This is a genomic window from Romboutsia sp. 1001216sp1 (assembly GCF_039841805.1).
Taxonomy (GTDB): Bacteria; Bacillota; Clostridia; order Peptostreptococcales; family Peptostreptococcaceae; genus Romboutsia_C; species Romboutsia_C hominis.
Window position 1 is genome coordinate 1 of record NZ_JBDPHA010000010.1, and the last position, 57,671, is coordinate 57,671.

At 28.3% G+C, this 57,671-nt stretch carries 53 protein-coding genes, 1 rRNA gene and 1 riboswitch (1 of these 55 running past the window's edge); of the genes, 12 read left to right on the plus strand and 42 right to left on the minus strand.

The genetic code is table 11. From position 1 onward, the window contains the following. Positions 1 to 328 (minus strand): 16S ribosomal RNA (locus ABHC41_RS10430); the annotation flags it as partial. A gap of 459 nt (positions 329 to 787) precedes the next feature. Between ABHC41_RS10430 and ABHC41_RS10435 the strand changes: the two genes are divergently transcribed. Next, a complete protein-coding gene (locus tag ABHC41_RS10435) occupies positions 788 to 1,435 on the plus strand; it encodes a hemolysin III family protein (RefSeq protein WP_092922126.1) in 648 nt (215 codons plus the stop codon). 47 nt (positions 1,436 to 1,482) lie between these two features. Here the strand turns inward: ABHC41_RS10435 and ABHC41_RS10440 are convergent, their stop codons facing one another. The 8 genes from ABHC41_RS10440 to ABHC41_RS10475 form a co-directional block, all read right to left on the minus strand. Next, a complete protein-coding gene (locus tag ABHC41_RS10440) occupies positions 1,483 to 2,901 on the minus strand; it encodes a HAMP domain-containing sensor histidine kinase (RefSeq protein ID WP_166506065.1) in 1,419 nt (472 codons plus the stop codon). A gap of 20 nt (positions 2,902 to 2,921) precedes the next feature. Continuing rightward, positions 2,922 to 3,641 (minus strand): response regulator transcription factor, encoded by a 720-nt coding sequence (locus ABHC41_RS10445; protein WP_092922120.1) that lies wholly within the window; start codon positions 3,639 to 3,641, stop codon positions 2,922 to 2,924. A 175-nt stretch (positions 3,642 to 3,816) separates the two neighbouring features. Beyond that, on the minus strand, positions 3,817 to 4,572 hold the full coding sequence (locus ABHC41_RS10450) for a hypothetical protein (RefSeq protein WP_271893785.1): 756 nt from the start codon (positions 4,570 to 4,572) through the stop codon (positions 3,817 to 3,819). A gap of 2 nt (positions 4,573 to 4,574) precedes the next feature. Then, positions 4,575 to 5,462 (minus strand): ABC transporter ATP-binding protein, encoded by an 888-nt coding sequence (locus ABHC41_RS10455; protein ID WP_092922114.1) that lies wholly within the window; start codon positions 5,460 to 5,462, stop codon positions 4,575 to 4,577. A gap of 23 nt (positions 5,463 to 5,485) precedes the next feature. Next, a complete protein-coding gene (locus ABHC41_RS10460) occupies positions 5,486 to 6,514 on the minus strand; it encodes a hypothetical protein (protein ID WP_271893788.1) in 1,029 nt (342 codons plus the stop codon). Between the two features lie 180 nt (positions 6,515 to 6,694). Then, a complete protein-coding gene (locus tag ABHC41_RS10465) occupies positions 6,695 to 7,879 on the minus strand; it encodes a hypothetical protein (RefSeq protein ID WP_271893790.1) in 1,185 nt (394 codons plus the stop codon). 229 nt (positions 7,880 to 8,108) lie between these two features. Continuing rightward, positions 8,109 to 10,478, minus strand: coding sequence for a heavy metal translocating P-type ATPase (locus tag ABHC41_RS10470; RefSeq protein ID WP_092922108.1), 2,370 nt, complete (start codon positions 10,476 to 10,478; stop codon positions 8,109 to 8,111). A 12-nt stretch (positions 10,479 to 10,490) separates the two neighbouring features. Further along, a complete protein-coding gene (locus tag ABHC41_RS10475) occupies positions 10,491 to 10,871 on the minus strand; it encodes a metalloregulator ArsR/SmtB family transcription factor (protein WP_207733588.1) in 381 nt (126 codons plus the stop codon). 194 nt (positions 10,872 to 11,065) lie between these two features. Here ABHC41_RS10475 and ABHC41_RS10480 point away from each other — a divergent pair, with 194 nt between their 5' ends. Further along, positions 11,066 to 11,536, plus strand: a complete 471-nt coding sequence (locus ABHC41_RS10480) for a hypothetical protein (protein WP_092922105.1) — start codon at positions 11,066 to 11,068, stop codon at positions 11,534 to 11,536. Between the two features lie 141 nt (positions 11,537 to 11,677). On the opposite strand, the gene ABHC41_RS10485 is transcribed toward ABHC41_RS10480, so the two are convergent. Continuing rightward, positions 11,678 to 12,760 (minus strand): hypothetical protein, encoded by a 1,083-nt coding sequence (locus tag ABHC41_RS10485; RefSeq protein WP_271893792.1) that lies wholly within the window; start codon positions 12,758 to 12,760, stop codon positions 11,678 to 11,680. Between the two features lie 254 nt (positions 12,761 to 13,014). On the opposite strand from ABHC41_RS10485, the gene ABHC41_RS10490 reads away from it, so the two are divergent. Both ABHC41_RS10490 and ABHC41_RS10495 read left to right on the plus strand, forming a co-directional pair. Beyond that, positions 13,015 to 13,743, plus strand: coding sequence for an HAD-IB family hydrolase (locus tag ABHC41_RS10490; protein ID WP_092922100.1), 729 nt, complete (start codon positions 13,015 to 13,017; stop codon positions 13,741 to 13,743). 103 nt (positions 13,744 to 13,846) lie between these two features. Further along, positions 13,847 to 14,638 carry a hypothetical protein gene (locus ABHC41_RS10495; RefSeq protein ID WP_092922097.1) on the plus strand — a complete coding sequence of 264 codons (792 nt, stop codon included), beginning with the start codon at positions 13,847 to 13,849 and terminating at the stop codon, positions 14,636 to 14,638. A 112-nt stretch (positions 14,639 to 14,750) separates the two neighbouring features. On the opposite strand, the gene ABHC41_RS10500 is transcribed toward ABHC41_RS10495, so the two are convergent. The 6 genes from ABHC41_RS10500 to ABHC41_RS10525 form a co-directional block, all read right to left on the minus strand. Then, positions 14,751 to 15,242, minus strand: a complete 492-nt coding sequence (locus tag ABHC41_RS10500; protein WP_092922094.1) for a hypothetical protein — start codon at positions 15,240 to 15,242, stop codon at positions 14,751 to 14,753. A gap of 10 nt (positions 15,243 to 15,252) precedes the next feature. Next, positions 15,253 to 15,696: a hypothetical protein gene (locus ABHC41_RS10505; protein ID WP_166506072.1), complete on the minus strand. Its 444-nt coding sequence runs from the start codon at positions 15,694 to 15,696 to the stop codon at positions 15,253 to 15,255. Beyond that, on the minus strand, positions 15,686 to 16,525 hold the full coding sequence (locus ABHC41_RS10510) for a DUF5685 family protein (protein WP_092922088.1): 840 nt from the start codon (positions 16,523 to 16,525) through the stop codon (positions 15,686 to 15,688). Before ABHC41_RS10510 ends, ABHC41_RS10505 begins: the two co-directional genes overlap by 11 nt. A 36-nt stretch (positions 16,526 to 16,561) precedes the next feature. Then, positions 16,562 to 17,059: a metallophosphoesterase family protein gene (locus ABHC41_RS10515; RefSeq protein ID WP_166506073.1), complete on the minus strand. Its 498-nt coding sequence runs from the start codon at positions 17,057 to 17,059 to the stop codon at positions 16,562 to 16,564. Between the two features lie 126 nt (positions 17,060 to 17,185). Continuing rightward, entirely contained in the window at positions 17,186 to 17,449 is a 264-nt protein-coding gene (locus tag ABHC41_RS10520) for a hypothetical protein (RefSeq protein ID WP_092922082.1), read from the minus strand. A gap of 72 nt (positions 17,450 to 17,521) precedes the next feature. Next, entirely contained in the window at positions 17,522 to 19,312 is a 1,791-nt protein-coding gene (locus ABHC41_RS10525; RefSeq protein ID WP_240275503.1) for an HD domain-containing phosphohydrolase, read from the minus strand. Positions 19,313 to 19,591: 279 nt separating this feature from the next. On the opposite strand from ABHC41_RS10525, the gene ABHC41_RS10530 reads away from it, so the two are divergent. After that, the gene (locus ABHC41_RS10530; protein WP_092922079.1) at positions 19,592 to 19,867 is read left to right on the plus strand and encodes a hypothetical protein; all 276 of its coding nucleotides are present in this window, start codon (positions 19,592 to 19,594) and stop codon (positions 19,865 to 19,867) included. A 103-nt stretch (positions 19,868 to 19,970) separates the two neighbouring features. On the opposite strand, the gene ABHC41_RS10535 is transcribed toward ABHC41_RS10530, so the two are convergent. From ABHC41_RS10535 to purE, 9 genes are all read right to left on the minus strand, one after another. Further along, positions 19,971 to 21,341 (minus strand): MATE family efflux transporter, encoded by a 1,371-nt coding sequence (locus ABHC41_RS10535; protein WP_166506074.1) that lies wholly within the window; start codon positions 21,339 to 21,341, stop codon positions 19,971 to 19,973. A gap of 375 nt (positions 21,342 to 21,716) precedes the next feature. After that, complete coding sequence (locus tag ABHC41_RS10540; RefSeq protein WP_195581669.1) at positions 21,717 to 25,532, minus strand: phosphoribosylformylglycinamidine synthase; 3,816 nt, start codon at positions 25,530 to 25,532, stop codon at positions 21,717 to 21,719. A 276-nt stretch (positions 25,533 to 25,808) separates the two neighbouring features. After that, the gene (gene purD, locus ABHC41_RS10545) at positions 25,809 to 27,080 is read right to left on the minus strand and encodes a phosphoribosylamine--glycine ligase (protein ID WP_271893800.1); all 1,272 of its coding nucleotides are present in this window, start codon (positions 27,078 to 27,080) and stop codon (positions 25,809 to 25,811) included. 10 nt (positions 27,081 to 27,090) lie between these two features. Next, positions 27,091 to 28,623 (minus strand): bifunctional phosphoribosylaminoimidazolecarboxamide formyltransferase/IMP cyclohydrolase, encoded by a 1,533-nt coding sequence (gene purH / locus ABHC41_RS10550; RefSeq protein WP_195581668.1) that lies wholly within the window; start codon positions 28,621 to 28,623, stop codon positions 27,091 to 27,093. After that, on the minus strand, positions 28,616 to 29,209 hold the full coding sequence (purN, locus tag ABHC41_RS10555; RefSeq protein ID WP_166506078.1) for a phosphoribosylglycinamide formyltransferase: 594 nt from the start codon (positions 29,207 to 29,209) through the stop codon (positions 28,616 to 28,618). The genes purH and purN overlap by 8 nt, the downstream gene beginning before the upstream one ends. Then, on the minus strand, positions 29,203 to 30,273 hold the full coding sequence (gene purM / locus ABHC41_RS10560; RefSeq protein ID WP_166506079.1) for a phosphoribosylformylglycinamidine cyclo-ligase: 1,071 nt from the start codon (positions 30,271 to 30,273) through the stop codon (positions 29,203 to 29,205). The genes purN and purM overlap by 7 nt, the downstream gene beginning before the upstream one ends. Further along, positions 30,267 to 31,634 (minus strand): amidophosphoribosyltransferase, encoded by a 1,368-nt coding sequence (purF, locus tag ABHC41_RS10565; protein ID WP_195238502.1) that lies wholly within the window; start codon positions 31,632 to 31,634, stop codon positions 30,267 to 30,269. Before purF ends, purM begins: the two co-directional genes overlap by 7 nt. A gap of 11 nt (positions 31,635 to 31,645) precedes the next feature. Continuing rightward, positions 31,646 to 32,341 (minus strand): phosphoribosylaminoimidazolesuccinocarboxamide synthase, encoded by a 696-nt coding sequence (gene purC, locus ABHC41_RS10570; RefSeq protein ID WP_176579624.1) that lies wholly within the window; start codon positions 32,339 to 32,341, stop codon positions 31,646 to 31,648. A gap of 2 nt (positions 32,342 to 32,343) precedes the next feature. Beyond that, the gene (gene purE / locus ABHC41_RS10575) at positions 32,344 to 32,823 is read right to left on the minus strand and encodes a 5-(carboxyamino)imidazole ribonucleotide mutase (protein WP_092922043.1); all 480 of its coding nucleotides are present in this window, start codon (positions 32,821 to 32,823) and stop codon (positions 32,344 to 32,346) included. 354 nt (positions 32,824 to 33,177) lie between these two features. On the opposite strand from purE, the gene ABHC41_RS10580 reads away from it, so the two are divergent. Beyond that, complete coding sequence (locus ABHC41_RS10580; protein WP_240275501.1) at positions 33,178 to 33,831, plus strand: biliverdin-producing heme oxygenase; 654 nt, start codon at positions 33,178 to 33,180, stop codon at positions 33,829 to 33,831. A gap of 42 nt (positions 33,832 to 33,873) precedes the next feature. Here the strand turns inward: ABHC41_RS10580 and ABHC41_RS10585 are convergent, their stop codons facing one another. Both ABHC41_RS10585 and ABHC41_RS10590 read right to left on the minus strand, forming a co-directional pair. Then, positions 33,874 to 34,218, minus strand: a complete 345-nt coding sequence (locus tag ABHC41_RS10585) for a hypothetical protein (RefSeq protein WP_092922040.1) — start codon at positions 34,216 to 34,218, stop codon at positions 33,874 to 33,876. Positions 34,219 to 34,417: 199 nt separating this feature from the next. After that, on the minus strand, positions 34,418 to 35,746 hold the full coding sequence (locus tag ABHC41_RS10590; protein ID WP_271893805.1) for an NCS2 family permease: 1,329 nt from the start codon (positions 35,744 to 35,746) through the stop codon (positions 34,418 to 34,420). Positions 35,747 to 36,082: 336 nt separating this feature from the next. On the opposite strand from ABHC41_RS10590, the gene ABHC41_RS10595 reads away from it, so the two are divergent. After that, positions 36,083 to 36,949 (plus strand): potassium channel family protein, encoded by an 867-nt coding sequence (locus ABHC41_RS10595; protein WP_195238497.1) that lies wholly within the window; start codon positions 36,083 to 36,085, stop codon positions 36,947 to 36,949. A gap of 26 nt (positions 36,950 to 36,975) precedes the next feature. Here the strand turns inward: ABHC41_RS10595 and ABHC41_RS10600 are convergent, their stop codons facing one another. From ABHC41_RS10600 to larB, 7 genes are all read right to left on the minus strand, one after another. After that, complete coding sequence (locus tag ABHC41_RS10600; protein WP_092922031.1) at positions 36,976 to 37,998, minus strand: BMP family ABC transporter substrate-binding protein; 1,023 nt, start codon at positions 37,996 to 37,998, stop codon at positions 36,976 to 36,978. Between the two features lie 80 nt (positions 37,999 to 38,078). Beyond that, a complete protein-coding gene (locus tag ABHC41_RS10605) occupies positions 38,079 to 39,416 on the minus strand; it encodes an NCS2 family permease (RefSeq protein ID WP_092922028.1) in 1,338 nt (445 codons plus the stop codon). A gap of 159 nt (positions 39,417 to 39,575) precedes the next feature. After that, the gene (gene guaA, locus ABHC41_RS10610) at positions 39,576 to 41,108 is read right to left on the minus strand and encodes a glutamine-hydrolyzing GMP synthase (RefSeq protein WP_092922026.1); all 1,533 of its coding nucleotides are present in this window, start codon (positions 41,106 to 41,108) and stop codon (positions 39,576 to 39,578) included. Between the two features lies 1 nt (position 41,109). Continuing rightward, positions 41,110 to 42,573, minus strand: coding sequence for an IMP dehydrogenase (gene guaB / locus ABHC41_RS10615; protein ID WP_092922022.1), 1,464 nt, complete (start codon positions 42,571 to 42,573; stop codon positions 41,110 to 41,112). Between the two features lie 214 nt (positions 42,574 to 42,787). Continuing rightward, positions 42,788 to 42,889: riboswitch (purine riboswitch) on the minus strand. 47 nt (positions 42,890 to 42,936) lie between these two features. Then, positions 42,937 to 43,356, minus strand: coding sequence for a nickel insertion protein (gene larC / locus ABHC41_RS10620; protein ID WP_195238495.1), 420 nt, complete (start codon positions 43,354 to 43,356; stop codon positions 42,937 to 42,939). A gap of 29 nt (positions 43,357 to 43,385) precedes the next feature. Then, positions 43,386 to 44,120 (minus strand): LarC family nickel insertion protein, encoded by a 735-nt coding sequence (locus ABHC41_RS10625; protein WP_195928862.1) that lies wholly within the window; start codon positions 44,118 to 44,120, stop codon positions 43,386 to 43,388. Positions 44,121 to 44,150: 30 nt separating this feature from the next. Next, positions 44,151 to 44,894, minus strand: coding sequence for a nickel pincer cofactor biosynthesis protein LarB (larB, locus tag ABHC41_RS10630; RefSeq protein ID WP_166506087.1), 744 nt, complete (start codon positions 44,892 to 44,894; stop codon positions 44,151 to 44,153). A 445-nt stretch (positions 44,895 to 45,339) separates the two neighbouring features. Here larB and ABHC41_RS10635 point away from each other — a divergent pair, with 445 nt between their 5' ends. After that, complete coding sequence (locus ABHC41_RS10635; RefSeq protein ID WP_195238491.1) at positions 45,340 to 45,876, plus strand: hypothetical protein; 537 nt, start codon at positions 45,340 to 45,342, stop codon at positions 45,874 to 45,876. 102 nt (positions 45,877 to 45,978) lie between these two features. On the opposite strand, the gene groL is transcribed toward ABHC41_RS10635, so the two are convergent. The 4 genes from groL to ABHC41_RS10655 all read right to left on the minus strand — a co-directional run bounded on the left by groL (position 45,979) and on the right by ABHC41_RS10655 (position 50,444). Further along, entirely contained in the window at positions 45,979 to 47,604 is a 1,626-nt protein-coding gene (groL, locus tag ABHC41_RS10640; RefSeq protein ID WP_195238489.1) for a chaperonin GroEL, read from the minus strand. Positions 47,605 to 47,622: 18 nt separating this feature from the next. After that, positions 47,623 to 47,907 carry a co-chaperone GroES gene (locus ABHC41_RS10645; RefSeq protein ID WP_092922004.1) on the minus strand — a complete coding sequence of 95 codons (285 nt, stop codon included), beginning with the start codon at positions 47,905 to 47,907 and terminating at the stop codon, positions 47,623 to 47,625. Between the two features lie 154 nt (positions 47,908 to 48,061). Beyond that, entirely contained in the window at positions 48,062 to 49,552 is a 1,491-nt protein-coding gene (gene cls / locus ABHC41_RS10650; protein ID WP_166506088.1) for a cardiolipin synthase, read from the minus strand. A gap of 16 nt (positions 49,553 to 49,568) precedes the next feature. After that, a complete protein-coding gene (locus ABHC41_RS10655; RefSeq protein ID WP_092921998.1) occupies positions 49,569 to 50,444 on the minus strand; it encodes a DNA glycosylase in 876 nt (291 codons plus the stop codon). Positions 50,445 to 50,619: 175 nt separating this feature from the next. Here ABHC41_RS10655 and ABHC41_RS10660 point away from each other — a divergent pair, with 175 nt between their 5' ends. The 3 genes from ABHC41_RS10660 to ABHC41_RS10670 all read left to right on the plus strand — a co-directional run bounded on the left by ABHC41_RS10660 (position 50,620) and on the right by ABHC41_RS10670 (position 53,362). After that, positions 50,620 to 51,288 carry a deoxynucleoside kinase gene (locus ABHC41_RS10660; protein WP_092921995.1) on the plus strand — a complete coding sequence of 223 codons (669 nt, stop codon included), beginning with the start codon at positions 50,620 to 50,622 and terminating at the stop codon, positions 51,286 to 51,288. Then, positions 51,276 to 51,929, plus strand: coding sequence for a deoxynucleoside kinase (locus ABHC41_RS10665; RefSeq protein WP_092921992.1), 654 nt, complete (start codon positions 51,276 to 51,278; stop codon positions 51,927 to 51,929). Before ABHC41_RS10660 ends, ABHC41_RS10665 begins: the two co-directional genes overlap by 13 nt. 173 nt (positions 51,930 to 52,102) lie before the next feature. Beyond that, on the plus strand, positions 52,103 to 53,362 hold the full coding sequence (locus ABHC41_RS10670; protein WP_271893812.1) for a sodium:proton antiporter: 1,260 nt from the start codon (positions 52,103 to 52,105) through the stop codon (positions 53,360 to 53,362). Between the two features lie 82 nt (positions 53,363 to 53,444). Here ABHC41_RS10670 and ABHC41_RS10675 read toward each other — a convergent pair whose 3' ends face one another. Continuing rightward, positions 53,445 to 54,497 carry a putative sulfate exporter family transporter gene (locus ABHC41_RS10675; protein ID WP_166506090.1) on the minus strand — a complete coding sequence of 351 codons (1,053 nt, stop codon included), beginning with the start codon at positions 54,495 to 54,497 and terminating at the stop codon, positions 53,445 to 53,447. A 180-nt stretch (positions 54,498 to 54,677) separates the two neighbouring features. Between ABHC41_RS10675 and ABHC41_RS10680 the strand changes: the two genes are divergently transcribed. Then, the gene (locus ABHC41_RS10680) at positions 54,678 to 55,571 is read left to right on the plus strand and encodes a LysR family transcriptional regulator (protein ID WP_166506091.1); all 894 of its coding nucleotides are present in this window, start codon (positions 54,678 to 54,680) and stop codon (positions 55,569 to 55,571) included. A gap of 379 nt (positions 55,572 to 55,950) precedes the next feature. Here the strand turns inward: ABHC41_RS10680 and pyrE are convergent, their stop codons facing one another. The 3 genes in view from pyrE to ABHC41_RS10695 are tightly spaced (at most 59 nt apart) and all read right to left on the minus strand, a layout consistent with a single transcriptional unit that may run on beyond the window. Beyond that, positions 55,951 to 56,535 carry an orotate phosphoribosyltransferase gene (pyrE, locus tag ABHC41_RS10685; protein ID WP_166506092.1) on the minus strand — a complete coding sequence of 195 codons (585 nt, stop codon included), beginning with the start codon at positions 56,533 to 56,535 and terminating at the stop codon, positions 55,951 to 55,953. Positions 56,536 to 56,594: 59 nt separating this feature from the next. Continuing rightward, complete coding sequence (locus tag ABHC41_RS10690; RefSeq protein ID WP_166506093.1) at positions 56,595 to 57,497, minus strand: dihydroorotate dehydrogenase; 903 nt, start codon at positions 57,495 to 57,497, stop codon at positions 56,595 to 56,597. Next, positions 57,490 to 57,671: the final stretch of a dihydroorotate dehydrogenase electron transfer subunit gene (locus tag ABHC41_RS10695; protein ID WP_166506094.1), read on the minus strand. 511 nt of this gene lie beyond the right edge of the window; 182 of the gene's 693 nt are visible here — the last part of the coding sequence; its start codon lies beyond the right edge, outside the window; it ends in the stop codon at positions 57,490 to 57,492. Before ABHC41_RS10695 ends, ABHC41_RS10690 begins: the two co-directional genes overlap by 8 nt.

Genomic DNA, 57,671 nt, shown 5'->3' on the forward strand with positions numbered 1-57,671 from the left:
GAGTTTGGACCGTGTCTCAGTTCCAATGTGGCCGATCACCCTCTCAGGTCGGCTACTGATCGTCGCCTTGGTAAGCCGTTACCTTACCAACTAGCTAATCAGACGCGGGTCCATCCTGTACCGCAAAAGCTTTGATATTTTTACCATGCGATAAAAACATGTTATCTCGTATTAGCATACCTTTCGGTATGTTATCCGTGTGTACAGGGCAGGTTACCCACGCGTTACTCACCCGTCCGCCGCTCTTTACCGAAGTAAATCGCTCGACTTGCATGTGTTAGGCACGCCGCCAGCGTTCATCCTGAGCCAGGATCAAACTCTCAAATAAAAGTTGTTACCTGCTCAGACTATCATTATCTGAATATCTGGCTTGGTTTGTTTTCGATTCTTTTAAGAATCAGTTATATAAATTAACCTACTGTTTAATTTTCAAAGTTCATTTTCGTTTTTGCCCTTTTCTTAAGGACAAGTAATACTATATCACCTTACATTTATATCGTCAACACTTTTTTAAAACTTTTTTAAAAAAATTATTATTATTTATATTTTAAACATAAATTAATATATCCAAAACTCTTGTATTTAAGAGAATTTCCAGTTAATTTGGTTTTATTTTTTATTGAAAAATTTTTTTAAAGTATATATACATTTACAAATTAGAGTATAATAGTAATATAGTATTAAAACCAGATACTAATTTTGTTATAATTTGTTGGTTTATTTACTTATTTATGTAAAAACGTTTAAAATGAATTATATATTCAACTTTAATTTATGGAGGTAAATTATGAATAATTATCTTAGAGAGCCAATTAATGGTTTCACACACCTTGCTGGTGCAATCTTATCCTTTATTGGTCTACTAGCATTGGTAATAAAAACAACATTAAATACCCCATCTACTTTAGAGCTAACAGCTGTAATAATATTTGGATTAAGTATGATTCTTCTATATGCAGCTTCTGCAACTTATCATTTAGTTATTTCTAGTGATAAGGTAATAGGATTTTTAAGAAGATTAGACCACGCTATGATATTTGTTTTAATAGCAGGTTCATATACACCATTTTGCTTGATAGCTTTAGATGGTCCTACTGGATGGATTTTATTTGGAGTTATAATGGCTACTGCTATTGCTGGCATATCTTTTAAATTAATTTGGTTTAACTGCCCTAGATGGATTTCAACAGCTATATATGTTGCTATGGGATGGATTTCTATATTTCTTATTAGTCCATTATATAAAGCTTTATCATTCCATGGACTTTCTTTACTTGTATTAGGTGGAGTTTTTTATACTATAGGAGCTTTAATATATGCAACTAAACCAAAATTTTTAGAATTTAAATACTTAGGTTTTCACGAAATCTTCCACATATTTATAATGCTTGGAAGTTTAACTCATTTTTTCTGTGTATTTAATTTTGTCATATAATAAAAAAGGAGAACTATCAGTTTTGATTAGTCTCCTTTTTTATTTATCTAAAGTATTATTTCTATTTTTGTACCACTACCTATATTGCTTTCTACTTTTATATCTCCATTATGAGCCTTTACAATATCTCTACTTATGGCCATACCTAAGCCTGATCCTTTATGAGCATAACCTGTATTAGTTCCTCTATAATATCTCTCAAATATATACTTAAGATCTTCTTCAGATATTCCCCTTCCATTATCTTCAATAATTATATGTGTCTTTTCATCCAAAATTATATTTACTTTTATACTTACATCTTCATTATTGTGAATAATAGAGTTGTATAAGAGGTTATTTATTGCTCTCTTCATTAGTAATTCATCTATTTTCAATACTATATTATCTTCTTTCGAATTAAAATCTATATATACATTATTATATTTAGGGTTGTTAAGTATATCTATAATACATCCTCTAACCAGTGATACTATATTCTTTTCTTCCCTGGATATATTTGAATATCCATCTTTTAGCTTCATAGTTAAATTTAAATCATCAACTAATTCTTTTATATAGTTTGCCTTACTATCTATAATCTCTGCATATTGAGATACTTCATCTACTTCTATATCATATCCGCTAGACATTAATTCTGCATATCCTTTTATAGATGCTAAAGGTGTTTTTATATCATGAGAGATATTTGCTATCCACTCATTTCTCATGGATTCGATTTTTTTTCTTTCTCTTTCATTTGATTTTAATGTGTCTGCTAAATTATTCAATTTATTAAATACTGGCTTGTATATTCCTTTTTCTTTATAATATGATTCATAGTTTCCACCAGCTAGATCTTCAACTCCACCAATTATACTTTTTACAGGTTTAGTTAAAGATTTACTAAATATATACCCTATCACTGTAGCTACTATACAGTCTACTATTATAATCGCCAATATAACTTTTGATATTATATTTCTTAATGACTCAGATTCAGTAACTATACTAGTTCTACTCACCTTGTTCATTGGAAATCCAATTAGGTATGTATATGAGTAATTATTTATATTTTTTTCAGCAACTAAAACTGTAGATTTATTATCTTCTACTCCAGCATATTTATATGTATTTATTAACTGAACAGGTGTGTATTTATTTCGGATATTATTAGGTGCATTATACTTGTAAATTACACTTCCATCACTGTCTAATATTTGTATCCACATTTTATCTTTTTTTAATATTTCTTTACCTTTATCATTCACATAAACGTTATTTATATCATCTGTATCATTAAAAATATTTTTATTAAAATCTCTTACAAATGCCTCTACATTATTAAATATTCCATGTCCATTTTGTGAAGAATCCGCATTTATCATAACAGATATAAAAATAGCTATAGCTATATTTAATTGAACAACTATCATAGCTACTATTACAGTTGATAAAAGGTACTTTAAAGTCAATTTCCATTTCATACTAAATCATCCTTAGCTATCTATTCTTTTACTAAAAACTTATATCCAAGCCCTTTTACATTTATTATATATTCTGGCTTTGAAGGATTATCTTCAATCTTTTCTCTCAGTCTTCTTATATGAACCATTATGGTATTATCATATCCTATAAAATCATCTCCCCATACTTCATCACAAAACTTTTCTTTACTTATTATCTGATTTTTATGTTTTACCATATACATAAACATCTTTAATTCTTTAGGCTTTAATTCTAATAATTCTCCATTTTTCTTTACCTCTAAAGTCTGCTCATTCACTTCAAATGGCCCTACTTTTATAATATTATTATTTATTTTTTCTTCTATATTAAATTGCTTCTTACTTCTTCTAAGTTGAATTTTTACCCTAAGTGCTAGTTCTTTTATGCTAAATGGCTTTGTTATATAATCATCAGCACCTATAGATAACCCTACTAATTTATCTAATTCTTCTCCTTTCGCTGATAAAAATAATACTGGTATGTCTGATGTTTGTCTTATTTTTTTACATACATCATATCCTTCGATATCCGGAAGCATAATATCTAGTATGGCTAAATCTGGATTTTCATTTTTGAATATTTCTAATCCATTAGTTCCATTATCAGCTATATAAATATTTTCAAATCCTTCTTTTTTAAGTGCCTTTTTTATTAAATTTAATATCTCTACTTCGTCATCTACTACTAATATCTTACTTTTTCTTATTAAGGACTCCATTTAAAACCCTCCTATCGCTATGATAAAATTTTTTACTACACGTTATTTTAATTTTACGTTTTTTTATATTTAATTTATACCATATTTTATAACTTTTATTTCTAATGAAAAAAGAAAAGCATAACTAATGTTTTGCTTTTCTTTTTATTATTTCTAAATTATTTATATTTATATATTATCTTTCACTTAAAAAACTTCTCTTAGCTAAATTGTAAAATAATACTACTCCCACTACACTTGTCCCTATAAATACAGCCCATATACTTAATGGTAGTTTATATCTTATAATTGGAGTTGCATACATTCCTAATATAGGCCATTCTAAAATATTACTAACCATACCTCTAGCCTCCATAAAGTAAGGTATTGCCATACATGCTCCACCTATTAAAAATGGTACTATTGCATTTTTACTTATAGATGATAAAAATAATCCTAAAGCTGCTAGTAAGAATGATCCTATTATTATGTTGATAGTCATCATTAATATCATTTGAATTACTGTTATATTAGATCCGCTATTTCCAAAGTACCATAAATTCTTTAATGGAGTATCTAATCCTTTAAAGTTTAAGGATACTAATGCTCTTAATACCATTGTATATAATATTGAAAGATTTACTATGCTAGCACTTACTCCAGCTGCTATAAATTTACTTATAACTAACTGTTTCTTACCATTTTTTGTAGCTTTTATCAATCCATCCATGTTTGAATTATACTCTATAATAAAACTTCCTGAAAACATCATAAACATAGTTAATCCCATAAATGGAGCAAGGCCAAACCATTTAGAAAATAAATTTGCATATGTCTCATTAATATCAAAATTATAAGTAGAGCTATATGCTAAAAATATTGTTAACATCCAAACAATAATTACTCCAAACTTAAAATTCTTTTTTATCTCTGCCTTGACAACTGAGAACATGATTATACCTCCCTTGCATCTTCTAACTCAAAATAGAACATGTAAACATCTTCAAATCTTGGTTCTGTTAGTTTTGTATTTTCATATGATGGCGCTTTATCACTTATTATTCTTAGTTGAGTATCTTCAACACCACGATTTATACTTACTACTTTGTAGTTTCTTTGAATCTCATTTACTTCACTTTCATTTTTTGTAGTTATTGTATATACTTTACCTTTCATGTCTTCTAAAATTTCTCTATGAGTTCCTTTTAGAAGTAATTTACCATCTTTTATCATAATAGTTTCTTTAGCTACTGACTCTATATCAGAAATTATATGAGTTGAAAGTATTACTATTGTTTCCGTTCCTATATTTGATAATAAATTTCTAAATCTAGTTCTCTCCTGAGGGTCAAGACCTGCTGTTGGTTCATCTAATATTAATATCTTAGGGTTATTCAGTAATGCCTGTGCTATACCAACTCTTCTTTTCATTCCTCCAGAAAACTTAGACACATTCTTATTTCTTACTTCATAAAGACCTACTAATTTTAATAACTCATCTACTTTTTTCTTAGCTTCACTATTATTCATTCCTTTAAGCGCCGCCATGTACATTAAAAACTCTCTCGCTTTAAAGTTTTTATATGCATCAAAATCTTGTGGTAAATATCCAACTAAAGCTCTATATTCATCATCTAAAGATACTATATCTTTTTCGTTATATAATATTTTCCCGCTACTTGGTGTTGTTATAGTTGCTAATTGTTTCATTAAAGTTGATTTACCAGCTCCATTAGGACCTAATAAACCATATACTCCACTATTTAAAGTTAAACTTATATTTTCATTTGCATTTTTATGTTTATATGTTTTAGTTAAATTTACAATTTCTAATTTATTCATTTTTACTTCCTCCATATTTTTATTTATCTATTTAGTACTTTCTTAAATACGTAAACATTTAGTAGTATCCCAGATACAATTATTAATCCTAATGTACTTAAACAAGTTATAACTAAGTCAAAATTCATTGAAAATAATTTAATTTGACCCATATATGCAGTAGATATAAAACTATTTTTTGAAAGTATATCTATAAAACTACATTGGTGTATTATCAGCATTAATTCATAAGGTAAAAATTTAAAAAATACCAGTATTTTTCCCATAGCTATAAATAAAATCGAACAAGATATAGATTGTATCGAGTTTTTCGTTATAAATGAAAATAAAGCTGAGAATATTGATATAGCTATAAATACTAAAGATATTACTCCTACTTCAGATGCTATATATTGAACAATACTCTTTTCTCTAACTAAACTTGCCATACTAGATATTCTATATGCTTGTAAGCCTCCATTCATCGGCGCCCCATATTGAATATATGTTGCTATAAAAGTTGCAATTAAATAAATTGCATAAACAATAATTGGTAAAATTATTGATATTAAAAGCTTTGAATTTAAAGCTTTATATTTATTTTTAGATGATAAGATTATAGTATCTACATTTGATAATCTTTCATCTGTATATAAATTTGAAGAAAGTGTAACTATTATAGCTACAATCAGTAGTGTAGCTAAAGGAAAAGTTGCTCTATTTTCAAATACTTGATAGAATGTTACGTCTTTATATTTTTTACCATTATCTTTACTTAGCTTTTCTTTTGACATTTTGCTAATTTGCTTTTCATTTTTATCTTTTAAGCCATGAGTATTCTTATTAGCAATCGATTTTATCTCATTTACTTTATTGTCTAATTTTTCCTGTGCTATTACATCTACTGGTCTTTTGTCTACTATATATTCATTTTTACTTTCATCGAAATATTCATTTTGAGTTTCTAACATAGGCTTTACAAATCCAATTTGTATAAATAAAAGTCCCATAAGTATAAGTGCTATTATTGAGGTTTTATTTTTAACTATTTTTTTTAATTCCCATCTTAACATGTTTGTTCTCCTCTCTTGTGATTACAAATTTATTATATATATCTAGATTTACACCATCATAAACTTAATCTTAAATAAACCTTACAATTCAAATTTTTCTTATTTAATATAAATTATCTGGCAAAATAAATAAGAGCAAAGCTATTTTTTGCATAACTTTGCTCTTATTTATATATTTTTTTAATTATTGTTATTTACTAAATCAACTATTTTTTGTCCTTGTTTTAGTAATTCATTATAATCATTTTCTTCTTTTATCTGATTTATTTTATCTTCTGTAATATCTTTATCTGAGATGTTAAAGTATTTCTTTAGTATTTTATATTGAGTTTCTCCATTTTTATCTTTACGATCTTCTATGCCTTTTTTCCAATTTATATCTATTTTATCCATTACCAACCCTAAAGCAGATCCCGTTTCATACTTCATTGATCTTTCTAAATAAGATGGCGATTCTGCTTGACCATTTGCAATATAATCATATGCCTGCATAAATGTAACATGGTATGGACTTTCTTTTTTTGCAAGTACAGTTAACTTTCCTCCTGTTAAATCACTATATTTATATTCAATGTATCTTGCAGTTCCTTCTATTGCTTCTGTGTTTGTTTCTGCTACTAACTGTGGCCATTTTTTATATCTATAAGCACGTGCAGTTGTCCATTGTTTTAGGTACTTCTTAACTTCTTCTTTGTTATTAGTTTCCATGCATTTATCTAAAAACTTGAATTCTAATCCCATTAAAGCATAGTTTTCTTTATTTACTGGATAATTTTCTATATACTCTCCATCACCTTTATCATATGTCCAATCTTTTTGCTTATATGTATGGAATGATTCATGTAATAAAAATGAAGTGAAATCAAAATATAATTCTGGATTTTCTATCATTTTAGGGTGATATTTAAAATAAAAAATACTTTTACCATTAATATCTACAGTACCAAAATTTGAAGGCGCCCAGGTTGAAATCAGACTTATATCAAACTTACTTATTCTATAAACTTCTGGTAGATTTAAAGATTTAGGCATATTCATTTTCCTTGCAAGAAAGCTTTTTTCAATTCCTTTTACGTTAACTGCATAGGCATACTTTCTTATAATCCCTTTATCTTTATTAGTTCTTATTAGAATTATAGGCTCCTTATTTAATTTATATTTATTGTTCCATAGTTTTTCACCATTTTCATTAAATTGTTTATATATACTTGATAACTGTACAAACATTTCTTTATCTACAGAATCAAATTCTTCATATTTAGTCTTATATACTTTATTTAATACAATGTTACTTAGTACAGTTAATACTAACAAAACTATAATAGTTGAGATTATTATAAGTGCTTTACTAGGTTTTTTCTTCATTAATGGTTTATTTCTCCTTTTGTAATTTCTTCTAAAAATCATTTTTTCATAATAAATTTTTAATATGTATACTTTATTTTTCACATATGTTTATTCATTATATATAAATAAATTTAAATTTCTGTAAAATTAATCTTAAATAAACCTTACAATTCTTATTTTTCTTAATTAATATATAAAATATACTTTAAATAAAAAAAACGAACTCAATTGAGTTCGTTTTTTACTTCTATCTCATAGCTCTCATTGCATTTAATACTGCTATTAATGCAACACCAACATCTGCAAATATAGCTTCCCACATAGTAGCAACTCCACCTGCTCCTAATATTAAAACTATAGCTTTTACAGCTAATGCAAATATTATATTTTGCCATACTATCTTATTAGTTTTGTTTGCTATTTCTATTGCTTTAGAAATTTTGCTTGGTTCATCTGTCATTAAAACTACATCGGCAGCTTCTATAGCAGCATCTGAACCTAATCCTCCCATAGCTATACCTATATCAGCTCTAGCTAAAACTGGAGCGTCGTTTATTCCATCTCCAACAAATATAACTTTTTCTTTTTCTGATTTTCCTTCATATATTTTTTCTAGCTTATCTACTTTTTCATTAGGAAGTAGATTTGAGTATACTTTATCTACTCCAAGCTCTTTTGCTATAGCTGTAGCTACTTTTTCATTATCACCAGTTAACATTACAACATCTTTTATTCCTAATGATTTTAGATTTTTTATAGCTTTTTTACTATCTTCTTTTACTTCATCTGATATTACTATATATCCTCTATATATTTGATTGACAGCTATATAAACTACTGTTCCAACTTCTTTAGCTTTAGAATAGAATATATTCTCTTTTTTCATTAATTTTTCGTTACCTGCTAAAATAAGTTCATTATTGTAATTTATTTTTATTCCATAAGCTGCTATTTCTTCATAACTAGTTATTTTGTCTAAATCTACTTTTTTATCATAGTAACTTAATATTGATTTTGCTATTGGATGATTAGAGTTTGCCTCTGCAAAAGCAGCGTACTCTAATAATTTTTCTTCAGATATTCCAACTGCATTAACCTTAGTTACATTAAATACACCTTTTGTAAGTGTTCCTGTCTTATCAAACACAACTGTGTCAACATTTCTAAGTGCTTCTAAATAGTTACTTCCTTTTATTAATATACCATTTTTAGATGCAAATCCTATTCCACTAAAGAAACTAAGTGGTATAGATAAAACTAATGCACATGGACAAGATACTACTAAAAATACTAAACCTCTATATAGCCACTCACTAAATGTAGCTCCTGGTATTATAATTGGAGGTACAACTGCTACTAAAACAGCTCCTATAACTACTGCTGGTGTATAATATTTTGAGAACTTAGTTATAAAGTTTTCAGTTTTAGATTTTTTGCTACTTGCATTTTCAACTAAATCTAATATTTTAGAAACTGTTGATTCTTCAAATCCTTTTGTAACTTCTATAGTTAATAAGGCATTTTTATTTATAAATCCTGATAATACAGATTCTCCTTTTGATACTTCTCTTAATACAGATTCTCCTGTAAGTGCAGATGTATCTACCATTGAGTATCCATCTATAACTACACCATCTAGTGGAACTTTTTCTCCTGGTTTTACAACTATTACATCGCCTATTTTAACTTCTTCAGGAGAAACTACTTTAAGTTCTGATCCTTCTTTTAAGTTTGCATAATCTGGTCTTATCTTCATAAGTGATGTTATAGATCTTCTTGATTTTCCTACTGCTATACCTTGTAAGAATTCTCCTAATTGATAGAAAAGCATAACTCCTACTGCTTCTGGTAATTCACCAATTGCTAATGCTCCAATTGTTGCAATAGACATTAAGAAGTTTTCATCAAACACTTGACCTCTTATAGCATTTTTTAGTGCTTTTAATAAAACTTCTCCACCTACTATTACATATGCTATTATAAACATCGCATCTGCAAGTTTACTTTCAAATCCAGTTGCAATTTGATATATTCCAAATATATATACTAATGACCCTATTACTAACTTTATTATATCTTTTTTATTTATATCATTCTTTTCTTCTTTAACTTCTGATTTTTTAACATTACCATTTTCATTTTTTATTTGTATGTCTAAACCTGGTTCTGTTGCATTTACTATTCCTACTATTTTATTTATAGTCTCTTTTTCATCAAAAGATTTTCTTATATTTACTGTAAGTTTTTTGTTTATAAAATTTAAATTTGAAGAATCTATTTCTTCTAACTTAGATACTTTTTCATTTATTACTTCTGCACAATGAGCGCAATTTAATCCACCTAATATTAATTCCCTTTTAATGACTTTAGAATTTGAGACTATTTCTATATCTAATCCTGGTTCTGTGTCATTTATTATCTTTATAGCCTTTTCTATAATTTCTTCCTCATTTACACCTTCTTGTATGTTTAATACAAGCTTTTTATTTATAAAGTTTAGATTTGATGATTCTATACCCTCTAGTTTAGATACTTTTTCATTTATTACTTCTGCACAATGAGCGCAGTTTAATCCACCTAGAATCAGCTCTTTTCTAATTATGCTACTAGCATCCATAACCCAATCCTCCTATCGTTTATATGTTTCTTGTATATGACATAAACCACAATCAAATATCTTACTTATGTGACAATCATCTAAAGAATAATAAACTACTTTTCCTTCTTTTCTAAATTTAACTAGTCTAGCTTGCTTTAGTACCCTTAGCTGATGAGATATTGCAGAATGAGTCATTCCTAATAAACTTGCAATATCGCATACACACATTTCATTTGAAAATAATGCATATAAAATTTTTACTCTTGTTGTATCTCCAAATACCTTAAATAACTCTGCTAAGTCATAAAGCATCTCTTCTTCTGGCATTGATGTCTGAGCTCTTTTTACTATATCTTCATGAACCTCTTCGCAATTGCACGAGTTTAATTTTTCATTTATATTTTTACTCATATCTTAATTCCTCCAAATTAATAACAATATATGAATAATTGTTCATATATATAATTATATGCCCATGTCCAAATTTTTGCAACTAATATTAACTATTTTTTTATAAAATGCACATAATAGCATTTTTAGTAATATATATATTATTAAAGTGAATTGTTATTTAGTAAGTAATACTTTAGGAGGGATGATTTACTATGAGTTTTGATAATTTCTCACACAAACAAAATGGAGATATGGATCCTAATTATATATACCCTACACCTTATATAGATCCTATGATGTATGTTAATCCTTATTATAATCAACGTCCAATGGACTACGGTAATTCTGGGTACTATATGACTTATATGAATCCTTATATCAATTATCCTGTGATGGATAATCAATATGCAATGTTAGATAATGATTTCTATTTTGATGATATGGATATGGAAACTATGTATATGGATCAAGATATGAATATGATGCCTCAGATGCCGGGTAACATGCCTATGATGCCTAATATGATGGGTAGTATGCCTATGATGCCCCAGATGATGGGTTGTATGCCTATGATGCCTAATATGATGATGCCTATGATGCCAGGCATGATGTATAATCCTTATATGATGATGGGTATGATGCCTCAAATAAACATGGAAGAATTTGATGAGGAAGAAATGTAAATTTTTTTAATTTAATTGTTATAAAATTTTAAAACTTGTCCAAAATAATAATGTATTCCTCATAATATTCCCCCAATATTATAAATACAGAATAAAGCCACTGACAGTTAAGTCGTGGCTTTATTTTTTATCAATAATTTACTATTCTAAGAAATAATCAAAGTCATCTGCACCAGATTCTACGAAATCATAAAGTACATTTTCCTCAAAATACATTTCTTCTTTAATCTCTATATAGTCAGAATAATTACATTGAAGTAATTTGTTTATATATTTTTTATCTCTATTATTGTAAGTTCCTACAAAAAACTCATTACCTATTTGATAATAAATAGCTTTTATGTCATTACTTATAAGGTACACTTCTTTTGCTACATGATGGTTATCAAAATTAAATCTAGTGAAGAATGTCCCATCTTCCATATCACTTCTTAATAAAAATGGATTATCCATATAAAACTTTTCTATAAACTCTTCCTTATTTTTCAATCTATAAATGCTTACAAACTCTTCTTTTGATATTTCATCAAAAACTTCAAAGTCAAAAATTCCTTCTTTATCTCCTACTAAAATAGAGTTTATCTTAAATCCATTTTCTTCTTTTGATATACTAAAAGCTATTCTACATATATAATATCCATCACTATCTTCGTAAAGTGCTTCACTTATATACCTTTCATTACCTTTTGGTATTACTTTATTTTTTAGGAGTGTTCCATTTATATTTGTAATATGCATATTACTTATTTCTTCACTTCCTGAGAAATATCTTAAGCTTTCTCTATCCCATGCTATAAATCTCATAGTCATATAATTTATAAATTCTACTTCATCAGTAATTTTCTTGCAAATTTTAGGATATATGTCTTCAAGTTTTAATTTTGGTTCATAATTTTCTATAATATCTATATACTCTTTTACCTCTCCTGGTAATGTTTTTTCATAGTAAGAATTTTTATTTCCATAGTAATTAACTAGAAATAAAGCTTCTTCTTCTGATATATCTATTCTATCAGCTCCCAATCCACCCATTAACCTTTCTTCTTCTCTATGAGATTCTTCTATAGTAGGATTTTTTAAGCTTACATAGTCTGCTAACCCAAGTCCTTCTGAATCTAACAAAAAGTATTGATATATCTTATCATTTTTTTCTTGCCATATTATTAAAAGTCCCATACTTCCCATTAATCTAGAATTGGTTACCTTTGCATATTTGAATTTCACAAAATCACTTCCTTATTGGAGATATTTATTTAATAAATTTTTTTAATATCAATATAATTTCTTATTAATACATATGTTATAAATAACATATAATCTCATAAGATATTTTACAATTAGATTTTAACTATTAACTATAAATTATAATATAAAATAATAAAATCTACCAAAAAAAATTTAAATTTATTTTGTATAAGTTCACAACTTAAATAAATTTTGTAATATAATAAAATAAATGTTTAATAGAGGTGATATTAATGAGAAATATAGCAGCTTTTTTTGATATAGATGGTACTCTATATAGAGACTCTCTTATGGTTGAACATTTTAAAAAGCTCATTAAGTATGACATAATAGATCAAAAAGCATGGTACGATAATGCAAGAGATGCTTTTATGAATTGGGATAAAAGACAAGGTAATTATGATGATTATCTAGATGATGTTTGTAATTTATATGTAGAATCTCTAATTGGACTTGATAAAAATTATATTGATTTTACTAGTGACCAAGTTATAAAGCTTAAATCAGATAGAGTGTATAAATACACTCGTTCAAGAATAAAATGGCACTTAGAAAATAATCACATAGTAATATTTATATCTGGTAGTCCTGATTTCTTAGTTGGAAAAATGGCTGAAAAATATAATGTTACTGATTTTATAGGAAGTAATTATGTTTTTGAAAATGGAACGTTCAATGGCACAGTAATTCCTATGTGGGACTCTAAAAGTAAGAACACTGCTATTGATGACTTCGTAAAAAAATATAATATAGACTTATCTATTTCTTATGCTTACGGAGATACAAATGGTGATATTAATATGTTAAGAAGAGTTGGCAACCCTATAGCTATAAATCCAACTAAAGAACTTCTAAATCATATAGCAAAAGATCCTGTTATATCTAATGCTGCTAAAATAGTAGTCGAAAGAAAAGATATAATATATTCACTTTCTCCGAATGTAGATATCCTTAGTATATAACATAAATTTAATTATCGAATTTAGATAATTTTCAATAATAAATATTTGAAAAGTCCTTGATATAATAATTCTTGGACTTTTTAACTTATTAAAGGAGGTTAATATGAATTCTAAAGAAAATAATTCAAGTAAAAACTTAGAAGATTCTATAGAAAAGCTTAGTAAAAACTTATATCTTGAATCACCTGACTTGTGGATTGAGTTTTCAGGAAAAGTAAATGATAATATTTTCGATGAAATGGTGCTGTTCTTTGCTATTAAATATAATTATAAATCAATAGTAGAACATGCTATAAGCAATAACCTTATAGACCTAAATGCACCTTCTAGAAATAATGATTATCCTAATATAAAAGAACATCTTATTTTCATAGCAAAACAAAATAAGTCTTTAGATATACTTAACTATCTTGAAGCTTCTTCATCTTGTAATAATATTGATAAAGATACAATAGTGAAAAAAATAGACGATTCTACATCTAATTCAAATGCCAATAAAGGAAATAAATATTTTCCTAGATATCTTTGTGATCATTGTAATCACAATATTTTTGAATCTGGGTATAGAGTTTCTGAGTCTATAGAGTATAAATATTCATTAGAAAATGATAAACCCATAGAAGTTTCTAGAAAACTATCTAACTTAGTAGTGTGCTGCAATTGTAATAAAGATCTTAAGGATATATCTATTGAGAGCTTAAATGAATTATGTTCTATACAAAATTGTACGAATTGTGGTTCAAATTTAACTGTAGTTGGAATCACAGATAAGTCTAAAATGTCATTTGATAATAATCTAGGTAAATTTTCTAATATATCTAAGTCTTATCACTGTTCTAAGTGTGACTCAAAAATTAGTGAAAAGCAAAGAGAATTTTTTAATATAGTTAGATAGAAACTAATTGTATTCTATGAAGTATTCTCGCTAAATTTATATAATAAAATTTATAAAATAAGGAGCATCTTTAGATTGATATAATCATTCTAAGATGCTCCTTTTTATAAATTTATATATTTTTTAATATTTTTTTAAGCTTATTATTGTAATACTCTATAAACAAACTATAAATATGGTCATATACTAAAAATGTGACTTCAAAAAACACTATTGTAAAAATATTTATAGGTATATATACAAATTCTTTTATTATAAAAAACACAATGCCTATTGAAATATTGGCAAATACTAATTTTAATATATATTCAATGTATATTGATCTATCTTGTTCTATTATATATTTGAATAGTCCATACAATCCAAAAGTAAATATATATAAAATCCATTGAAACTTATTAGCCATAACAAAAAAGCTTAGTGTAAACACTCCTAAATAAAATACAACTCCCATTTTAGGACCAAACTCCATTATAATTATAGAAATTACTAGTGAGGCAATTCCCATTAAAAATAATGTATTTATAGGTATTATATTTATAAGCATTAATAAAATTATGTTTATTGCTAATAAAACTCCTCCTAAAGCTATTTTTTTACTCATATTAATACCCTTAGAAGCAATCTACCAAGTCACCACCACAGCACTCACAACAAGAATCTAAACACCATAGCTTCATACAATCTTCACAACAATCATCTCCACAACAGCAACAACAATCATCACAGCAACAACAACAGCAACCGTCTAGGTCTGAACGTCTTCTTCTGTTGTATCTATATGATCTATCTCTATAATCATCTCTGTAGAAGTTGTATTGTTTTAAAGCTTTTTCATATTCAGGATTACCAGGTTCTATGGCATTAGCTTTTTTTATACATTCTTCACCTTCTTCATAGTATCCTATATTCATAGCAGATACTCCATTTAGGTAATACCAATTTGCACATCTATCTTTCATTTTATTTAATAGCTCATGTGCCTTTTCAAAATCTTTGTTATTCATTAACTTAATTATGGGGCTAAACATTTCATTATTATAAGTATTACTGTACATTTACTTCACACCCTTTTTCTAATATATTTTGGTATCTAAGATATACTCCTGAATACACTATATTTTCTATTATTCCTCTATTTATCTTTATATCCAAATTATCTATACTATTAGACAACATTCCTAAAGACATGCTTATAAGTTTATCTACTCTTGTTTTTAGTTCATCTTTTTTATTTATATATTCTATAAATGGATTGTACCTACCTTTTTTGTAGTCTTTTTCTAAATCTTCATAAGCATCAAGTATATATATATACTTACCTACATTAAATCCAATTCTTCTTAAATCATCCTCGAACTCATCTTCTTTATACGCAAAAATCTCTGCCATAAGATTTCCAAAAGTATTCGATACCATATCTATATTAGTATTATTTTCTTTTTCTAATTTATATAAATGATCTAGCTGAGATTTTATTATATCAGCTTTCTTGGGATATTTTTCATAAGCTAATTTAAGCTTTTTCTTATATATACTATATGCTAATTTATCTTTTATACCATTATCATCTCTTAAATTATCTTCTAATTTATAATATGTCAGAAGCACATTCATACTTGCTGCATACTCTGTAATTTCATTTGTTATTTTCTTTTTCTTTTTGAATGGATTTACTATACATCCTTCTTCTATAACCAAAGACTTAGGTCTATATACTGAAGTTAAAACCAATATTAAAAATGTTATATCATAATTTAGAGATAGTCTTGATATCTCTCCATGATTATCTTTTAGATATTTGCATAACCCACAGTAATATCCTCTATAATGCTCATATTCTCTAAATGTTAGGTCCATTTTATTAACTTTTACATAACCAAACATATTTTTATCCTCTCTAATAGTTTATTTAATTTACTTTTAGATATTTATAATTTCTACATATATATCTTCAAATTTTATTAATTCATTATCTATTATATTTAAAACTTCCTCGTTAGAATCTATATATAATTTTACCATAGTAGTAGGTAGCTTAAACCTTTTTGGCCCTACTGATCCCGGATTTATATATATTGTATTTCTTTCTTTAGTTATAGATAATTTATGGGAATGACCATATATAACGATATCAAAATCCTGATTCTTTAAGTCTATATCTTTATCTTTTATATTATGTATTAAATATATTTTTTTACCTAATACATTTAATATTTCTTTTTCCTTGATATCTAAACTTTCTATATCTTTATCGCAATTACCTCTTACTGCCTTTACTTTAGCTATATTTTCTAAATCTCTGAGTAATTTTATATTTCCTATATCACCTGCATGAATTATAAGATTACAATTTTTTAAGTTAGCTAACACTTCTTTTCTCAAAAGTCCATGTGTATCTGATATAACTCCAACAATCATTATATTATCTCCTATGTATTTATATCTTATATAATAAACCTTTTTTGTATATTTTAAAATAAGCTAGCAGAAATTATCTACTAGCTTACTCTAGATTATTATTTGATAATATTTGTATCTAAATACTCATAATATAAATTTATTTGTATCACCAAAAGTATCTTCAATTGTAACTACATCTAGCCCTTTATATTCCTTAAATAACCACTTTATGTCCTTCATAGCTTGATTTACTTGATTGCTGCTTAAGTTATTTATAAAATACTCTTTTCTCATATCCTTATAACTATTATCTGTTAAAAAGTTCCTTATTACTGTAAATGCGAGTACATTTGGTACACTACTTTCTGAACCTTTTTTGTGGCCTTTTTTTCTTGTATACATTCTCATTTTATACTCCTCCAAGATATATTAATCTTAGTTAAAGTATATATATCTTTGACTTTATGTATTACTATACTTTTATTTTTCTTTGCTTATTATATCTATAAATATATCTGTAATCTTAGGATCAAATTGGGTACCTCTACAATACATCATTTCTTTTATAGCATCTTCTTTATTTTTTACTATATTATATCCTCTATCATTAGTCATAGCATCATAAGAATCTACTATATTTACTATTCTAGCCATAATAGGAATTTCTTCTCCTCTAAGGCCCAGTGGATACCCTTTACCATCATATCTTTCATGATGTGCGAGAATACCTATAGCAACATGTGATAGTTCACTTGATGTTTGAAGTATTCTGTACCCTTTTTCTGTATGAGATTTTATTATATTAAATTCATCTTCAGTTAATTTTCCTTTTTTTAAGAGTATCTCTTCACTGATACCTATTTTTCCTATATCATGTAACTTTGTTACTAATTCTAGTTCATCTAATTGAGCAGTTGTAAATCCTAACCTTTTTCCTATTTTGATTGCATAATTTGTTAGTCTTTGAGTATGTTGTTCAGTTTCTAAATTTTTTTCTTGAAGAGATTTATTTAATGAAAATATTATGGAATTTCTTACACTTTTAGAATTTAAAAGCTTTTGTCTATATAACTTTTCTTCTGCTTCTTGGAGATTTGTATAAATATCTTCACCTAAACAATTTTTTATAGATGATCCTAAAGAAATACTCATGTCAATAAGATTAAAGTCACCTTTTTCACATTCATCAATTATTTTAGATATCGCTTCTTCACATTTTTGTTCATCACAATTTGGTATAAGTATAACAAATTCATCGCCACCCCACCTAAATATGAAGTCTTCCTCTCTAGTTACACTTTTTAATATCTTAGCCATTTCCTTTAATAATCTATCTCCTTCAAGATGACCAAATGTATCATTTATAACTTTTAAACCATTAACATCTCCCATTATAACTCCTATAGGAAGATGTTCGATATTATTTAATTCTTCTTTTTTCTCCTCAAAACAAGCTCTATTGTATACCCCTGTTAAACTATCTGTAAAGCTAAGTTTCATTAGTTTTTCTTTTAGTTCTGTTTTTTCAGTAACATCACTAGATATACCTACTATTCCCCATACTTGACCTTGTTCATCTATCACAGGTACTTTTATAGTTTCTTCTATTATTTCTCTACCATCTTGACCGTTGATTCTTCGCTCGACCACTTTCATCTTTTTACTTTCTATTATTGCTTTATCTTCTTCCATAAATCCCCTAGCTACTTCTTCAGATACAGTTTGTGTTTCAATATCATTCTTTCCTATCATACTTCCTATTCCTAGTGCATCATAATGTTCTTTCCATTTTTTGTTATACCCTATATATTTACTGTCTCTATCTTTATAGAAAATGTATTGTGGCAATGTATCTATTATTGTTCTTAATATATTTTCTCTCTCTTCTAATTTACTTTGTTCTTCCTTTAAAGGTGTTATATCTATTAACATACCCATTACACCTATTATTTCTTCGTATTCATTTATATAAGGAGTAACATAACACTGACTAAATTTACCATTTATGCACACTTCAAAATTCTTAGGCTCTTTAGTCATAATTACAGACTTAAAATCTTCATTACATATATCATTGTTGCTACACTCTAAACATTTGTTATTTATTACACTTATATCTTCATTATTTCTAAAGTTGTATATATGTTTAAATGCCTTGTTCGTGGCAATTAATTTTCCATCTAAATTTTTTATCCATATTGGAAATGGTATATTATCCATTATTATATTATTACTAGTTTGTGTATCTTCTTTCTCGGTTTTTAATAACATTACCCCTCTCCCCCTGCTTATTACTACCTAAATAATATTATAAAATAATGATTTTTATATTTCTACATATATTAAATATATTAGATCATAAAAATATTTTATATTATATATATTTCCTTACTCCATTTATACCAAACATGTTATCACTTATTGCTTATTTAAAAATGGGTATTCTTAATTGTTTTTATACTAAATTTTATGAATAAAAATATTATATCCTTAATAGTATTAATTAAAGGTAAACAAGCCTAAGATTATTATCAATATAAGGGGGATACTATGTTAAATGTATTTGTTAGGGATTTAAATGAAAAAACTAAATCTATAAGAAGTAAAGGCTATATTCCAGGTGTTATATATGGAAACAAATTAGATAAAAGCATACCTATTTCAGTATATAAAACAGATTTCACTAGATTAATAGATTCTAAGAATCATGATGGTTATATTCAACTAAATCTAAATAACAAAGTATACAATTGCATTATTACAGATGTTCAAGTAGATAGTGTAAAAGATTTGTTCTTACATATAGACTTTAAAGAGATGAAATAAAATATAAAAAAGGAGAGTAAAACTCTCCTTTTTTATATTTTAACATTCGTGTCTGTTAAACATCATTCTTTTAAATTTAAATGTTCAATCATATTTACTATGACTACATTATTTGCTCTAAATTTGAATTTTTATACTTAAATGACTTGTGATTTTTATATTTCTCAATTGTTAAAATCATACCTAGTATAGTTAACGTAATTAGTTCAGCTAAAGGTAATGATAAGAAAACTCCTCTAACACCTATTATTGGAGGTAAAATCATTGTTAATATAAACTGAAACAAAAATCCCCTTCCTATTGACAATATGTTAGCATATATATTTTTTCCTATTGCTTGATAATATCCACTCATCGCAAATATGATACCTATAACAGGGCTTCCTAAACAATATATTAATATTTCGCTATATGCAAATTCTATATTTTCACTACTTATTCCAAATATTTGTATAAGTTCTCTTCCAAATGAGTTAATGCCTATATATACTAATGTTCCACCTATTGCACATACCCCAATAGTTATATATAGTAATTGTCTCATTCTTTTTATTTTGTTCGCTCCATAATGATACCCTATAAGAGGTTGTAGACCTTGTGATATACCCATGCAAGTATTAACTAAGAAGCAATTAATATAAGTTGCAACTGTATATATAGCAACATCTACTGTATTTCCATATAAGTACATTGTTTTATTTTGAACAAATAATATTATTCCATATGATAACTGTATTGCAAAACTTACAAATCCTATTTTAAGTATTTCTTTTAATATACTTACATCTATTTTTAAATACTCTTTCTTAATCTTTATATTAGCGTTCCCTTTTACAAAGTAGTATAATGATACAACTGTTGATATAAATATACTGGCGCTAGTTGCCATAGCAGCACCCTTAACCCCATATCCAAGTTTCATAACAAATACCCAGTCTAATATAATATTACAAATAGCACCTATTCCTATCATCATCATTGATAACTGTGGTCTACCATCTGCTCTTACTATTGGATTTAACGCTGTTGAAAACAAATATGGTATGGTTATTAAGTAAATTACACTATAATAATCTCTTGCATTTTCTATAGTATCTTTTTCTGCACCTAGCATCTTAAGTATCGGTTCTCTAAACATAAACCCTAAAATCATAATTATAGCGCCTATTAATACTATGGATGTTACAGATATTCCTAAACACTTTTGAGCACTTTCTTTATCTTGTTTTCCAATATATATGGCAATTATGCTACTTGACCCAATCCCTATCATAAGACCAGTTCCAACTATAACAGTTACAGCTGGCCAGACTATATTAACACTTGCAAGACCTACCTCTCCAACTCCCTGGCCTACAAATATACCATCTACCATAGTGTAGATAGTATTTAGTACAACGCCAATAACAGATGCAATTACAAATTTTGCCCATACTTTATGTATTGGCACATTTAGAACTTGTTCTATTTTCATCTCCTTATTTTTATCCCCCTTTAATTTCACTATAAATAGCTACAGATAAGGCTATTTATAGTCTATTTCTATAGCTTTAACATTTTTTAATTTTCAATTTCCCTTGCATAATTATAGCACCTTGTTATATAGATTTATAGAATATTTTCAAACTGTAATAATTTTATTTTTAACTAATATTAACATGGTGTTTATATATGGTTTTACAAATTTAAAATAAATTATTTATTAATTTATTTTAATTTCTATATCTGATCACATTTAAACTAATTCAGCAATTCATTATACTATGTATATTTACTTTGTATAATTCAACCATTTTAATTCAAATAAAAATAGACTATTTAAAAGCTTAGATAGTCTATTTTCTATATTTTATTTAAAGTAATTTACTCCACTTTCAAATATTCTTTGTTCTTTTTCTCCTAATATATTTTTCATTACATGGTTGCCAACTCTTTCAGAGTGACCCATCTTACCAAGTATTCTTCCATCAGCACTAGTTATTCCTTCTACTGCATAGAATGAGCCATTTGGATTAAACTCTATATCATAAGTAGGATTGTTATCAAAATCTACATATTGAGTAGCTATTTGCCCATTAGCTATTAGTTCTTTCATAACTTCTTCACTAGCTACAAATTTACCTTCTCCATGAGATATTGCTATACTATGAATATCTCCTATCTCTGTTCCTGATAGCCAAGGCGACTTGTTTGATGCTATTCTTGTTCTTACCACTTTAGCTTGATGCCTTCCTATATCATTGTAAGTAAGTGTTGGTGCATCTACTGATGTATCCCTTATTTCTCCATATGGCACTAATCCAAGTTTTATAAGAGCTTGGAATCCATTACATATTCCTAGCATTAATCCATCTTGTTTAGTTAAAAATTCATTTACAGCTTCTTTTACTCTCTCATTTCTAAATACTGTAGCTATAAATTTACCAGAACCGTCTGGTTCATCACCTGCACTAAATCCTCCAGGTAACATTATTATCTGAGACTTTCGTATTTCTTTTACTATAGTATCTATAGATTCTTCTATGTCTTTATATGTTAAGTTCCTAAATACTTCTATATTTGTCTCTGCTCCAGCTTTTTCAAATGCCTTAGCTGAATCATATTCACAGTTTGTTCCCGGGAATGTAGGTATAAATACCCTTGGCTTAACAACTGTTATAGAAGATTTCTTACATTTATCTTGAGAAGCAAAACTTATAGTTTCTACTTTTCCTTTTATTTCTACTGATTTTGTTGGGAATATAGACTCTAAAGTATTACAATGAGCTTTATATAATTCATCTAAGCATATTTCTTCATTTTCAATAAATATTTTTTCTTCTTCTATTGTAGTACCTAGGACTATATAATTATATCCTCCTAATATACTTAAATCATTTTGAGATAATTCGAAAATTATATTTCCATACCCTGTTTCAAATAGGTTCGTAACTCCTTGTTCAAATTTAAATCCTATTTTATTACCAAATGCCATCTTACTTATAGCTTCACTTATTCCACCATCTCCTAGTGCATATGTTGATAATACCTGCTTATTGTGTATAAGTTCTGTTACTTTATTTAAATTTTTCTTTAGTAAATCAAAGTTAACCACACCATTTTCTAGTTTATCTGTGCATAACATAACAACTTGTGAATTACTTTTCTTAAACTCTGAAGATACTACCTTTTCTGCATCCACAGTATCAACAGCAAATGATACTAATGTTGGTGGAACATTTATATCTTTAAATGTCCCAGACATACTGTCTTTTCCGCCTATTGCAGGTATTTCTAATCTATTTTGAGCATAATATGCACCTAAAAGTGCTGCAAATGGCTTGCCCCATTTAGTTGGGTTATCCCCAAGCTTTTCGAAATATTCTTGTAAAGTAAGCCTAATTGAACTATAGTTACCCCCAATAGCCACAACTTTACACACAGACTCCACCACTGCATATAATGCACCATGGAATGGACTCCATTTTCCTATCTTTGGATTATATCCATAAGTCATTATAGTCGATGTATTAGTTTCTCCACAAAGTACAGGTATCTTAGCTACCATACCTTGAGATGGAGTTGCCTGATACTTTCCTCCAAATGGCATTAATACTGTATTTGAACCTATTGTGTTATCAAATCTTTCGACTAATCCTTTTTGTGAACATACATTTAAGTCAGATAATAGATTTATAAATTTTTCTTTTATACTTATATCTTCACCTGTTGCTAACTCACAAATTTCTTCATTTTTTATACTTCTAAAGTATGGCTTTTCTTCATCTACCTTATCTACATGAACTTTTGTACTTTGCTTAACTCCATTAGTTTCTAAGAAGTTTCTACTTATATTTACTATAGCTTTGTCATTCCAAAACATTCTCATATATCCACTGTCTGTAACTGTAGCTACATGAGTAGCCTCTAAATTTTCTTTTCTTGCTAATTCTATAAATTTCTCTTTGTTTTTAGCCTCTACTACTACCGCCATACGCTCTTGAGACTCTGATATAGCTATTTCAGTGCCATCAAGTCCATCATATTTTTTAGGAACTAAATTTAAATTAATATCTATGCTATCTGCAACTTCTCCTATGGCAACACAAACTCCGCCAGCTCCAAAATCGTTACATCTTTTTATCATTTGAGCAACTTCTTTATTTCTAAAGAACCTTTGTATCTTCCTTTCGTTTGGAGCATCTCCTTTTTGAACTTCAGCACTACAAGTAGTTAGAGATTTTTCACTATGCTCTTTAGATGAGCCAGTTGCTCCTCCACATCCATCTCTTCCTGTCTTTCCTCCAAGAAGTATTACTCTATCTCCACTTTTAGGAATTTCTCTAATTACATTTTCCTTAGGTACTGCTGCTATAACTGCACCTATTTCCATTCTTTTAGCAACAAAGTCCTCATCATAAACTTCTGCAACTTGACCTGTTGTTAATCCTATTTGATTACCATAAGAACTATATCCATGAGCTGCATCACGAGTTATTTTTCTTTGCATAAGTTTACCAGGTAGTGTATTTTCTAAAGTAGTTCTAGGGTCTGCACTTCCTGTAACACGCATTGCTTGATATACATAACTTCTTCCTGATAATGGGTCTCTTATTGCTCCACCTAAGCATGTAGCTGCTCCACCAAAAGGCTCTATCTCTGTTGGATGATTGTGTGTTTCATTTTTAAACATTACTAAGTATGGTTCGACTTTACCATCTATCTCAACATCTACGTTTATGCTACAAGCATTTATTTCTTCACTTACATCTAAATCTTCTAACTTACCATCTTTTCTTAATTCTTTCATAGCTATTGTCGCTATATCCATTAGACATACATCTTTTTGTCTATCTACATAAACCTTATTTCTAGAATTAAGATACATATCATAAGCTTCTTTTACTATATCTGTATATTTACCATCTTCTATTTTTACATCTTCTATTTCTGTCATAAAAGTAGTATGTCTACAATGATCTGACCAATATGTATCTAATACTTTTATTTCTGTTATGGTTGGATTTCTTTTTTCTGTATCTCTAAAATAATTTTGTATATATTCTAAATCAGCTAATGTCATTGCTAATCCATTACTATTTAAAAACTCTTTTAATCCATCTATTGTTAATTCTATAAATCCATTTAGCACTTCTACTTCTGTTGGTATTTCACTTTCTATTTTTAATGACTCTGGCTTTTCTAATGATGCCTCTCTACTATCTACAGGATTTATACAATATTCTTTTATTCTATTAAAGTTTTCATCACTTATATTTCCACTAAATATATATACTTTAGCTGTATTTATAGTTGGCCTTATTCCTTGATTAACAATTTGAATACATTGACTTGCCCAATCCCCTCTTTGATCATACTGCCCTGGCAAATATTCTATAGCAAATATTCTTTCCTTTGTTTCATAACCATTTGTAACATCTAATGTTTCATGATAAACAATATCTAAGTTTGGCTCTGAGAATACTGTTTGAGCTGCTTTTTTATATACTTCATAGTCTATTCCTTCTATATCGTATCTATTTAAAATTCTTATATTTTCTATTCCCTCTATATGTAAGCTTTCTATTAAATCCTTTTTTAAGGCTTTAGCTTCAAGATCGAATCCTGGTCTTTTTTCTACAAATATTCTTCTAACACTTGACTCTAAACTTATAGTATCTAACATATCTTATCTCCCTTTTATAAAATTAGATTTTTGCTACATTGAGTAATTCATTAATACATTATTTAAATCTTATTTGTTCTTAAAATTTAAGTAACCTGTCAACGAATTAGTTTTTAAAGCTACCATGTATTCAAATATAAGACCTCTAATTAAAATATCTAAAGTATATGAATATATAATTGTAGATTTTTTAAATTATATCTAATAACTTCTAGTATGTTATACTTAACACATATAACATACTAGAAGTTATCTTATTATGATTTAAAAATATCTTTAACTTAATTCTTCGCACAGTATTATTCCTATATCTTTTCTATAGTGCATTCCTTCAAAATTTACCCTTTTAATATTTTCATAAACTTTTTTTGCTGCCTCTTCTACAGTAGGTGCACTAGAGGTTATGCCTAACACTCTACCACCGTTGGTTACTAACTTTCCATCTGTGAACTTAGTCCCGCTATGAAACACTACTATATCATCATCTAATTCATTAAGACCTTCTATAGCTTTTCCTTTTTCATAGCTTTCTGGGTATCCGCCAGATGTAAGCATAACACAAACAGCCTCTTCTTTTTTATAATTTATGTTTATTTCATTTAGCTTATTATCTAATATAGCTTTCATTATCTTATTTAAATCTGTTTCTAGTCTAAATAATACTGACTGAGTTTCTGGATCTCCAAACCTTACATTATACTCAAGAACTTTTGCCCCTTCTTCAGTTATCATAAGACCTATAAATAATATACCTTTGTAATCTAATCCATCTTTTTTGAATCCTTCTAAGGTTTTTAACAATACTTCCTTTTCTATTTCCTTAGCTACTTTATCTGTATATATTTCACTTGGAGAGAAGGTTCCCATTCCACCAGTATTAGGGCCTTCTTCATTGTTATATACTTTTTTGTGATCTTTTGCACTTACCATAGGAACTATAGTATTATTATCTACAAAAGCTAATATTGATGTTTCTATTCCTCTTAGAAACTCTTCCACAACTATTTTATTTCCAGCTTCTCCAAACTTTTTATCACTCATCATTTCATGCAAAGTCTGTATTGCTTCTTCTCTATTCTGTGGTATAACAACACCTTTTCCAGCAGCTAATCCATCAGCCTTTATTACTACTGGATATCCAAAAGTGTCTATCTCATTTATAGCATCTTCTATATTTATATACTCTTTATACTTTGCAGTAGGTATATTATGTCTTACCATAAAGTCTTTAGAAAAAGCTTTACTTCCTTCAAGCCTAGCACATTCTTTATTAGGTCCAAATATTCTAAGTCCACACTTTTCAAATTCATCTACAATTCCTTTTACAAGGGGGACTTCTGGTCCTACAATTGTTAAATCTATTTTATTTTCTTTAGCAAATGCTAAAAGTTTATCTATATCACTATCGTTTATATCTAGACACCTTGCCACATCTGAAATCCCTACATTTCCTGGAGCGCAGTATATTTTTTCTATACCTTTTTCTTTACTTAATTTCCAAGCTATAGCGTGTTCTCTACCGCCACCACCTATAATTAATATCTTCATAGCCTACCCCCTAGTGTTTGAAATGTCTTATCCCCGTAAACACCATAGTCATTTGATTTTTATTACAAGCATCTATAGATTCTTGATCTTTCATAGAACCTCCTGGTTGAACTATTGCATCTATTCCATATTCATGTGCTAATTCTACACAGTCACTAAATGGGAAGAATGCATCTGATGCAAGGACTGCTCCTTTGAAATCTTTATCTTTATTATTTTCTAAAGCATTTTTTAATGCCCATATTCTTGAAGTTTGACCACATCCTAGAGCTAAAGTCTGACCATCTTTAACTATAGCTATTGCATTTGACTTCATATTTTTAACTACTCTCATACCAAATTCCATATCTATTAATTGACTTTCACTTGGCTTAACATCTGTCACCACTTCACATTTTTGTGCTAAAGTGTTGTTTCTATCTTGTATTAGTAATTTTCCATCAAGGTATTTCATATCATATGGTTGTAAACTCTTTTCTATTTTAGCTAACTTTAAAATTCTAAGGTTTTTCTTTTCTTTTAATATATCTAATGCTTCGTCTGTATAATCATAAGCTACTACTATTTCTAAAAATATATCATTCATCATCCTTGCAGTTTTAGCATCAACAGTAGAAGTTATTCCTACTATTCCACCAAATATAGATACTTTATCAGCTTCATAGCATTTTTTATAAGCTTCTAAACTATCTTTTCCTATTCCTACTCCACATGGGTTGGTATGTTTAATAGCTACACTAACAACTTCTTTACTATCTTTAAACTCCCTCATTACCTCCAAACATCCATGTAAATCATTTATATTGTTAAATGAAAGCTCTTTTCCATTTAATTGTTCATAATTTAATATTGAATTTTTAGCATTTGGTTGAGTATATAAAATACCATTTTGATGTGGATTTTCGCCATATCTTAAAGTTTCTTCTTTTTGGAATGTTAAGTTTAATATTTCAGAATAAGTATCTCCTACTTGCTCTGCAAAGTAAGTTGATATAAGTGCATCATATCTAGCCGTTGTAGAGAAAGCCTTGTATGCTAATCTTTTTCTATCTTCTAAAGTTAAATCATTATTTTTTAGTTTTTCTATTATCATATCGTAATCATCTACATCTACTACGATTGTTACATCTTTATAGTTTTTAGCTGCTGAACGTATCATAGATGGTCCACCAATATCTATGTTCTCTATCATCTGTTCATGATTTTTTCCTGCTTTTAATGTTCCTTCAAAGTCATATAAATTGACTGCTACTAAATCTATCGATCCTATATTGTACTCGTTTACTGTATCTATATGTGATTTTTCATCTCTCTTATAAAGTATCCCTCCATGTATATATGGATTTAATGTTTTAACTCTTCCGTCTAACATTTCAGGAAATTTTGTTACATCTTCTATAGTTATAGAATTTACTCCATTTTCTACTAGTGTTTTAAATGTATTACCTGTAGATATAACTTCATATCCTAGACTATTTAGCTCTCTAGCAAATTCTACTACTCCACTCTTATCTGTCACACTTATTAATGCTCTTTTACTCATTTATAAACACTCTCCTACCCTGAATACTTAATTTATTTTCGCAGAACAACCTTATACTTTCATTTAATATTTTATGCTCAACTTCTAATACTCTTTTAGATAATGTTTTAGCATCATCATCTTGCTTAACTTCAACTGTTTTTTGCATTATTATTGGCCCATTATCCGCAACCTCATCTACAAAATGAACTGTTGCGCCTGTAAATTTAACTCCATAATCTATGACAGCTTGATGCACCTTTTCTCCATAATAGCCTCCACCACAAAATGATGGTATTAATGATGGATGTATATTTATAATCTTATCTTTAAATTCTGATACAAACTTAGGACTTATTATCTTTAAGTATCCTGCTAGAACTACTAAGTCAACTTTATACTTTTTTAATATTTCTATAATCTTATCTTCATTAGTTTCATATATAGCATCTATATCATTATGCTTTGCTCTTTGTAGAGCATAGGCATTCTCTTTATTTGATATCACAACATTAACATTACCTTTGATGTTTCCAAATTTAGTTCCATCAATGATTGATTGTAAATTAGTCCCTCCACCAGATACTAATACTCCTATGTTTAACATAGACTTACTCCTTCATGAGTGTCTACAACGTTTCCTATTATATATGCTTTATCTTTCATCAGTCCCTTATATTTTTCATCTATATTTATTTCTTGATCTTTAGTATTTATATAATTTACAACTTCTTTTGCTCTTTCACTATCTACAACTAGCACTAATCCAATTCCCATATTAAAACTCTTATGAAGTTCTCTTTCTTCTATAGAATTAAATCCTTCTATCATTTTGAATATAGGAGGTTTTTCCCATGAATCCTTCTTAATATCTATACCTAAATCTTTTGGTATAACTCTAGGTATATTCTCTATAACTCCTCCACCTGTTATATGAGCTATAGATTTTATTTCAAATTTATTTATTAAATCTAAAACTAACTTTACATATATTTTAGTAGGAGTTAAAAGTGACTCTCCTAAAGTCATCCCTAATTCTTCTATGTACTGTTCTAATTTATAATTATATGTATCTAAAAAAATCTTTCTTATAAAAGAATATCCATTGCTATGAACTCCACTTGATGATATCCCTATAAGCACATCTCCATTTTTAACATTTTTACCAGATACTATTTTTTCTTTGTCAGCTATTCCAACTGAGAATCCTGCTAAATCATATTCATCATCAGAATACATACCTGGCATTTCAGCTGTTTCTCCACCTATAAGTGCAGATCCTGCCATCTTACATCCTTTTGCTATACCCGAAACTATCTGTTCTACTTTCTCTGCAACTAATTTTCCAGTAGCTATATAATCTAAGAAAAATAATGGCTTTGCCCCTTGACATATTAAGTCATTAACACACATTGCAACTAAATCTATTCCAACCGTATCATGTTTATCTAACATTTGGGCTAGCTTTAATTTTGTTCCAACTCCATCTGTAGATGATAGCAACACTGGTTCTTTCATAGTTGTAAAATCTTTTAAACTATATAATCCACTAAAGTTTCCTAAATCTCCTATTACATTGCTGTCATAGGTAGATTTTATCTTTCCTTTTATAAGATCTACTGCTCTATTTCCCTCATCTATATCTACTCCAGATTGCTTATATGTTAACATGAAAGTAATTCCTCCCTATCTATTTTCTTAACTGGATAATCTCCATCAAAACAAGCTTTACAGAATTTAGATTTTTGTCCAGTTGCCTCTAGCATTCCTTCAATTTCTAAGAATTCTAATGAATCACATCCTATATATTCTTTAATTCCTTCTACATCATTTTGTGATGCTATTAATTTCGAACGGTTTGGTGTATCTATTCCATAGTAACAAGAATACTTAACTGGGGGTGATGTTATTCTAAGGTGAATCTCACTTGCTCCTGCATCTTTTAGAGATTTTACTATTGCCTTTGAAGTAGTTCCCCTAACTACTGAGTCATCTACGAGTATTAATGATTTTCCTTTGACTACACTTGATAATGGATTAAGCTTTATCTTTACTCCAATTTCTCGTTCTTCTTGAGTAGGTTTTATAAATGTTCTCCCCACATATCTATTTTTAACTAATCCTTCGCTCACAGGTAGCCCACTAGCATTGGAATATCCTATTGCCCCTGCCCATCCTGAATCTGGAACTGGGACAACTATATCAGCTTTAACTTTATCATCCTTAGCTAATATTTCTCCACATTTAATCCTAAAATTATATACGTTTACATTATCTATAGTTGCATCATTTCTAGCAAAGTATATGTGTTCAAATATACAACTTCTTTTCACTGTTTTATAATTTTCAGAGTAAAAATAAGATTTCATTTCACCATTTTTTATAACTATTATTTCTCCTGGCTCTACATCTCTTATAACTTCTCCACCTATTATATCTATCGCACAATCCTCAGATGCAAATATAAATTTTTCATCTTTCTTACCTAATATTAATGGTCTAAATCCATGAGGGTCTCTAACTGCTACAAGTTCATCTTCACCCATTATTACTAGTGAATATGCACCTTTTATATAATCCATTGTTATTTTTAAACTCTCTACTATATCACCTTTATAGTATCTAGCAAGTATGTATAAAATTACCTCCGTATCAGAGTTCGCTTGAAACATATATCCATCTTCTTCTAACATGTCTCGTAAATAATTTGCATTTACCAAATTACCATTATGAGCTAAGGCTAATTTTCTCTTTCTACAACTTCCAACTAATGGCTGGCAGTTTGCCATATAACTTCCACCAGCAGTTGAATATCTTACATGTCCTATTCCCATATTTCCTTTTAACTCTGCTAAGTCTTTTTCCTTGAACACATCTGATACTAATCCCATATCTTTTTTGTAGTTTATTTTTTCATTGCCAACTACTGCTATACCACAACTTTCTTGACCTCTATGCTGCATAGAGTACAAAGAATAATATAATTCTTTAGATATATCTTTATTTGAATATATACCTACTATTCCGCACATATTATATCCCCCTAATTACTCATTCTTGCAAGGACTTCTTCATATCCTTGTACAAGGTCTCCTAAATCTCTTCTAAATCTATCTTTATCTAATTTTTCATTAGTGTTTACATCCCATAGTCTGCAAGTGTCAGGAGATATTTCATCGGCTAAAATTATATTTCCTTCGCTATCTTTTCCAAACTCTAACTTAAAATCTACTAGCTTTAAATTCATCTTTAAGAAGAAATCTTTCATAACTTCATTTATTTTTAAAGTTTCTTTTCTTATAAAATCTATTTCTTCTCTAGTTGCTAACTTCATTGCTACTGCATGATCATCATTTAGCATTGGGTCACCATATTCATCATTTTTGTAGCATAGCTCAAATATTGGTTCTTCTAAAACTATCCCTTCTTCTATTCCAAATCTCTTACAAAATGATCCTGCTGTTATATTTCTTACTATAACTTCTAGTGGTAAAATTTCTACTTTTTTGACTAACATTTCTCTTTCTGATAAGTTTTTTATGAAGTGTGTTTTGATTTGTTCTTTGTGTAACATTTCAAATATTATTGTTGATATTTTATTATTTAATATCCCTTTTGATGATATTTCAGCTTTCTTTTCCCCATTAAATGCAGTTGCATCATCCTTGTAATGAACTATGTACTCATTTTCATTTTCTGTAGAATATATTTGTTTAGCTTTTCCCTCGTATAATAACATAATTAATTCCCCCTAAAATTTTTATCATCTTCTAATACTTTAGCTTCCATTTCTTCTCTATATAATTTTAAATCTTCTTTTAATTTTGGATATTTTATACTCATTATTTGAAGTGCCATTAAAGCTGCATTGAGCCCTAGGTCTATAGTCACAGTTGCTACTGGTATTCCCTTAGGCATTTGAACTATTGATAAAAGTGAATCTAAACCATCCATAGTAGATGATTTTATTGGTAAACCTATTACAGGTATTAATGTATGAGATGCTATTACCCCTGGTAGATGTGCTGCCTTTCCTGCTGCTGCTATTATTACGTCTGTATTGTCTTCTATTTCTTCTAAGAAACTCATAAGTTGCTTTGGCGTTCTGTGTGCTGATAAAGCTCTAACTACTACTTCTACATCATACTTTTCTAATAAATTTATTCCTTCTTCTAATTTAGGATAATCTGATTTGGAACCCATAACTACTGCTACTTTCATTTTAAATTCCCTCCGTTTTTTTATTATAAATACGATATATTTAATTCGTACTATAATTCGAACTTTATATTTAAATTTTATATTAATATTCACATATAATCAAGTATTTATTTTGTTTTTTATTAATTAAATTCGATATTTAATTATCATTTACATAATTTAATTATATATTGTTCGATAAATGTATAATTAAATTATGTTTTATATGAAATTATCTTTCATTAGACCCTCTACTTTATTTATCTAACGACTTAGTTGATTTTTAAACATTTTTCGGTCTATATTATAAAAATTTTTATAATTTTGGTTTAGCTTATTACTTATTAGGTATAAATTTAGTAGATAATTAAAATTATGAAGAAAGAAGATGATTTTATGGATATGAATTTCCTAAAAACAATTCAAAGTGACACAAAAAAATTACATGATATGGCAGAGAATACAGGGTTCATAAAAAGATTAGTAGATGGTAATGCTACTATTGAAACATATGGTGAGTATATCTACAACCTTTACTTTGTATATAAAGCTATAGAAGATAATTTAAGAAAACATGAAGATAATGAAGTTTTAAAAGAGTTTATAACTCCCGAAGTTTTTAGAGCTGAGTCTTTACTAAAAGATTCTAAGTTCTTATTAGGAGATAAATTTAACTCAATGGAAATTTGTGATTCAACTAAGGTCTTTGTTAATAGATTAAATGAGTTATCTAAAATAAATCCTAATTTATTAGTTGCTCATGCATATACTAGATATTTAGCAGATTTATTTGGTGGCAGAACAATATTCGAAATAGTTAAATCTAAATACAATATTGATAATAAAGGACTTAATTATTATGTATTTGATCAAATACAAGATTTAAAAGGATTTGTCATGATGTACCATCAAAAACTTAATTTAATAAAATTAGCTGACGAAGATAAAAAAGATTTCTTAAATGAGGTTTGCTTATCTTATGTTTTCAATATAAGTATATCTAATGAATTAGAATATCTAAGATTTTAAATAAAAATATAGCCACTTTTATATATAAAAGTGGCTATATTTTTATCTATTTTTATTCTTATAACTAGGAAGAAAACTAAATGTTTTCCATGTAATAGTAAACATATAAATCAAACATAAAAATAATAAAATCGGAATTAACATCTCTGGTAGCTTATAATATTTATCTATGGTGAATATAATCCCTTCTATTATTAGTAAAAATCCTATAGTGTAATTAAGTTTTATGTAGTATTTTTTATATTCCTCATTATCTTTCATTTTTTCTATGCAACTAAACGTAAAATTAGAAGATGGTATAACCCCATTCTTTCTTACTCTATTTGTTGAATATATAGTATATATCCCCATCATTATTAAAAATATATTTACTATTATTCCAAACATAGTAAATCTTTCCTCCTTTATATATGACTTTTCCCCATAGATATTTTTATATTTAGTTTAACATTTATTTATATTTCTAACTATACTTTACTCAATTTGTAATAAATTGTAATATATAGCATTAATAGATTTAATTTTTAATTTAACCTCTAACTTTCTTAACATAAAAAAGCCACTCACTGAGTGGCTTTTTGTTATTTTATAAGAATATAAACTTACATATAAATAATATTGATAATATTATCAATGATAAATTTATTTCATTTGTTCTTTTTGTCGCTATCTTTAAAACTACAAATGATATTATACCAAATATTATTCCATCAGCTATACTATATGCAAGAGGCATCATAGCAAATGTTAAGAATGCTGGTATAGCATTTGTAAAATCTGAAAAATCTATCTTAGTTAATGAACTTGCCATCATAACTCCAACTAATATAAGTACTGGAGCTGTAGCTTGAGTTGGTATCGCTGTAAATACTGGTGCAAAGAATAGTGCTAGTAAAAATAATATTCCTGTAGTTACTGCTGTTAATCCAGTTCTTCCACCTTCACCTATACCTGCCGCACTTTCTACATAAGCTGTTACTGTAGATGTTCCAAGTAATGCTCCTGCTGTAGTAGCTATTGCATCTGCAAATAATGCTTGTTTAGCTTTTGGTAACTTACCATTTTCATCTAACATATCTCCCTTTGAGGCAACCCCTACTAAACATCCTACTGTATCAAATAAATCAACAAATAAGAATGTAAATACAACTACTATCATATCAAAGCTAAATATTTGTTCCATTGGAACTGAGAAAGCTTGCATAAATACTGGCTTTAATGATGGTGCAGCCGATACTACACCTTCTGGAGGATGAACTAATCCACCTATCATTCCTACAATAGATATAGTAAGCATAGCCACTAAGAATGCTCCCTTTACATTTCTAGCTATTAGTATTGCTGTTAATAATAATCCAAATATAGTTAATAAAACTAATGGATCTTTTAAGTTTCCTAGTGCAAGTATTGTAGATCCGTTAACTACTATTCCTGCATTCGATAATCCTATAAATGCTATAAATAATCCTATACCTGCTGTTACTGCATGTTTTAAAGCAGTTGGTATACAATCTATTATTTTCTCTCTTACATTAGTTATTGTAAGTAATATAAATATAATTCCTTCTATTAATACTGCACAAAGAGCAAACTGCCAACTATACCCCATACCTAAAACTACTGTATAAGCAAAGAATGCATTAAGCCCCATACCTGGTGCTAAACCTATTGGATAGTTTGCTAATAATCCCATAGCACAACTTCCTATAAATGCTGCTATTGCTGTTGCAGCAAATACTGCACCTTTATCCATACCTGCATCTGCAAGTATATTTGAGTTTACTACTAAAATATATGCCATAGTCATGAATGTCGTTATTCCTGCTATAACTTCAGTCTTTACGTTTGTGTTATGTTCTGATAGTTTAAATACTTTTTCTAGAACACCTTTGTTCATTGTCTGAGTTGACTGCATTTGTACCTCCCCAATTTTCGAATTTATAATAATATCTTATATAAATAATTCGTTTTTATCTTAACCTTACATTAGTAAGTATATTATATAGTCCATATTTTTTCAATAGTTTTTTTGAACCTTTTTATATTTTTTATTTCTAAAGTTCGTATTTTTAGTTAATTTTTATTATATTTTACTAGTATATACTCTAAAACGTTCTATATTTCGCTTATTTCTATCAGATTTTTAACTCTTATATATTGGCTTTATTTTGACATTATATTTTTTATATCTTAGAATTATTAGTATCATAGTTTGATTTCAAATCACTTATATAAATTGGAGGTTTTTATTTTGTTAGTTATTACAAGAAAAAAGCGAGTTTTCTACAACGTTACTATGGTACTTCTTTCGTTGTTAATTGCTAGTATTTTAATTATTCAATTAACTATAAGTATTAGCCCCAAAACCTCGTTAATTCTTTCAAATATAGAATTTTTCATATGGGTAATATTTGTTATAGATTATATAGCTAGATTTATTACTAGTGATAATAAGAAACTTTTTATAAAAAATAATATATTAGATTTAGTATCAATAATACCTTTTCATACAATATATATATTTTTCTCAAACTTATGTAATTTTCATGTTGGAAAATATATACTTTTACTGAAGTTAGTCATGGTACTAAGAATATTAGCTATAATAAAAAGAAGTAATAGCAATTTTTATCGTTTAATAAGAACCAATAACTTTAGTTATACTCTTTTTATAGCTGTTATAATAATACTCCTAAGCTCTATTTCTATTAGTTATTTTGAAAATTGGGATATTGGAGATTCTCTTTGGTGGAGTATAGTTACTGTTACAACAGTAGGATATGGATATATATGCCCTAAAACTTTTTGTGGTAGAATAATAGCATCGATTCTTATGATATTTGGTATAGGATTTATAGGTTCGCTTACTTCTACGCTATCTACATATTTTATTAAAAAGGAAAATATAAGACATCATCATAAAAAACATAAAAAACATCATTCTCTCCTTCAAGATAGCCTAAAGGATGTAGTTATTGGTGCTAGATTTAGTAAAGATGAATATAAAGACATGGTTATACTAGATATAGTAAATAGGTTGGAAAACTTCGATGATTTAAGTGAAGATGATATAAATACTATGTGTAATGTACTTTCTTCTTTAAAGAAAAAAAGCTAGAGCATAATTTTGCTCTAGCTTTTGATTTATCCTTGAGTTTTTTCGTATTCTGCTTTAGTTGCAGGTACTTTTATTTCTCCATTTTTAACTTTTTCTTTCATTTCATTAACATAGTTTAATACATCTTGTGGGATTAATCCATCTTTTTTCTCTACTATACCAACTCCACCTTGCTTAAGTCCGTATACTTTTTCTTCTCCACCTTTTAACTTACCTTCTACTAATTCTTTAACTGTATCATATACACCTACATTAACTTTCTTTAAAGCTGATGTTAATACATTTTTTGGTGCTAAATTACTTTGATCTCTATCTACTCCTATAGCGTACTTATCTTTCTCTTTAGCTGCTTCTATAGCACCTAATCCAGTAGCTCCTGCTGCTGATAATATTATATCTGTATTGTTTCCATACATTTGATTTGCTATTGATTTACCTTTAGCTGCATCTCCAAATGTACCTGCATATTGTACATTTATATTAGCATTTGGATTTGCAGTTTTTACTCCATACTTAAATCCATTTTCAAATCTTGATATTATTTGGTTTTCCATACCACCTAAAAATCCTACATTATTAGTTTTAGTCATCTTACCTGCTACAAGACCTGCTAAGAATGTTGCTTCATTTTCTTTAAATAGTATTGGTGTTACATTTTTTGGGATATCATCATAAGTTTCATCAATTATTGCAAATTGTTGATCTGGATAACTTTCAGCTTCCTTCTTAATATCATCCTTCATAGTGTTTCCTACACCTATAACTAAGTCTACACCTTCATCTATGACACTTTCTATGTTTTGTATGTATTCTGATGCTTGTTTAGATTCTATAACTTTTACTTTTATACCTAATTCTTTTTCAGCTTGCTTAAGACCTTCATATGCTGATTGGTTGAATGATTCATCATTTATTCCTCCAACATCTGCTACCATACCTACTTTTATAGTTTCTTTTTCACCCTTAGCTGAATCTGAACCACATCCAACTAAACTTAATGATGCTACTATTATAGCTGTACTTAATGCTGTTATTTTTTTGAATTTCATATTTTTCCTCCTAGTGTATTTTTTCATATATGTCTATATATTGCTTAGTATATTTAATTTATATTCTTAATTTATTGATTTTATAGTAGTGCAAATTTTAATATAAATACTATTGATAATATTATTAAGGATGTTTTTGCTTCATCTTTTTTTCCTGATAATAATTTTAATACTGTATAAGATATTATCCCAAACATTATCCCATCTGCAACACTATACGATAAAGGCATTACTATAAATGTTATAAATGCTGGTATTGCATCTGTTAAATCATCAAAGTTTATTCTAATTATAGAACTTGCCATCATAAACCCAACTAGTATAAGTACTGGAGCTGTAGCTTGAGCTGGTATTGATGTAAATAAAGGTGCAAAGAATAATGATATAAAAAATAGTATTGCTGTGACAATTGCAGTTAATCCAGTTCTACCACCTACGGCTATGCCAGCACCACTTTCTACTGTAGTAGCAAGTGTAGATGTCCCTAACACTGAAGATATAGTAGTTGAAACTGATTCAGCTAATAATGCTTTTTTTACCCCTGGCATATTTCCATTTTCATCTATTAAATTTGCTCTATCAGCTATACCTAATAAAAATCCTATAGAGTCAAACATATTTACAAATAAAAGAGTTAATACTATCACTAACATATCTAAGCTAAAAATATCTGATTTTCCTACTTCAAAAACTTTCATAAATACTGGTTGTATAGATGGTGGTACATCTATAACTCCTTGGGGCATAGGAACTATTGCAAATATCATACCTATTATTGATGTTATTATTATGGATATTAAGAATGCTCCATTTACTTTTCTTATTAATAATGTTGCAGCAATTATTAAGCCAACTATAGCAAGTATAACTGTTGGAGACTTTACATTTCCAAGAGATATAATTGCTCCACCTTGTTGGATTATTCCTGCATTAACAAATCCGATAAATGTTATAAATAAACCTATTCCAGCTGTTATAGCATGTTTTAAAACATCTGGCATACACTCTATTATTTTTTCTCTGACATTAGTTATTGTTAATAAAACAAATATGATACCTTCTATAAACATTGCACATAAAGCAAATTGCCAACTATATCCCATACCTAAAACTACTGTATAAGTAAAGAATGCATTTATACCCATACTTGGCGCTAATATTATTGGGTAATTAGCAAGTAATCCCATTATTAAGCATCCTATTGCCGATGCTATTGCCGTGGCTGTAAAAACAGCTCCCTTGTCCATACCCGCTTGTCCTAGTATTGTAGGATTTACAACTAATATATATGCAATTGTCATAAATGTAGTAATTCCTGCTAATACTTCTGTTTTAACATTTGAATTATTTTCGCTAAGCTTAAATATTTTTTCTAAAACATTAACTTTTCCTTGGTTATTTTTTACCGTATTTTTCATTTATACGCCTCCTATAATTAATATTTCAGAATCTTTTCAATTTTATATTATTTTTTATTTTATAATGTAATATTTTGTCGATAGTTTTATAAAAATAAAAGGCTTATAGCCTTTTATTTTTATAATGTAAAGTGTATATGAAGTAATTATATTATAATCTTATTCCCATTCTATAGTTCCTGGAGGTTTAGAAGTTATATCATAAACAACTCTATTTGCTCCATCAACTTCATTTACTATTCTATTTGATATTTTCTCTAAAACATCATATGGCATTTTGTACCAATCAGAAGTCATCCCATCAGAAGATGTAACAGCTCTTAAACCTACTAAGTAAGCATAAGTTCTTTCATCTCCCATAACTCCAACAGTTTTAACATCTGGTAAAGTAGCGAATGCTTGCCATATTTCTTTGTATAATCCAGCCTTTTTTAATTCATCCATATATATAGCATCAGCTTCTCTTAAGATATCACATCTTTCTTTAGTAACTTCTCCTATAACTCTTATACCAAGACCTGGTCCTGGGAATGGATGTCTGAATATTAAAGCTTCATCTATTCCAAGTTCTAAACCTATTTTTCTAACTTCATCTTTGAATAATTCTCTTAATGGTTCTACTATTTGGAACTCTATATCTTCAGGTATTCCACCTACATTGTGGTGAGATTTTATAGTAGCAGCTTCTCCATGTCCACTTTCTACTACGTCTGGATATATAGTACCTTGTACTAAGAAGTCCATTTTTCCTAACTTTGAAGATTCTTCTTCGAATACTCTTATGAATTCTTCACCTATTATTTTTCTCTTAGCTTCTGGTTCAGTTATCCCTTTTAATTTTCCTAAGAATCTATCTTCACAATTTACTCTTATTAAGTTCATGTCAAACTTATCTCTGAATATTCTTTCTACATCGTCACCTTCATTTTTTCTAAGTAAACCATGGTCAACGAATACACAAGTTAAGTTATCTCCTATAGCTCTATGAACAAGTACTGCAGCAACTGATGAGTCAACTCCACCACTTAATGCACATAAAACTTTTTTATCTCCAATTGTTTCCTTTAATTCTTTTATTTTATCTGATATGAAAGAATCTGTTGTCCAATCTCCACTTACCTTACATACATTGTATAAGAAGTTTTTAAGAACCATATCTCCTTCTAAACAATGTTCAACTTCTGGATGGAATTGCACTCCATATAAGTTCAGTTCAGCATTTTCCATAGCTGCTACTGGACAATCAGCAGTGTAAGCTATTGACTTGAACCCTTCTGGTAAAACATCTATTAAGTCTGTATGACTCATCCATACTGTACTTGTAGTTATACCTTCAAATATAGCTGACTTTTCATAAGTTATTGATGTTTTTCCATACTCTTTTTCACTAGTATTTCCTTTTCTTACATTACCACCTAATATGTGAGCCATTACTTGTATACCATAGCATATTCCAAGTATTGGTACACCTATTTCAAATATTTCCTTAGCTATCTTAGGAGAATCTTCTAAATATGCACTATTAGGTCCTCCTGTAAATATTATACCCTTTGGATTTTTTTCTTTTATTTTCTCTATAGGAGTCGTATATGGTATTATTTCACAATATACGTTATTTTCTCTTACTCTTCTTGCTATTAATTGATTGTATTGACCTCCGAAGTCAACAACAAGTACTAATTCATGCTTCATATTATATCTCCCCTTGCATACTATAGTTTGGTGCTTCTTTGCTTATTGTTATATCATGTGGATGACTTTCTTTTAAAGATGCTGCTGTTATCTTAACAAATTGAGCATTATCTGCTAAATCTTTTAATGTAGGTGCTCCACAGTATCCCATACCAGCTCTTATTCCACCTATCATTTGGAATATTATATCTTCTGCTTTGCCTTTGTAAGGAACCATTCCTTCAACACCTTCTGGAACTAATTTCTTAGCATCATTTTGGAAATATCTATCCTTTGATCCTCTTTCCATTGCCCCTATAGAGCCCATTCCTCTATAAGTTTTGTATGATCTACCTCTATAAAGAACTGTTTCTCCTGGACTTTCTTCAGTTCCAGCAAACATTGATCCCATCATACATACTGCTGCTCCACCTGCTAATGCTTTAACTATATCTCCTGAGAATTTAATTCCTCCATCTGCTATTACAGGCACTCCATATTTTTTACCAACTTCTGCACAATCTATTACAGCTGTTAATTGTGGTACCCCTATACCTGCTACTACTCTTGTAGTACATATTGACCCTGGTCCTATACCAACCTTTACACAGTCTGCTCCAGCTTTTATTAAATCTTCTGTTGCTTCTGGTGTTGCTACATTTCCTGCTATAACTTGAAGCTGTGGATGAGCATTTTTTACTTTTTTAACTGCATCCATAACTCCCTTTGAATGTCCATGTGCACTATCTAATACTATAACGTCTACATTAGCTTTAACTAATGCATCTACTCTATCTAATAAGTCTGCACTTATTCCGACAGCTGCACCACATAAAAGTCTTCCATGAGCATCTTTAGCAGAATTTGGGTATTGTATTTTCTTTTCTATATCTTTTATAGTTATTAATCCTTTTAAACGACCTTCTTCGTCTACTATAGGTAGCTTTTCTATTTTATGCTTTTTAAGTATTTGTTGAGCTTCAACTAAATCGATTCCTTCCTTAGCTGTTACTAAGTTTTCTTTAGTCATAGCTTCCTCTATACTCTTAGTCATATCATCTTCAAATTTTATATCTCTGTTAGTTATTATTCCTATTAGCTTATTATTTTCATCTACTATAGGTACCCCAGAAATTTTATATCTAGCCATTATATCATCTGCATCTTGTATACAATGGTCTTTTGATAAGTAGAAAGGATCTACTATTACACCACTTTCACTTCTCTTTACTTTATCAACCTCTAATGCTTGTTCTTCTATTGACATATTTTTGTGTATTATTCCTATTCCACCTTGTCTAGCCATAGATATAGCCATTTTAGATTCAGTAACAGTATCCATTCCTGCACTCATTAGAGGAATATTTAATTTTATTTCTTTAGTTAAATAAGTCTCTAATTTAACATCTTTAGGTAATACCTCAGATTTTTGAGGAACTAATAAAACATCATCAAAAGTTAAGCCTTCTTTTAGTATAGTTGCCATGGTAGTTCTCCTCCCTTTATTTTTTATTTATACGAATTTTATTTCCATTTTTTTAATCATTTATTCGTGTTATAAATGTATACAAAAAAACCTGCATAATAACTTCATCTTACTTCTCATAAAAGTGAAATTACTATACAGGTTTCCAAAATATCTGTTCTAGCCAACCTGTAAGGATTTTAATCAGCCTACAAGTTTACTTTATATGATATTCTGTGATAATAATTTCACTCATAGTCAAGATATTTACGGTATCTCGGTAGAAACTCTCAGACCATATTTCTGAGTATATACGAGTGATGGTATGTATTCATTTATAAATAATTTCTTTAGGTTAAATCCTAATTTATCAAAATTTATTATTTATGTCAATATCTTTATATTAAATTCTTTATATATAATATTGTTAATTTCTAGAAGAATTTTTGTAAACGATATCCCGTAATTATCTGCTATTTTTATGCAATCTTCATACTCAGGTGTTACTTTTATTAAATTTCCTTTGTAGTACCCAAGCTTTACAGATACTTTACCATAAATAGTTTCGATTTTTCGAAATTCCCTTTTTAATGTCACTCTATTATACTTAGAATATCTCACTCCAAAAGTAGATGTTTCTTTTAGTAAATGTTCGGTTATTTTTTCTAAATCATCTTCTTTACATATAACCGATAATTTTACTGCTGGTCTATTCTTCTTCATATATATACTCTCAGTATATATATCTAGAGCTCCTTCTTGTAATATTTTATTGTATAAGTGCGAATATACCTCTGATGACATGTCGTCAATATTAGTAGTTATTTCATATACTATTTCCTGTTTTTTTTTATACCTAAAATACTTCTTAGCATATTTGGTACTTCAAACTTCTTATATCCTATTCCATACCCTACTTTATTCACTTCAAACTCTATATCATCTACAAAATCATTACATAATGCCTTTATTATACCTGCTCCTGTTGGAGTTGTGCATTCACCCTTCACATTATTTAACTTAACTGGTACACCTTTTAATATTTCTAATGTTGCTGGTGCTGGTACTGGCATAACACCATGGTCGCATTTTACAAATCCTGACCCAAGAGGAACAGTACTTGCATATATCTTATCTATACAAAGTAGATCTATTAAAATACATGAACCTACTATATCAACTATAGAATCTATTGCTCCCACTTCATGAAAGTGTATTTTATCTATAGTCGTTCCATGTACTTTAGCCTCAGCTTCACCTATTACAAGAAATACTTTCTTAGCCATTTCTTTTACCTTATCACTTAAGTAACTAGAATCTATAATTTCAAATATATCTACTAAATGCCTATGTGGATTATTTTCTTTAGTTATAACATCTACATTCGTTCCAAGTATTCCACTTTCATTTTTAGGTGTAATCTTAATTTCAAATTCTTCTTTTATATTTAGTTTATTAATTTCTTCTAAGAATATTTCTTTAGGCACCCCTAAATCTAACAAACTTGATATGGTCATATCTCCTGAAATACCATTAACCAAGTCTAAATAAAGTATTCTTTCTCCCATAATACAACTCCTTAACGTTAATTGCCGTTTCTAATCTAATTTATTTATCATAGATGCCAAGTATCCTGCACCAAATCCATTGTCTATATTTACTACTGATATTCCCGATGCACAACTATTTAACATAGTTAAAAGAGCTGATAAGCCATTAAAGTTTGCACCATACCCAACTGAAGTTGGAACTGCTATAACTGGTACATCTACAAGTCCTCCTACTACACTAGGTAAAGCACCTTCCATACCAGCAACTACTACTATTACCCTTGCACTCTGTAACTCTTCTGTCCTATATAACAGTCTATGTATTCCTGCCACACCTACATCATATATTCTCCCAACATCATTACCTAAGAACTTAGCAGTATGATATACTTCATCTGCTACTGGTATATCAGAAGTTCCACCTGTAACAACTAATATTTTTCCTTTTCCCTTATTTTCTATAGGATGATTGTTTATCTTTAGGATCTTGCATGTTTTATCATATTCACAATTATCATATATAGATTTGATTTTCTCATATGTTTCTAATCTACATCTAGTACCTAATATGTTAGATCCTTTTTCATACATCTTTTCTATAATACCTATTATTTGCTCATCATTTTTACCTTCACAGTAAATTACTTCTGGGTATCCATTTCTTATTTGCCTGTGATGATCTATATTGGCATACCCTAAATCTTCATAGGGTAGCTTTTTTAACTTATCTAACGCTTCTTCTATGTCTATATTATCATTTTTAAACTCACTTAATAACTCCCTTAAGTCCATAAACTACCCCTTTCACTTTATAATTTATACTTTAAATTATATCCGTATATATATTATTTTTCCATAATTATAATTCGTTCATTTGCTGTTATTTTTCATCCAAAAATAAGAACCATTATATTTAGCTTTCCATGTTAAATGGATTCAATTATTTTATTTATAGAATCAAAATTTATTTCCATTATCAAAGTACTTTCTTCTTTCTCGGTTATCAATCTGACTTAAATAAAGACTGTTGTGTAATACATAATCCTAATTTTATGTATGATGAAGATTGTATTCATAACCTACTTCATTTTAAATTATTTAATTTATCATTTTTATATGTGCTCATTTCTATTTCAAGCTAATTTGATTATTAATCTCTTTACTATTTACTCATTTGTAATCTATTGAATTTGATTATATAATGTACTTGTATATAGCTAAAGAAATGAGGTTTTTTATGAATACATCTAAATTATTTACAATAGAATCAAACCTGAGTAAAGAAGATTATAGGCATTTTCTGTACATATCAACATTTTTCAAAGATAAATTTGCTATTTTCAAGATGATTTTATTGCTTTTTTCTATATCTATGTTTTGTATATATAGTGAAGGCTCTTTCTCTTTAAAAAGTTTCTTTATTATATTTATATTATTATCATTTATATTTGTATCTCTGATACTTATTCGTATTGAATCAAGAATTAATAAAAGGATTAAAACTGATGCTACTGGGATATTTAATACTCAAGAAACATTAGATTTTTATAATGATTTTATAATAGTTAATAATTCAGTATTTGAAGGTGAAATAAAGATTAAATATAACCAGATTTATAAAGTATTTGAGTCTAATCATTACTTTATTACTTATTTTAATATTAATCAAGCTACATTAATAAATAAAACAAATCTAGATACTGATACTATAAATAATTTAAGAAATCTATATAAAGATAATTTAAAGGATAAATATATAAATCTAAAAATCTAGCATACATACACTTTACACATATAGTTCATTTGCAATAAAAATTTAATTAGCAAAAAGCTACCTCAATATTGAGGTAGCTTTTCATATTTTTGTAAATTATATTTACATCATTCCCGGCATTGCTCCACCCATTCCTGGCATTGGAGCATCATTTTCTGGAAGGTCTGCAACAGCAGCCTCAGTAGTTAAAAATACTCCAGCTATAGAAGAAGCATTTTGTAATGCACTTCTAGTAACTTTAGTTGGGTCAACTATACCAGTTTCTATCATATTTACATATCTTTCATTTAAAGCATCAAATCCGACTTCAGCATCTTCATTTATTACTTTTTGTATTATTACAGCACCTTCAAGACCTGCATTTATAGCTATTTGTCTTAATGGCTCTTCTAATGATTTTCTTATTATCTTAGCACCTAATTGTACTTCACCTTCTAGTGTCTCTATTAATTTATCTACAACTGGTATAACACTTACCAATGCAGTACCACCACCAGCAACTATACCTTCTTCTACAGCCGCTCTTGTAGCGTTAAGTGCATCTTCTATTCTTAATTTTCTTTCTTTCATTTCAACTTCTGTAGCAGCTCCAACCTTTATTACAGCTACTCCACCAGCAAGTTTAGCTAATCTTTCCATTAACTTTTCTGTATCAAATTCAGAAGTAGTTTCTTCTACTTGATGTTTTATTTGATTAACTCTGTTTTCTATAGCTACCTTATCACCAAATCCATCTACTATTGTAGTACTTTCTTTAGTAACTTTTACAGAACCAGCTCTACCTAACATAGTTAAGTCAGCTTCTTTTAGGTCATATCCTAATTCGTCAGATATAACAGTTCCTCCTGTAAGTATAGCTATATCTTCAAGCATCGCTTTTCTTCTATCTCCAAATCCTGGAGCCTTAACAGCAACAACTTCAAATGTTCCTCTTAATTTATTAACTACTAATGTAGATAATGCTTCTCCATCTACATCTTCAGCTATTATTAATAACTTCTTACCTTGTTGAACGATTTGCTCAAGAACTGGTAATATATCTTGTATATTAGATATTTTTCTATCTGTTATTAATATATATGGATCATTTAATACAGCTTCCATCTTATCTACATCTGTTACCATGTAAGCAGATACAAATCCTCTATCAAATTGCATACCTTCAACAGCATCTAATTCTGTATGCATAGTTTTAGATTCTTCAACTGTTATAACTCCATCTTTTCCTACTATTTCCATAGCTTCTGCTATTAACTTACCAACTTCTTCGTCTCCAGCAGATATAGAAGCAACTTGAGATATAGATTCTTTAGTTTCTATAGTTCTTGATTGTTTCTTTAATTCTTCAACTGCTACTTCAACAGCTTTTTGTATACCTTTTCTTAGTAATACTGGGTTAGCTCCAGCAGTTACATTTTTTAATCCTTCTCTTATTATAGCTTGAGCAAGTACTGTTGCAGTTGTAGTACCATCTCCAGCTACATCATTAGTCTTAGTGGCAACTTCTTTAACTAATTGAGCTCCCATATTTTCAAATCTATCTTCTAACTCTATTTCCTTAGCTATTGTAACACCATCATTAGTTATAAGAGGTGCACCAAATTTCTTATCTAATATAACATTTCTTCCTTTAGGTCCTAATGTAACCTTAACTGTATCTGCTAATTTGTTAACACCATTTTCTAAAGCTTTTCTTGAATCTTGTGCAAATTTTATTTCTTTAGCCATTTCTATCCCCTCCTATTATTATTCAACTACTGCTAGTATTTCACTTTGTCTTAATATTGTGTACTCTTGCCCATCTATTTTAACTTCTGTCCCTGCATATTTTTGGAATAAAACTTTATCTCCAACTTTTAATTCCATAACTATTTCTTTTCCGTCAACTATTCCACCTGGTCCTACTTCTAAAACTTCAGCCATTTGTGGCTTTTCTTTAGCAGCTCCTGGTAAAACTATACCACTTGCAGTTTTTTCTTCTGCTTCTAACATTTTAATAACTACCCTGTCAGCTAATGGTCTTATTTTCATATTTTTCCCTCCTAAATGAATTGTAAATATGTAAAAATTCTAATATCTAAAATATATTATAAACAAAATAATTGTTATCACTCTTTAAGTTAGAGTGCTAACAATTATTATAATATATTAACTTCCCATATTTTTCAATAGTTTTTGTTAAATTTTATAATATAGGCGAGAACAACCTAGCTATTGATTCTCTAACCTTTTTACCTAATTTTCGCTTAGAAAATTCATCTAATGTTAACTCTTCACTACTATTTAAATCCTCAAAAAAATCTTTATTCATTCTTTCTACAATTTTTTTGTCATATATAAATGCATTTATTTCAAAATTAAGCATAAAACTTCTTAAATCCATATTAGCAGAGCCTGTAGATGCTATTTTATCATCTATTGTCATTATTTTAGAGTGTATAAATCCCTTTGTATATAAGTAGACTTTACCTCCTGACTTTAATATATCATCAAAGTATGAGTAAGAAGCATTGTTAACTATCTTATGATCAGCTATCTTAGGGAATACTATCCTTACATCAACTCCACTTAGCGCTGCACTTTTAAGTGCTATAAGTATACTTTCATCTGGTATAAAATAAGGAGTTTCTATATAAATACTTTTTTTAGCTTGGCAAATAGCTGAGAAATAAGCATATCGTATAGATTCCCAATCACTATCAGGTCCACTAGCTATTATTTGAACCATACTATTACCACATCTTTGAGGACTTGGGAAATATTTATCTTCTGTTATTATCTCTTTTGTTGTATAGTACCAATCTGTTAAGAATATCATTTGTAACATATACACTGAGGTTCCTTCTATTTTTATGTGGGTATCTCTCCAGTATCCAAACTTTTTGTTCTTACCCATATATTCATCCCCTATATTTAGGCCACCAGTGTATCCAATTTTCCCATCTATTATAGCTATCTTTCTATGATTTCTATAATTTAGCTTTCCACCTGTCAATGGAAATTTAGCTGGTAAGAATGCTACTATTTCTATTCCATTTTCCTTCATTTCATTAAAAAACTTTCTGTAAAACCAAAACCTCCAACATCCTACATCGTCATATAATATTCTTATCTTTACACCCTCATTGGATTTTTTGATTAATAAATCTTTTAATTCTCTTCCTATTTCACTATCTTTTATAATGAAGTACTCTAAATGTATATGATTTTTTGCATTTTTTATGTCTTCTAGAAGATTTTTAAATTTTTGATTTCCATCAATATATACACTTACTTTATTATTCGTCGTAAATGGAAGTTTTCCTGTATTAAGTAGTAAACTTATTACCCTTTTTTTGCTATAGTCTTCTATATTTTCATTTAATAATTGATTTGTATTAATTGTACTTTGTTCTGTATTTGCAATTTCCTCTATTCGCTCTAGATTTTCAAATACCTTTTCTTCTCTTATACTACTTGCTAGCTTTTGTGTTTTAAATAATTTCCTCTTCCTCATATTTCTCCCTAATATAGCATATATAACTAAACCTATTCCTGGAAGTAATATAAAAATGAGTAACCATGTAACAGTTCTAGCAGGATCTCTATTCTCAAGTATTATTGACATAGAAATAATCGCCCCAACAATATACGATATGGTTAAGTAGCTTAAAAACAAAAAAACTCCAATACTCATAATTTCTACCTCATCTTTATCTGCCTATACCAAGCTCCCTTGCATAATAGAATAAATATTGTTGTGCAAACCCGGCTAAATTACCAAACTTATCAATAGCATAAGTTCTCATTTTAGGTAAACTCATATCTTCACTTACATAAAATTCTTGCATAACTCTTTTTACCCATACATCAACAGGGAAAGTATCATACTTTTGCATTCCAAATAAAGCTATACAGTCAGCTACCTTTGGTCCTACTCCATTGAATTTTTTTAATTCTTTTATGCAATCATCAGTGCTTAAACTTGTATATCCAGATATATTTTCATTATCTTTTATTACACTCTCAGTTGTACTTTTTATGTATTTATCTCTAAACCCAGTCTGACATGCTCTTATTTCTTCTTGCGAAGCTTTGTTTAATTCTTCTGGTGTTGGAAAAGCATAATAATCCTTACCTCTATAATTTCCAATATAAGTTCCATAATTTCTTGATAGATTTTCTATTGCTTTTTGTATCATTGGGATCCTATTATTAGAAGATATTATAAATGAAATCAACATTTCCCATCCATCTTGTTTTAATATCCTTATACCATAACCAAACTCAGATGCCTTATTTAAATGTTCATCCATGTTTTTTAAAGTATTTTTTATATCTGTGTAATTTGTTCCCAAATCAAAGTAATTATACCAAATCTCTTCAAAATCCTTTAAATTTGTATTATCTAAGTATATTTTATTGTCTTTTTCAGATACATTTATCACTCTACCTTTTGCAACTCCAGTATATGAGTTATCTGCTTCTTTATGCCATCTAAAGCATTGCCCACATTCAAATATATGCTTAGGATTAAAATCTGCTACACCTTCTAATATTACTGTATTATTTTCTTCATAAACCTTCATTTATATATACTCCTTTTTTATGATTATTCTTAATAATACTAATTTACCCATATTTTATATAAATTAAATCTTCTTATATTCTATCTATCAAATTTTTCCTAAAAATTCTAGAGTAGAATTTAAAATTTTTTTCTGATAAAATACAAAAGATATTATTTTTAGAAGGTGATTTCATATGAAAAATAGAGGAATATTTATTGCTATAGAGGGGCCTATCGGTGTTGGGAAAACTACTTTAGCAACTATACTTAATGAACATTTCGGTTATACTCTTCTTAGAGAAATTGTAGAAGAGAATCCTTTTTTATCAAAATTTTATACTGATATTAAAGAATATGCTTTACAAACAGAAGCATTTTTTCTATTTAATAGGGTAAAACAATTAGAAGATATAGAAAAAAATCAATTAAATAAGTCTCATGGAGTTGTTAGTGATTACCATATAATAAAAAATCTTATATTTGCTGGTATAACACTTGATAATAATCAATTCCATAGATATAAGCAAATGTACAATATATTTGTAAATGATTTGCCTCAACCAGATATAGTTATCTACTTAAACTCTAATACAGATGTCTTAATGAAAAGGATAGCTATGAGAGATAGAAGCTTTGAAAGACAAATGGATAGAAATTATATACATGAGCTAAGCACAGAATATAAATATTATTTTAACCCTTTATCTATAAAGCATAACTTTGTAGGTAAAGAGCCATTGATAATTGAAATAGATAATTCAAACCTAGATTTCTTAAATAAAGAAGAAGATAGACAATTTATAATAGATAAAGTAGAAAATGCAATAAAGGCATTAGAAGGAGAAACAGCATGTTTAATTTAGTAAATCAATGTAATAAGCCTCTAAATAGGGACTTATTCATAACAGTGGCAGGAAATGTTGGTGCAGGAAAATCAACTTTAACAAAGATAATTGGTGAAAAATTAAATTTTGAAACTCATTTTGAAAAGGTTGATGGAAATCCATACTTAGAGGATTTCTATAAAGATCAAAAAAAATGGGGATTCCACCTTCAGTTATATTTCTTAGCCCAAAGATTTAAACAACAAAAGGAAATAGACTGTAATGGGTTAAACAATATACAAGACAGAAGTATATATGAAGATGTAGAAATATTCGCTAGAAATTTATATGATAATGGGAAAATGACTAAAAGAGATTATATAACTTATAGGGATTTATTTAATGACATGGTTCCTCACCTTAGAAGACCTGACTTAATGATATACTTAGATGGTTCTATAGATACTATAGTTCATAGAATAGGGCTTAGGGGTCGTGAAATGGAAAAAGCCGTTGATATAGAATATTGGAAGAACCTTCACAACAGATATGAAAAATGGATAGCTGAATATGATCAGTCACCTGTGCTATATGTAAATATAGATAAGGTAGATTTAGTAAATAATCCAGAGCATGTAGATATGTTATGCCATGAAATAAAGAGAATTTTAGGAATGTAGTATAAACTACATTCCTTTTTATATGAACAATCTTTAATTCAGTATATATTTAAAGTAAACTATTTGATAATATTTTAATAATATTAGACAGTTACATTTTTCAAAAATATTAATACTATAAAAAATAATATTATTTTTATAGTATTAATATTTTAAAAGGTGAGGTGTTTTAAATGGAAGATTCTATTCAAATTATAGCAAGTAATAACTTACTTATAACTTTTTCAATTATTGCTATGACCGGTATTGTCTGCAGTAAATTAAGTGAATCATTAAAAATCCCTGATGTTGTTTTATTTTTACTAGCAGGTATTTTACTAGGACCTTATTTTCTTGAAATGATAGATCTTAGTTATTTTGAACTAGAAAAGCAACTTATCCTTACTTTCGGTTCTGCCTTCATACTTTATTTAGGTGGAAAAGAGATTAATTTAAAAATATTAAAAAATGTAAAAATAACTGTTTTTTTACTTTCTACATTAGGTGTTATTATTTCATCTATTTTAGTAAGTCAATTTGTAAAATTTAACTTTCAAATTCCTTTTATTACGGCTCTACTCATAGGTTCAATAATTTCATCTACTGACCCTGCTACATTAGTACCTATTTTTAATAAAATTAAAGTTAAAGATAAGGTGTCACAAACAGTTATAAGTGAATCGGCATTTAATGATGCTACAGGGGCTATTTTGACTTCTGCAATTGTTACCATTTTACTTTCTGGTAAGTTTTCTTTGACACAAAATATATGGGATTTATCCATAATGATTATTGTAGGTTCTTTAGTTGGTTGTATTACTGGTATTGTACTTTTAAAACTAGTCAATGATAAACCTTATGGTGTTTTTAAGGACTTTGCTCCAATAATATCTATCCTTTCAGTTATTATAGCTTATGAAATTGCAACTAAATTTGGTGGAAGTGGATATATGGCTTGCTTTATAGTTGGAATAATTACGGGTAATAAAAAAAATTTCAAAATTTGGCTATCTCAAAAATCATACGATGCCGATTTTTATGTTGCTGAAACCCTCGGAACTTTATGCCGTATGGCTATATTCATTATTTTAGGTAGTCAAGTTGAATTAGTTGTATTATCAAAATATTTCCTACCATCATTATTGGTTGTTTTAGCATTTATTTTTATAATAAGACCAATCTGTATTCTAATATGTGCTCTCCCAGACAGAAAAGCAATGTGGACAAAAAAAGAATTGTTATTTATGATGTGGGTGAGAGAAACCGGAGTTATACCTGCTGCACTTTGCGGTATAATTTCTACTATGAAAATCCCTGGTTACGAAATAATCTCTTCTATCACATTTATGGCTATCCTAGTTACTTTAATAGTTCAAGGTAGTACAACTAAACTTCTAGCTAAAAAACTCGACTTATTGGAAGATACTTCTAATAATAAATCTCCTAACTTATAGTATTATTTGAGTGACTAAACTTGCTTTACTTAATAAACAATTGATGTTCACATTATAAAAGAGTGTTCATATGAACACCCTTTTATAATAATATTCCTATTAAAATAACTGCAGTAATTACTTGTAAAGTACCTACAAATAATCCATATAAAGATACTGCCTTACCTTGTTTTACTAAATCTTTTATATTTACTCTTAATCCAATAGCTGCTAATGCTATTATTTCTAATTTATTGCTTAACAGTTTACAAATATGAGATACCTCTGGAGATATAATGCTTGTAGAAAATAAAGCACATGTTATAAAGAATCCTAATACATACCAAGGAACCTTTATTTTGCCCTTTTTAGTATCTTGTATCTCTTCTTCTACTATTTCAGTATTTGATTTATTTTTTAAATGACCAAAAGTGAATACTACAACTACTAAAAGTATAACTCTTACTATTTTAAATATAGTAGCTAAATCTTTTACATGCTCACTTACCATAGCACCACTTGCAACAACTTGCCCTACTGATTGTAATGTACCACCTATTATAGCTGATGTTTTTACAAGTTCAAGATTGTATAACCAATCTGATATTAATGGAAGTAAAAACATTAAAAATATTCCTGTAACATTTACTATTGTTATAGCTATACCTTTATCCTTATCATCAGCTTCAATGACTGGAGCTGTAGCTGCTATAGCAGATGATCCACATACCGCATTACCTGCTGCCATTAGATATCTAAAATTTTCTCCAAATCCTAATTTTTTTCCTATATATAAAGCTCCTATTATAGTTATAGCCATTTGAATTACTATAAATAATATACCATTGAATCCTAATTCCATTAGAGTTGATATACTTAAAGTTGCTCCTAATAATACTATAGAATACGATAGTAAATCAGTTTCTGAGAATTTATATCCTTTATGAAATACTTTTTGATTTAAGAATAAGTTACCTACTAACATACCTAAAAATATAGATATAGTTGCTGCTCCAATTTTTGGAACTGCCTTAGCAATTAACATACTTGCTAAACCTATTAATACTGATACAACTAAACCTGGTAATATTTCTTTTACTTCTTTTATATATTGAAATTTTTTATTATTCTTTACTTCTCCTTTTGAAATATCCATTTATAATACCTTCTTTCTTTTCGTCCTCGTCTATGTTTTTAGTATACATCTATCCTATTCATAAGTAAAATAAATAATAAAAATAATAATCATTAATTTTATTAATAGCTATTTATGATATAATAATTATTAAGACAAATGAAGTTAAACTATACATTTTTTAGAATTGGAGGATTTAAATTGCTAGAAGAATTAAAGACTTTTATTTCAGTCGTAGAATTAAAAAACTTTACTAAAGCTGGTGAATACCTAAATTTATCCCAACCTAGTGTAAGCACTCATATAAAAAATTTAGAAAGTTACTTTGGTGTAGTTCTTATAAATAGATCTATAAAACAAAAACATATTTTTATAACTGAAAGTGGATATATATTGTATAAAAGAGCTAAGGAAATTTTAAATTTGGTAGACCTTACATATATGGATGTTCGAGATACTTCAAATTCGTTTAAAGGACATATAAAAATTGGTGCTAGTTTAACTATAGGAGAATATCTTCTTCCTCAATTTTTAGCTAGTTTTTCAAAGAAATACCCTGATGTAATAGTTGAAGTATTCATAGAAAATACTACTGTTATATGCAATCACCTAAAAGATCTTAATTTTGATATAGGCTTAATCGAGGGTACTTCTATATATCCTGATTTTAATCAAGATTATTTCCTAAAAGATAAAATGGTTTTAGCTACACCTTTTGAATATGAACTTAATTCTAGTAATTTTTCTTTTGATAAGCTAAAAGATCAAAGCTGGATTGCTCGTGAAGAGGGTTCTGGTACTAGAGAGTTTATGGATATGTTTTTAAATAATAATAAAATCATTCCTAAAAATATAATTACTTTTGGTAGTAACTATGCAGTAAAAGAAGCTGTTAGAAATGGTATAGGAATAACTATTATATCTGACCTTGTTACAAGCCCTGCTGTTAAAAATAATGAAATATCAGTAATAGATATAGGTGAATCTTACTATAGATGTTTTTCTTTAATTTTACCAAGAAATATAACTACGTCTAACGTAACTCAAGTATTTATTGATGAGTTGAAAGAGTATGTATCTAATATAAATAAATAGTATATTTAGTAGTTTTAAACATAATATTATACCTAAAAAAAATTTAAATACATCATTAAATGACAAATTACTACAAGTGTTCCATAGTATACTACTATTGATTAAAATTTATTAAGGGTGGTCAAATTGTGGATAGATTCAAAATTCAAATAAAATATTCATAGTTATAGGCATAGTTATATTTTCTATAATCATTTCATTTTTCGCACCTATATTTTTGTTATATTTTATAGATGAATTTTTAAGAAGTAATTGGCAATATCATTTATTCGAAGATAATAAATCTTATATTATGTTTATAATTTTGTTGGTTGAGATAACTCTTATATCAATATTTTATAAAAAGACTAGAGATTAATCTCTAGTCTTTTTGTTTATATTACATTCCTATTTCTTTAAATTCTCTACTTCCTGGCTTAACTAACTCTATATTTCCTTCTTTGCATAAGGGGCACTCATCTACATCATGAACTTGTATATCTAATTTTATAGCGCTATATATTGGCATTCCTATATCATGACTAGTTCTGTTTGCTATACAAGCAACACCTATAACTTCCCCACCTAACTTTTCTAAAGCTTCTTTAGTTTCAATTGTAGACTTACCAGTTGTTACAACATCTTCAGCTATTATTATTTTAGCACCTGGCTTAACTTCAAATCCTCTTCTTAATTCCATTACTCCGTCTTTTCTTTCAGTGAATACTGTTTCTTTATTTAATTGTCTTCCTAATTCATAAGAAACTATTACTCCCCCCATAGCAGGCCCAACTACTAAATCTATATTTAAATCTTTTATTTGCTCAACAACTGTACTTAATACCGCTTCAGCATATTGTGGATATCTTAATACTTTTGCACACTGAACGTATCTATTGCTATGCTTTCCTGATGATAATAAAAAATGTCCTTCTAATAATGCTTCACTTTTCTTTAATATTTCTATTACATCTACTTTACTCATATTTATGCCCTCCAAAATTTATGTTTATTTAATAATTCCCTTTTAATTTAATTGTACCTTTATAATATTCCTCTTATTTCATCTAAAGTCTTTATTCCTTCAGCTTCCATAAACTTTTCTATTCCATCTATTATCTCAAGCCCTATTTTAGGATTTATAAAGTTTGCTGTTCCAACTTGTATACATGTAGAGCCTGCCATTATAAATTCTATGGCATCTTTAGCGCTTGTTATTCCTCCCATTCCCATTACCGGAATATCGACATTTTTGCTTACCTCATGAACCATTCTTAGTGCTATTGGCTTTATTGCTGGTCCTGATAATCCTGCATATACATTGTCAAATACGGGCTTTCTTTTGTGTATATCTATTGCTAATGCTTTGAATGTATTTACTAAAGATACTCCATCAGCACCTTCTTCTTCACATACCTTTGCCATTCCTACTACGTCTTCTGCATTTGGTGATAATTTTATTACTAAAGGTAAGTCAGTTATACTTCTTACTTCTCTTACAACTTCTCTTGCCACTTCGTTTTTTATTCCAAAAGCCATTCCTCCAGCTTTAACATTTGGACAAGATATATTTAGCTCTATCATATCTATTGGTTGATTATTTAATAATTCAACACCTTTTATATAATCTTCTAATGTTCCACCACCAACATTAGCTATTCTTACTAAATCTAATTCTTTAAAGAACTGTAATTCATTATCTATAAATCCTTGAACTCCTGGATTTTCTAATCCAACGCTATTCATCATTCCAGATGGTGTTTCCCATACTCTCATGCCAGTGTTGCCATCTCTCTTTTCTAAAGTAAGTCCTTTACTACTTACTCCTCCAAGCTTTTGTATATCATAAATTTCGTTATACTCTTTTCCGAACCCAAATGTTCCAGATGCCATTACAACAGGATTTTTAAAATCAATTTTACCGAATTTCACTCTTAGATTAGCCATTAAATATCACGTCCTCTCCCCAGAATACTGGCCCATCTTTACATGTTTTTTTATTTCCAAATTGAGTTTTACAAGTACATACTAAACATGCACCAACCCCACAAGCCATATGATTTTCTAATGATACCATTATTTTAGTACTCGTACCTTCTGTCATTTTAACTAGTTTTTCCA

Bases quoted from the DNA above. Each gene is read 5' to 3' on its own strand.
- ABHC41_RS10435 (WP_092922126.1), top strand. From the start codon at position 788: ATGAATAATTATCTTAGAGAGCCAATTAATGGTTTCACACACCTTGCT.
- ABHC41_RS10440 (WP_166506065.1), bottom strand. From the start codon at position 2,901: ATGAAATGGAAATTGACTTTAAAGTACCTTTTATCAACTGTAATAGTA.
- ABHC41_RS10445 (WP_092922120.1), bottom strand. From the start codon at position 3,641: ATGGAGTCCTTAATAAGAAAAAGTAAGATATTAGTAGTAGATGACGAA.
- ABHC41_RS10450 (WP_271893785.1), bottom strand. From the start codon at position 4,572: ATGTTCTCAGTTGTCAAGGCAGAGATAAAAAAGAATTTTAAGTTTGGA.
- ABHC41_RS10455 (WP_092922114.1), bottom strand. From the start codon at position 5,462: ATGAATAAATTAGAAATTGTAAATTTAACTAAAACATATAAACATAAA.
- ABHC41_RS10460 (WP_271893788.1), bottom strand. From the start codon at position 6,514: ATGTTAAGATGGGAATTAAAAAAAATAGTTAAAAATAAAACCTCAATA.
- ABHC41_RS10465 (WP_271893790.1), bottom strand. From the start codon at position 7,879: ATGAAGAAAAAACCTAGTAAAGCACTTATAATAATCTCAACTATTATA.
- ABHC41_RS10470 (WP_092922108.1), bottom strand. From the start codon at position 10,478: ATGGATGCTAGTAGCATAATTAGAAAAGAGCTGATTCTAGGTGGATTA.
- ABHC41_RS10475 (WP_207733588.1), bottom strand. From the start codon at position 10,871: ATGAGTAAAAATATAAATGAAAAATTAAACTCGTGCAATTGCGAAGAG.
- ABHC41_RS10480 (WP_092922105.1), top strand. From the start codon at position 11,066: ATGAGTTTTGATAATTTCTCACACAAACAAAATGGAGATATGGATCCT.
- ABHC41_RS10490 (WP_092922100.1), top strand. From the start codon at position 13,015: ATGAGAAATATAGCAGCTTTTTTTGATATAGATGGTACTCTATATAGA.
- ABHC41_RS10495 (WP_092922097.1), top strand. From the start codon at position 13,847: ATGAATTCTAAAGAAAATAATTCAAGTAAAAACTTAGAAGATTCTATA.
- ABHC41_RS10500 (WP_092922094.1), bottom strand. From the start codon at position 15,242: ATGAGTAAAAAAATAGCTTTAGGAGGAGTTTTATTAGCAATAAACATA.
- ABHC41_RS10505 (WP_166506072.1), bottom strand. From the start codon at position 15,696: ATGTACAGTAATACTTATAATAATGAAATGTTTAGCCCCATAATTAAG.
- ABHC41_RS10510 (WP_092922088.1), bottom strand. From the start codon at position 16,525: ATGTTTGGTTATGTAAAAGTTAATAAAATGGACCTAACATTTAGAGAA.
- ABHC41_RS10515 (WP_166506073.1), bottom strand. From the start codon at position 17,059: ATGATTGTTGGAGTTATATCAGATACACATGGACTTTTGAGAAAAGAA.
- ABHC41_RS10520 (WP_092922082.1), bottom strand. From the start codon at position 17,449: ATGAGAATGTATACAAGAAAAAAAGGCCACAAAAAAGGTTCAGAAAGT.
- ABHC41_RS10525 (WP_240275503.1), bottom strand. From the start codon at position 19,312: ATGTTATTAAAAACCGAGAAAGAAGATACACAAACTAGTAATAATATA.
- ABHC41_RS10530 (WP_092922079.1), top strand. From the start codon at position 19,592: ATGTTAAATGTATTTGTTAGGGATTTAAATGAAAAAACTAAATCTATA.
- ABHC41_RS10535 (WP_166506074.1), bottom strand. From the start codon at position 21,341: ATGAAAATAGAACAAGTTCTAAATGTGCCAATACATAAAGTATGGGCA.
- ABHC41_RS10540 (WP_195581669.1), bottom strand. From the start codon at position 25,532: ATGTTAGATACTATAAGTTTAGAGTCAAGTGTTAGAAGAATATTTGTA.
- purD (WP_271893800.1), bottom strand. From the start codon at position 27,080: ATGAAGATATTAATTATAGGTGGTGGCGGTAGAGAACACGCTATAGCT.
- purH (WP_195581668.1), bottom strand. From the start codon at position 28,623: ATGAGTAAAAGAGCATTAATAAGTGTGACAGATAAGAGTGGAGTAGTA.
- purN (WP_166506078.1), bottom strand. From the start codon at position 29,209: ATGTTAAACATAGGAGTATTAGTATCTGGTGGAGGGACTAATTTACAA.
- purM (WP_166506079.1), bottom strand. From the start codon at position 30,273: ATGTTAACATATAAGCAATCTGGAGTAGATATAGATGAGGGAAATAGA.
- purF (WP_195238502.1), bottom strand. From the start codon at position 31,634: ATGTGCGGAATAGTAGGTATATATTCAAATAAAGATATATCTAAAGAA.
- purC (WP_176579624.1), bottom strand. From the start codon at position 32,341: ATGTTATTATACGAGGGAAAAGCTAAACAAATATATTCTACAGAAAAT.
- purE (WP_092922043.1), bottom strand. From the start codon at position 32,823: ATGAAAGTAGCAGTAGTTATGGGTTCCAAATCAGATTATCCTAAATTA.
- ABHC41_RS10580 (WP_240275501.1), top strand. From the start codon at position 33,178: ATGAAGAAAGAAGATGATTTTATGGATATGAATTTCCTAAAAACAATT.
- ABHC41_RS10585 (WP_092922040.1), bottom strand. From the start codon at position 34,218: ATGTTTGGAATAATAGTAAATATATTTTTAATAATGATGGGGATATAT.
- ABHC41_RS10590 (WP_271893805.1), bottom strand. From the start codon at position 35,746: ATGCAGTCAACTCAGACAATGAACAAAGGTGTTCTAGAAAAAGTATTT.
- ABHC41_RS10600 (WP_092922031.1), bottom strand. From the start codon at position 37,998: ATGAAATTCAAAAAAATAACAGCATTAAGTACAGCTATAATAGTAGCA.
- ABHC41_RS10605 (WP_092922028.1), bottom strand. From the start codon at position 39,416: ATGAAAAATACGGTAAAAAATAACCAAGGAAAAGTTAATGTTTTAGAA.
- guaA (WP_092922026.1), bottom strand. From the start codon at position 41,108: ATGAAGCATGAATTAGTACTTGTTGTTGACTTCGGAGGTCAATACAAT.
- guaB (WP_092922022.1), bottom strand. From the start codon at position 42,573: ATGGCAACTATACTAAAAGAAGGCTTAACTTTTGATGATGTTTTATTA.
- larC (WP_195238495.1), bottom strand. From the start codon at position 43,356: ATGTCATCAGAGGTATATTCGCACTTATACAATAAAATATTACAAGAA.
- ABHC41_RS10625 (WP_195928862.1), bottom strand. From the start codon at position 44,120: ATGGGAGAAAGAATACTTTATTTAGACTTGGTTAATGGTATTTCAGGA.
- larB (WP_166506087.1), bottom strand. From the start codon at position 44,894: ATGGACTTAAGGGAGTTATTAAGTGAGTTTAAAAATGATAATATAGAC.
- ABHC41_RS10635 (WP_195238491.1), top strand. From the start codon at position 45,340: ATGAATACATCTAAATTATTTACAATAGAATCAAACCTGAGTAAAGAA.
- groL (WP_195238489.1), bottom strand. From the start codon at position 47,604: ATGGCTAAAGAAATAAAATTTGCACAAGATTCAAGAAAAGCTTTAGAA.
- ABHC41_RS10645 (WP_092922004.1), bottom strand. From the start codon at position 47,907: ATGAAAATAAGACCATTAGCTGACAGGGTAGTTATTAAAATGTTAGAA.
- cls (WP_166506088.1), bottom strand. From the start codon at position 49,552: ATGAGTATTGGAGTTTTTTTGTTTTTAAGCTACTTAACCATATCGTAT.
- ABHC41_RS10655 (WP_092921998.1), bottom strand. From the start codon at position 50,444: ATGAAGGTTTATGAAGAAAATAATACAGTAATATTAGAAGGTGTAGCA.
- ABHC41_RS10660 (WP_092921995.1), top strand. From the start codon at position 50,620: ATGAAAAATAGAGGAATATTTATTGCTATAGAGGGGCCTATCGGTGTT.
- ABHC41_RS10665 (WP_092921992.1), top strand. From the start codon at position 51,276: ATGTTTAATTTAGTAAATCAATGTAATAAGCCTCTAAATAGGGACTTA.
- ABHC41_RS10670 (WP_271893812.1), top strand. From the start codon at position 52,103: ATGGAAGATTCTATTCAAATTATAGCAAGTAATAACTTACTTATAACT.
- ABHC41_RS10675 (WP_166506090.1), bottom strand. From the start codon at position 54,497: ATGGATATTTCAAAAGGAGAAGTAAAGAATAATAAAAAATTTCAATAT.
- pyrE (WP_166506092.1), bottom strand. From the start codon at position 56,535: ATGAGTAAAGTAGATGTAATAGAAATATTAAAGAAAAGTGAAGCATTA.
- ABHC41_RS10690 (WP_166506093.1), bottom strand. From the start codon at position 57,497: ATGGCTAATCTAAGAGTGAAATTCGGTAAAATTGATTTTAAAAATCCT.